This is a genomic window from Actinomadura harenae, from assembly GCF_003696215.1.
GTDB classification, from domain to species: domain Bacteria; phylum Actinomycetota; class Actinomycetes; order Streptosporangiales; family Streptosporangiaceae; genus Spirillospora; species Spirillospora harenae.
On sequence record NZ_RFFG01000056.1, the window covers coordinates 1 to 51,589 of the forward strand.

Sequence of the window (51,589 nt, forward strand, 5' to 3'; positions counted from 1 at the left end):
GCCGTGCCCACCGTCGTGCTCGCGCCCGCGAGGACGCGGTCGAGCGCCGCGGTCAGCTCCGGCTGGTCCACCAGGCCCGTGGACGGCGCGGCGGGGACGGCCGCGGGCTCGCCCGGGGCGGGCTTCAGCCGGTCGGCGAGCGGGTTCGGCACCCGGCGGCGCGGCGCGAACAGGCGCCGGAGATCGGTCTGGAACTGCACGACCGGAATCCACTCCGGGCGCGGGAACCACGGGTCGCCGGGCAGTCCCTGGACGATCGCGACGAACCGCATCGCCATGTCAAGCCAGGCGCGGCAGGCGTCCGCCGCCCCCGACACCAGGGCCGCGACCAGCCACGACCGGGTCTGCTCCTGCCACGCCGCCGCCTTGAACCCGCGCCGCTCGACGGGGAACCGGGCGCGGACCTCGCGGTACCGGTCCTCACCGACCGCGACCGCCAGCTCGGGCGGGACGTGCTCCATGCTGCCCTGGAGCAGCAGGTGGACGAGATGGGTCTCGACGGACTCCTCGCGGGGCGCGACGGCCATCAGGTGGTCGCGCGCCGCGAGCAGCCCCTCGCACACCCACTCCAGGTAGCCGACCGGGCCGAGCAGCTCCGGGACGGCCGTCAGGACGCGTTCCGGCGCGTGCGCGTGCCACTGCTCGCGCAGCTCCATCTTCGGCAGGTTGACCTCGCCGGACGGCGGCGCGTCGTACAGCTCGATCAGCGCGCGGCGGCGGTTCTCCAGCGGCTCGATGCCCTCCAGGGCGACCAGGCAGTCGCGGGCCAGCTCGATCGCGAGCTCCCGGTCGGGGGCCTCGACCAGCCAGTCCAGCGGCGGTCGCCACCGGCCGCCCGGCGCGTCGCAGCGGGTCATCCGGGTGCTCAGCGGGGCGGGGTTCGCCAGGTGCCGGTAGAGCAGGCGCTCGGGGAGCTGCGACCAGGACCCGGCCTTGATCGCGCCGCCGCCGGGCAGGAACGCCAGGATCGCGAAGATCTCGGCGGTGACCAGGGACGCGGGCAGCGTGAGCAGCTTGTGCTCGTCGGTGGTCAGGCCGGCCGCGCGCGGGTCCGCGGCGAGCGCGTCGATCCGGGCGGCGACCTCCTCGAACAGGCCGTCCGGGACGCGCCACGGGCCGTGCGCGTACACGTCCAGGACCGGCTCGTCGGTGAGCAGCAGTTCCAGGTGCTCCGGCAGCCGCAACGCATTCTCCCCAGGGACGTCCAAAACAGGGGTACAGCCTACGTTTCCGGACGTGTCGCCCGTCCGGGATCCGGGCCTCGCGACCCGGCGCCCGGATCCCGCGTCCCGGTTCCGGGCGCTTCCACCCGGAACCGGCCGCGTGCTCCGGTCCGCCCGGCGTCTCCCAGGTTCCGCCGGACCTCGCCAGTCTCCGCCTCCCCGCCCGTTCCGTCGAGAGTGGGATTCTCGGTTGGCGGGTACCGGCCGCCCGGAAACGCCGGACCCGGACGTGCCGACCCGCCCGGAGCTGTCCGGAACCCCCTCTGACCTGCGCGGTAATCCAGCGTTGATCGACTCGTGTCAGGGTCGGTCCCGTCGGCGCGCCTCCAGGGGGTTGGAAGGCGTGCCGAGCGTTGGCCTGGCCTTTTGACGACCGCTGCGTTCTGGTCAGGCACTCCCTCAGCGCGGATCCCGGACGGTTCGCCGTCCGGGATCCCGCCGATTCCGGGGGTCGCTCAGACGGTCCGGCGCAGGGCCTCGACGGCGAGGCGGGCGGCGGTGCCGATCACCGCGTCCGCGCGCGGCGCGACCGCCACGGGCTCGGCCGCGCGGGTGAAGACGGCCACGGCGTAGCGTCCGCCGTCCGGGTACTCGACGACCCCGATCTCGTTACGCACGGTGAGCAGCGTCCCGGTCTTGCCGCTGACCCGGACGTCGTCGCGCGGGAACCCCGAGGACAGCCGGTGCGGCCACACCTGGAGGCCGAGCAGGCGGCGCATCTGCGCGCACTCGGGCGCGGGGGCGGCCTCGTCCCGCCAGATCATCGACAGCAGCCGGGTGAGCTCGCGCGGCGTCCCGTCGCTGGTCCGGGACGGGTCGAGCGAGCCCAGCCGGTCGAGCATGCCCGGCTCGTCGACGCGCTGCCAGAGCTCGCCCAGGTCGGCGGCGCCGGAGTCGGCGAGCAGGGCGGCGAACAGGTCCCGGCCGTCGCCGGTCACGTGGACGCGGGTCAGCCCGAGCGCCCCGAGCGCCGCGCCGATCTCGTCCCGGCCGACGCGCGCGTAGACGGCGTCCGCCGCCGCGTTGTCACTGACCGTGATCATCAGGCAGGCCAGGTCGCGCAGCGACATCGTGACGTCGTCCAGCATGACCGACAGGCCGGTGCCGCCCTCGGTCCGCTCGGCCGGGCACAGCGTGATCCGCTCGGCCGGGTCCAGGGCCCCGCGCGCGGCCAGCCGGAAGAACGCGACGAGCAGCGGCACCTTGTAGACCGACGCGAGGACGACCGGCTCGTCCGCGCCGACGCCGAGCTCGCGCCCGGTGTCGACGTCCACCGCGTGGAGGTGCCCGGCGACGCCCGCGTCGGCGAACGCCCGCTCGATCGCGGCGACGGCCTCCCGCGCGGCCGCGGAGCCGGGCGCGGGCGTGGTCTTGCGCAGCCGGGCGGTCATGCCAGGAACCCGGAGGACGGGCGCAGGACGACCCGCCGCGGCGGGACGGCGTCGAGCGGCCGCATCGCGGCGACCTCGCGCAGGACGTCGGTGGTCACGGCCGCGAAGTCTGCCACCGGCCCGGTCGAGGTGTCTCCCGCAGGTCCAGCGGTCCTGTTGCGCCGCCAGGCGCACGAGGTGCGCAGGGCCAGCGGCGCCCCGGCCAGCGGCCGCCACACCGCCCCGCCGCCCGGGTCGTTCGTGCCGTTCACGTCGGCCGGGCGCGGGACGAGGGCGACGGCCGAACCGGACAGGACGAGCCCGAGCGCGAACTGCGGGTGCCGGGCCTCATGGACGGCGGCCGGGACGAAGCCGTTGCGGCGGCAGGACGCCATGAGGTCGTCGTGGACGCCGGGCGCCTCGTCGCGCGGGAAGAGCACCAGGTCACGGCCCGCGAGCGCGTCCACCGGGGGTTCGGGTGCGGCGGCGAGCGGGTCGTCGGCCGCGAGCAGGACGCCGAGGGGCTGGGCGAGCATGGGGCCGAGGGAGAGGTCGCGGGTGTCGCACGGATGGCGCAGGACGGCGATGTCGAGCGAGCCGTCCGCGAGGGCCCCGAGCTGCTCGGACGTGCTCGCCTCGCGCAGCGTGAGCCGCAGGTCGGGACGCCGGTCGCGGAACGCCGACACCAGCGCCGCGACGACGTCCCCGCCGAGGTCGGACGGCAGCCCCGCGCGGACGAGCCCGACCTCGCCGCTGCGGGCGCGGGCCGCGACCTCGCGGATCCGGTCGACCCGTCCGAGGACGTCGCGCGCCTCCGGCAGGAGCAGCCGTCCGGCGGCGGTCAGCTCGACCCGCCGGCTCGTCCGGTCGAAGAGTCTCACCCCGAGTTCGCCCTCCAGCCTGCGGATGCGCTGGCTCAGCGGCGGCTGGGCCATGCCGAGGCGCTCCGCCGCGCGGCCGAAGTGGAGTTCCTCGGCGACGGCGACGAAGTGGGCGAGATGCCCAACGATGTCCATGAGCAGGAACGATATCAATTCCCGTCATGCTGCGGAATCGATATGACTCTTGGACACAACCCCGTTGACCTGGTGTTCTGTCAGCTCACCGCACCAGCTCACCGAACCAGAGGGGGATGTCATGACCCGATCCCGGTGGGCGGCCGTAGCCGCCGCCGTGACGGCCGTCGTGCTCGTGGGAGCCGGGGGATTCTGGCTGCTGGGGGGAGGCGGCGACGGGCCGGAGGGCACCGCCGGCCGGTTCACCGCGGCGTGGAGCAAGGGGGACTACGCCGCGATGCGCGACCTCACCGCGAACGCGCCCGCCGACTTCACCACGCGGCTCGCCAGGCAGCGCGGCGACCTCGGCGCGACCGCGCAGGAGTACACGGTCGCGTCGGTCGGCAAGCCGAAGGGCGGCGAGGCGGGCGGCGCGTACTCGGCGCGGCTCACGCTCGCCGGAGGCCGCACCTGGAGCTACGACGGGACGCTCGGCTTCACCAAGTCCGGCGGCACATGGAAGGTGGACTGGGCACCGGGCCTTCTCTACCCGGCGCTCAAGGAGGGCCAGCGGCTCTCCGCCGCCCGCGCCTGGCCGAGCCGCGGGACGATCGGCTACGCGGACGGCTCGTCCATGGAGGGTTCGCCGTCGGGGTCCGTTCAGCAGATCGTCGGGCCGGTCGGCCCGGCGGCCGACGAGGTGGCGAAGGGGCTCGGAGCGCCGTACCGCAAGGGTGACCCGGTCGGTGTGGACGGCCTGAACAAGCAGTACGAGAAGCGTCTCGCGGGGACGCCCGCACTGACCGTCCAGATCGTCGACGCGAGCGGGAAGCCGGTCTCGACGATCAAGCGGTTCGGGGGCCAGGACGGGCGGCCGCTGCGCACGACGATCGACGCGAGGACGCAGAAGGCGGCCGGGCAGGCGCTGTCGAGTGCGGACAAGCCCGCGTCGTTGGTCGCGCTGCGTCCGTCCACGGGGGAGATCCTCGCGATCGCGAACAAGCCGGGCGGCCTGAACCGGGCGCTCCTCGGCCGCTACCCGCCGGGCTCGACGTTCAAGGTCGTCACGGCCGCCGCGCTCGTCGCGGGCGGGATGGACGCCGGCACCCCCGTCCCGTGCCCGGCGACGATCAACGTCGGTGGCCGGACGTTCAAGAACTACCAGCACGAGAGCTTCGGGACGGTCCCGCTGCGGGACGCCTTCGCGCACTCCTGCAACACCACGTTCGCGCAGCTCGCGGTGGAGAGGCTCGGGCGGAAGAGGCTGACGGAGGTCGCGCGGCAGTTCGGGTTCGACGCGCCGATCGTGGGCGGGCTGCCCGCCGTCCGGGCGGCGTTCCCGGGCGCCAAGGACGACACCGCGTTCGCCGCCGAGGCATTCGGCCAGGGCGAGGTGCTGACCAGCCCGCTGAACATGGCGAGCGTCGCGGGCGCGGCGGCGGACGGCACGTGGCGGACGCCCCGGATCGTCCCGGCCGACCTCGCCTCGCAGGCGGCCGACGCCGGCGGGCGTCGGCCCGAACCGCCGCACCGGCTGGACCCGGCGATCAAGACGGCGCTGCACTCGCTGATGCCCGCCGTCGTCACCGAGGGCACCGCGAACGGCGTGGACTTCCCGTCCGGGACGGCGGGCAAGACCGGCACGGCCGAGTTCGGCGGCGGCGACGATCCGCCCACGCACGCCTGGTTCATCGGATACCGGGGCGACCTGGCGTTCGCCGTGATCGTCGAGGGCGGCGGGACCGGCGCCGAGGCGGCCGCGCCGATCGCCGCGACGTTCCTCAAGGCGGTCTCCTGAGACCGGATCGACGGCGTTGAACGGTTGTTGATCGGGATTCGGCAGTCTGGACCCAGACGGGCCGGGTGCGAATGACGGTCGACCTCGTTTCTTGGCGGGGGCGGGGTCTGGATCTCCGTCGGCTACGGGCGCGCCCGGCCCGACCCCCCAGTGCCGGGTGTCGGCGGGTACGTCCTCCTGGCGTTGCGGACGACCCGCCGGCACCCGCCACGACGGGGCCGGACCAGGTCAGGGCGCCAGGCGGGCGCGGACGGCCGCGGCCTCCGGGCGGCCCTGCCCGTCGAGGATCCGCAGCGCCTCGGTCCAGTGCGTCCGGGCGTCGGCGTCGTCGCCTCGCGCGGCGAGCGACCGGGCGAGCGCGTCCAGCGCCATCGCCCGCCCCCACGCGTCGCCCATCTCGCTCAGGACGGCCAGCGCGCCCCGCGCGTCGGCCTCCGCGGCCTCGGCGGCCCCGGCGTCGCCGAGATCCAGGCGGGCGTGCGCGACCCGGAACAGCGACAGGCCCTCCCACACGCGGTAGCCGCCGGAGCGGAAGTGCTCCAGCGCCTCGACCCACAGATCCAGGATCTCGCCGGGGTCCCGGACGTCCCGCAGGACGATCGCCGCCTGGTAGAGGGCCCACCCGATGCCGAACGCGCCGCCGAGGTCGCGGTGCAGCGCGAGTCCGGCGGTCGCGGCCTCGGCCGCCTCGCGGGGATGTCCGGCGTCGAGCAGGGCGCGGCCCATCGCGGCCAGCGTGAGGCCCTCGCCGTGCCGGTCGCCGTGCTCGCGGAACGCGGCGAGCGCCTCGCGGCCGAGTTCGAGGGCCTCGTCGTGGTGTCCTCGCAGGTAGGCGGAGTTCCCGAGGCGTCCGAGGGCGTCGGCGGCGGTCCAGGTGTCGCCGGTCTCACGGGCCCTCTCCAGGGCGGTCCGGCAGGCGGCCTCCGTGTCGGCGAACCGGGTGGCGTGGTAGTGCAGCCGTCCGAGGAGCAGGTGGGCGCGGCCTTCGGCGCGCCGGTCGCCGTACTCGGCCGCGCCGTCGATGACCGCCTGCGCGGCCTGCGCGCACGCGCGCGCGTGGAAACCCGAGTTGACCAGCGTGTCGGTGAGCAGCAGCAGGTCGGCGGCGGGGCCGGGCAGCCCGGTGCGCGCGGCCTGGCCGATCACCGCGAGCAGGCCCGGGGCCTCGGCGAACATCCAGTCCCGCGCGGCGGCCTGGTCCGCGAAGACCGCGCCGGACGGGCGCGGGCGGGCCCGCCCGTCGCCCGGGTTGATCGCCAGGTGGGCGGCGCGGGTGGTGGTCAGCCAGAAGTCCACGAGGCGGGCGAGCGCGGCGGCGCGTTCGGGGGCGGGCTCGTCCGCCTCGGCGCGCTGGCGGGCGTACAGGCGGAGCAGGTCGTGGTAGCGGTACTGGCCGGGGACGGCGGAGCGGAGCAGGCTGACCCGCTCGAGCGCGCCGCACAGCTCGGCGGCCCGGCCGGGCGGGACGGCGAGGACGGCCGCGGCCGCGGGCACCGAGAAGGACGGCCCGTCCGGGAGGGCGAGCAGCCGGAACGCGCGCCGCAGCTCCGGGGTGAGCTGGTTGTACCCGAGCTGGAACACGGCCTCGACGGCGAGGTCGGCGACGCGCAGCTCGGAGAGGCGGCGGCGCCGGTCGGCGAGCCGGTCCACCAGGGACCGGACGGTCCAGGACGGCCGGGCGGCGAGGCGCGCGGCGGCGACGCGGACGGCGAGCGGGAGGTGCCCGCACGCCTCGAGCAGGTCGCGGACGGCGCCCGGTTCGGTGTCGACCCGGTCGGGTCCGGCGATCCGGACGAGCAGCTCGCGGGACTCGTCCGGGGCGAAGACGTCCAGGTCCACGCCGGGCACGGGCGCGGGAAGGCGGGCCCGGCCGGTGACGATCACGGTGGTCCCGGGGGCGTCCGGGAGCAGCGGGCGGATCTGGGCGGCGTCGCGCGCGTCGTCCAGCACCATGAGGACGCGCCGTCCGGCGAGGACGCGGCGGAGCAGCGCCGTCCGGTCGCCGAGGTCGTTCGGGACGGCGTCGGGCGCGACGCCGAGGGCCTTGAGGAACGCGCCGAGGACCAGGTGCGGGTCGGCGGGCCGTTCGTGGGCGCCGTGCAGGTCGGCGAAGAGCTGGCCGTCCGGGTGGTCGGCGCGCAGGAGGTGCGCGACGCGCAGGGCGAGCGCCGACTTCCCGACGCCCGCGACGCCGGTGACGGCCGCGACGCCGGTCTCGGCGAGGACGCGGCGCAGCTCGTCGACCTGGGCGGTCCGCCCGGTGAAGTCGGCGACCGCGCCGGGGAGCTGCGCGGGCCGCGCGCTCGTCGCGGGCGTGGGCGAGGACGCGGCGAGAACCCGCCGGTGGAGGGCGGTCAACGCGGCTCCGGGTTCGATGCCCAGCTCGTCCACCAGGACCCGGCGCGCGTCGAGGTAGACGTCGAGCGCCTCGGCGGGACGGCCCGACCGGTACAGGGCGAGCATGAGCAGTTCGCGCGGTCGCTCACGCAGCGGATAGGCGCTGATCAGGAGTTTCAGCTCGTCGACGGCCTCGGCGTGATGCCCGAGCCGGACGTCCAGGTCGAGCCGGGCCACCTGCGCCGCCACCAGCCGCTCGGTCAGTCGCACGCGCTGGGCTTCGGCGAAGGGCCCGGGGACGCCCGCGAGGACCTCGCCTCGCCACAGTCCGAGCGCTTCGATGAGCAGGTCTCGTGCGCGCGCGCGGGCGCCGTCCGCGTCCGCCCGCTCGGCCTCGGTGACGAGCCGCGCGAACCGGAGCGTGTCGGTCGCCTCGTACGGGACGCGCAGCGCGTACCCGCTGCCGACCGTCACGAGCACTTCGGGCGCTCCGCCCGCGATTCGGTCGGGCTCGAAAAGGCGACGCAGCCGGGACGCGTAGGTGCGCAGCGTGCCGAGCGCGCGCGGCGGGGGATCGCCGTCCCAGACGGCGGAGACGAGCTCCGGCGCGGACACCGGCGCGCCCTCGCGGAGCAGCAGGACGGTGAGCAGGGCGCGCTGCTGGGGCGAGCCGAGATCGAGCTCGGTGTCCCCGCGCCAGCCGCGCGGCGGGCCGAGAAGGCCGAACCGCAGGGGCGGGATCCGCGTCTCCATCGGGGAAAGGGTAGATCGCCGCAGCTCATGACCGAACCCCGCCCGCTCGGAGCGGCCGGGGCCCGGTCCGGGGCGCGGCCCGAGGGACATGGCCTATCGATCACCTGATTTAGGCCAGAATGGGCGTTTATGGACAGCGATCGGGGGCTCCGGTTCGCCGTGCTGGGCCCGGTGCGCGCCTTCCGGGACGGCACGGAGCTGCCGCTCGGCGGCCCGCAGCAGCGCGCGTTCGTCGCCGCCCTGCTCGCCGCCGGAGGCCGCGGACTGCCGATGGACCGGCTCGTCGCCGCGCTCTGGGGCGACGAGCCGCCCGCCCGCGCCGTCGGGACCGTCCGCACCTACGCGTCCCGGCTCCGCCGGGCGCTCGAACACGACCGGTCGAGGCCCGAGATCCTCCTGTCCGAGGGCGACGGGTACGCCCTGGTCGTCCCGGACGACGCCGTCGACGCGCGGGCCTTCGAGGCGGCCGTCGCCCGCGCCGGCGAGGCCCCGCACCCGGCCGCCCGCCGCGACCTGCTCGACGGCGCGCTCGGCGGGTTCACCGGCGTCCCGCTGACCGGCGTCCCCGGCCCGGACGCCGACGCCTGGCGCACCCGCCTCGCCGAACGCAGGCTCGACGTCCTGCTGACCCGCCTCGACCTCGACCTCTCCCTCGGACGGCACGCCGCCGCGGTCGCCGAGCTCGGCCTGCTCGCCAAGGAGCACCCGCTGGACGAACGCGTCCACGGCCTCCTGATGACGGGCCTCTACCGCTGCGGACGCCAGGCCGAGGCGCTGGCCGCGTTCGCCGAGGCCCGGCGCGTCCTGGAGGCCGAACTCGGCGTCCGGCCCGGCCCCGGGCTCACCGGCCTGCACCAGCGGATCCTGCGCAACGACCCGTCCCTGGACGCCGGGGACCACGAGGCCGTTTCCTTCCCCGACCCCCTCCCCGCCCCCGAGCCCCGGCCCGAGCCGGAGCGGCCCGTCCTGCCGAGGCCCGCCGCGCTCCCCGCCGACCTCCCCGACTTCACCGGGCGGGCCGCCCTCGCCGCCGAGCTCGCCCGCGCCCTGACCGTCCCCGCCGAGGAGCGCGCCGCGCCCCTGGTCGTGGGCCTGTGCGGCGTCGGCGGCGTCGGGAAGACCGCGCTCGCCGTGCACGTCGCGCACGCCGTCCGAGCCGCCTACCCCGACGGCCAGCTCTACATCGACCTCCAGGGAGTGGGGGAGAACCCGCTCGACCCCTGCGTCGTCCTCGCCGGGTTCCTGCGGGCGCTCGGCGTCCCGAAGGACGCCGTCCCCGACGGCGAGGCCGAGCGGGCGGCGCTCCTGCGCTCCCGCCTCGCCGACCGGCGCGTCCTGATCCTGCTCGACAACGCGCGCGACGCCGCGCAGATCCGCCCGCTGCTGCCCGGCGACCGGGGGTGCGCCGTCCTGGTCACCGCCCGCGCCCGCCAGGGCGGCCTGCCCGGCGCCCGGCACGTCGACCTGGACGTCCTCGACCCCGTCGAGGCGATCGAGCTGTTCGCCGCGATCGCGGGCCGGGACCGCGTCGCCGCCGAACGTGCCGCCGTCGTCGACATCGTCGGCCTCTGCGGGCTGCTGCCGCTCGCCGTCCGGATCGTCGCCGCGCGCCTCGCCGCCCGCCCGTCCTGGACGGTCGCGACCCTCGCCGCGCGCCTCGCCGACGGCCGCCGCCGCCTCGCCGAGATGCGGATCGGCTCGCTCGCCGTCGAGGCGACCTTCCGGCTCGGCCACGACCAGCTGACCCCGGCGCAGGCCCGCGCGTTCCGCCTGCTCGCCCTGCCCGACGCGAACGGCCTGTCGGCGGAGGCCGCGGCCGCCGCGCTCGGCGAGACCGACGTGCTCGCGGTCGAGGACCTCCTGGAGTCCCTGGTCGACCTCGGCCTGCTCGACTCGACCGCGCCCGGCCGCTACCGCTACCACGACCTGCTCTGGCTGTTCGCGCGGCAGACCGCCGAACGCCTGGACGACGCGGACGCGCGGGTCGTCGTGCCCGTCCGGCTGCTGACCCACCTGCTGACCGTCCAGCGCGCGGTGACCGGGCTCGTCCGCCCCGGCCTGTTCACGTCCGGGACGTCCGAGACCGCATCCGCGCCCGCACCCGGGATCGACTCCGCGCCCGGGTTCGACTCCGCGGCCCGCGCCCGCGACTGGACGTTCGGCCACCTCGACATGATGCTCACGATCGTCCGGCAGATCGCCCGCGAGGGTACCGCGCCCGCGATGGCCGCCGACCTGCTGTTCGCCCTCGATCCGCTGATCGAGGAGGGCTACCGCTGGTGCGAGGTCGAGTCCGCCGCGCGCGCCCTCGCGGGCGACGCGTCCGGGCCGTACGCGCAGGGCCGGGCCCGCTACGTCCTCGGCCGGGTCGCCGTCCACACCAGCCGCCTGGACGAGGCGGGGGAGTCCGCCGGGCGCGCCGCCGAGCTCGCCGCGTTCGTCGGTGACACCGCGCTGCGCGTCGCGTCCCACGACCTGCTCGCGCACGTCGCGTTCTACCGGCTGCGCCCGCGCGAGGCCGCCGGGCACCTGGAGCGCGCCCTCGCCCTCGGCCGGGAGCTCGGCGACCGCGCCGGGGAGATGGAGCGCCTGGCGAGCCTCGCCTACACGCACGTCGAGCTGGACGAGCCCGAGCGGGCGATCGACTGGGCCGAGGCCGCCCGCGACCTCGCCCGCGACCTCGGGTACGGCGCGGGCGAGGCGTACGCGCTCTACACCCTCGGCATGGCCCTCGACCGCGCCGGATGGCTCGACGAGGCCGTCGCCCGCTACGACGACGCGCTCGCGATCTGCTGGTCGCAGGGGCTGCGCGCCCGCGAGTCCTACGTCCTGCTGCGGCTGGCCGAGACGCAGCTGCGGCGCGACCGTCCGGAGGAGGCGCTCGCGACCGCCGGTCAGTCCCTCGCGATCGGCCGCGAGATCGGCGAGGAGTTCCAGGTCGGCCGCGCCCGCGTCGCGCTCGGCCGGGCGCACGCCGCGCTCGGCGACACGGCCGCCGCCCGCGCCCGCTGGACCGAGGCCCTGGACGTCTTCACCCGCCTGGAGGTCGCCGAGGCCGACGAGGTCCGTGCCCTCCTGTCCGGCCTCCGCGCCCAGCGCGAACCCTAGGACCGGCCGCTCAGAGCCAGTCGCGCCGCTTGAACAGGACGTACAGCCCCACGCTCAGCGCGGCGATCGCCAGGCTGCTGAACCAGAACCCCCACGCGTGCCCGAACCCCGGGTACGGGACGTTCTGCCCGTAGAACCCGGTGATCGCGGTCGGGACGGCGATGATCGCGGCCCAGCTGGTGACCTTCTTCATCACCTCGTTCAGCCGGTTGCCCTGCAACGCGATCCGGGTGTCGAGCAGGTTCGCGATCAGGTCGCGCAGGCCGTCGGTGAACTCGCCGACCCGCAGGGCGTGGTCGTAGACGTCCTGGTAGTAGGGGATCAGCGGTTGCGGCACGAGCCGGACGTCCCGGCGGAGCAGCGTGTTGAGGATCTCGCGCATCGGCAGCGACACCCGGCGCAGCATGAACAGGTTCTTGCGCAGCCTGAAGCTGCGCTCCTGGATCTCCCGCACCGGGAACGCGTCGTCGAAGATCAGCTCCTCCAGCGCGTCCGCCTCGTCGTCGAACGCCTGCGCCGCGCCGAGCTGGTGGTCGACGACCAGGTCGAGCAGCGCGTACAGCAGCAGCCCGACCGTGGTGGACGCCGAGTCGCCGCGGGTGATGTCGGGGCTGCGGTCCCAGCGCCGCACCAGTTCCTCGACCGGGAACCCCGGCTCCGGCCGGACGGTGACGACCGCCGAGTCCGTCACGAACGCCGACACCTCGAACATCCGCATGTCCGCGCCGTCGACGACCGGCAGGTAGAGGTTGAGGAAGAGGTAGTCGGTGTAGCGGTCGAGCTTGGTGCGCTCATGCCGGGAGACGGCGTCCTCCACGGCGACGGGGTCGAGGTTCAGCTCGCGGCTGATCACGCGCATCGCGGTGCGCTGCGGCCCGCACAGGTCGAGCCAGACGACCGTCTCGTCCTGTTTCAGGTACTCGCTGACGTCGTCGACCGGGAAGCCCTCCGCCACGAGGACGCCGTCGTGCCACGCGCGGGTGCGCGGAGGCTCGGCGTACTCGTCGTCCTCGTCGTCCTCGGGCGGCTGCGCGATCACGCCTTCTTCCTACCCTGCCCGGTCGCCACCGTCGACACCGCCTTCGTCGCCGGCGCGGGCGCCTCCGGCGCGGGCCCGGTCGAGCCGCGGACGACCAGCTCGCCCGGCAGCGACAGCGACCCGGGACGCCCGCCCTCCAGCAGCCGCAGCAGCGCGTCCATGCCCGCCGCGCCCAGCTCGCCCGCGGGCAGCCGGACGGTCGTCAGTTCCGGTTCCAGCGCCGCCGCCAGCAGGACGTCGTCGAACCCGGTCACCGACAGGTCGCGCGGGATCTCCAGGCCGCGCGCCCGCGCCGCCTTGTACGCCCCGGCCGCCATCACGTCGTCGTCGCAGACCAGCGCGGTCGGACGGTCCGGGCCGCCGAGCAGCCGCGCCGCCGCGTCCTTGGCCGCCGCGACGTCGAGCGCCGCGTCCTCGCGGACGAGGGTCGCGCCCGGGACGTCCGCCACGGCGTCCGCGAGGGCCCGCCCGCGCGCGTGGAACGTCCACTGGTCGATGGACGTCGCGACGTGCCCGAACCGCCGGTGGCCGAGCCCGGCCAGGTGCGCCACGATCGCGCGCATCGCGTCCTGGACGTCGAACACCACGGTCGGGGCCTCGGCCGACGGGTCGGAGTCGAGCATCACGACCGGCACCCCGGCGAACCCGCTCAGCACGTCCTCGGCCAGCGAGGACGCCAGGATCCCGTCGATCGCCTCGTGCGCCGCCGCGAACGGGCTGTCGGCGGGGCCCGCGTCGTCCGGCCACGGGTAGGCCACGACCCCGAACCCGTGCCGGGCCGCGGCCCGCGCCGCGCCCTCGTACACCGCGCCGAAGAACGTCGCCGTCAGGGTCGGCACGACCAGCATCACCGTCCGCGTGGACCCGAGCCGCAGGCTGCGCGCCGCGCGGTTCGGCCGGTATCCGAGCCGCTCGGCGGCCTGGTGGACGGCCGCCGCGGTCGCGGGCGACACCCGCCCCGGCCACTTCCCGCCCAGCACCAGCGAGACCGTGGACTGCGACACCCCGGCCGCCTTCGCCACGTCCCTGCTCGTCGGGCGGCTGTGTTGACTGGACATCCGGCTCCGGGACTCGGGTGACGCGCTCGCGCCGGTCGCGGCCGCCATGGGTTTTTCCAGCGGCAGTTTACGTGATACGTATGATGCAGCCCCTCAGTAATACGTATGACTAAACCCCTCGGAGTGTGATGCGCGGCTACGTGGAGTTCCTTCGTGCCCCGTTCGCGGCGCGGCTGCTCGGCGGAACCCTGCTCGGACGGCTGCCCAACGGGATGGCGATGCTCGCCGTGGTCCTCCACGTGCGCGCGGCGGGCGGCGGCTACCCGCTCGCCGGGACGCTCGGCGCGGTGCTCGGGCTCTCCACGGCCGTCGGCCAGCCCGTCCTCGGCCGCGCGATGGACCGGTTCGGGCAGGCGCCCGTGCTGCTCCCGGCGTCGGTCGCGTCCGCCGCCGGGTTCACGCTGCTCGCCGCGTTCGGCGCCGACCCGCTCGCGGTGACCGTCCTCGCCGTCGTCCTCGCCGGGTTCTCGACGCCGCCGCTGGAGGCCGGGCTGCGCGCGCTCTGGCCGTCCGTCCTGTCCGACCCGGGCCAGGTGCACGCCGCGTACGCGCTGGACGCCGCCGCGCAGGAGATCCTCTTCACCGTCGGCCCGCTGCTGGTCGTGGCCGCCGCCGCGATCAGCACCCCGGCCGCGCTGCTGCTCACCGGCGCCCTCGGCATCATCGGGACGATCGTCGTCGTCACCGCGCAGCCGTCACGCCGGTGGCGCGGGGAGCCGCGCACGGGCGACTGGGCCGGGCCGCTGCGCTCGTCCGGGCTGCGCGTCCTGCTCGCCTCGCTGAGCATGGCGGGCATCGCGCTCGGCGTGTACGCGGTCGCCGTCGTCGCCTACGCCGAACGGCTCCACTCCGAGACCGCGTCCGGGGTGCTGCTGGCCGCGATGTCGGCGGGCGCCCTCACCGGCGGCCTCGTCTACGGCGCCCGGAGCTGGCCGGGTGAGCTGCACGTCCGGCTGCCGTGGCTGCTCGTCCTGCTCGCCGCCGGGTACGCGCCGCTCGCGCTCGCGCCGGGCCTGCCGCTCATGACGGTCCTGGCGTTCGTCAGCGGCGTGTTCCTCGCCCCCGTGCTGGCCTGCTCCTTCTCCCTGGTGGACCGGCTCGCCCCCGCCGGGACGGTCACCGAGGCGTTCGCCTGGATCGTCGCCGCGATCGGCGCGGGCAGCGCCCTCGGCTCGTTCGTCGCCGGGTACGGCGAGCACCTCGCGGGCGTGTCCGGCGCCTTCGCCGGGGCGGGCCTCGGCGGCGTCCTCGCCCTCCTGGCCTGCCTCGCGGGCCACCGGACCCTCCGTCCGCGGCCCGTCACGTCGGAATCCCTGACCCGCGGCGCGCCGGTCTCCTGAGCCACCCCTCAGGACCGGCGCGCCGCGCCCTTCTCTCCTCCGATCCGGGGTGGCCGGGGCCACAGGAGAGCGGAGGCGTGGCCCCCGGCGCGGGCCGGTAGGATCGCGGCATGAACGGGCGGGGGGTATCCAGGAACGCGGCGCTGACGCTGCTCCTGGGCACCCTGCTCGCGGGACTGTTCCTGATGCACGGACTGTCCGCGAGCCCGTCCCCGATCCACTTCTCCGACCCCGTCCAGGTGTCGGCCCCCGGCATGACGGCTCCGGGCATGACGGCTCCGGGCATGACGGCTCCGGGCATGACCGCTCGGGGCACGGCGTCCTCCGGTATGGCGGCCCCCGGTGGGGCGGGCCATCACGCGCCGGACGCGACGACCCCCGCCCGCGCCGTCTCCGCTCACGCGGGCATGCTCCATGACATGGGCGGATGCCTCGGCGGGACGGTCTGCCTGGCGCTCCTGGTCTTCGGCGTCATCGCCATCGCCCTCACCGGACGGTCCGTCGCCCTGCTGCCCGCGCGGCTCCCGTCCGGCGTCCGCTGGACGCGCCGCCGCGGCCCGCCGTCCGCCCGTCCGCCCGATCTCCACCGGCTCTGCGTGATGCGGCTGTAAGAGGTCCGCCCGACCTCGTGACTCAGCCGGAGCACCCAGAAGCACAGGAGATCGACAAATGAAGAAGCAGAGCATCGCGGCCGTCGGCATGGCGGTCCTGATCGGCCTCGGCACCGCCGCCTGCGGCGGGAGTGACAAGAAGGACGACACGATGTCCGGCCACGACGGCATGTCGATGCCGAGCTCGTCCGCGTCCGCGTCCGCGCCTGCCTCACAGGGCGGCCACAACGCGCAGGACGTGATGTTCGCGCAGATGATGATCCCGCACCACCGGCAGGCCGTGGACATGGCCAAGACCGTCCTCGCCAAGGGCGTCGACCCGAAGGTGAAGAACCTCGCCGAGCGCGTCGAGAAGGCCCAGGCCCCGGAGATCGAGAAGATGTCCGGCTGGCTGAAGGGGTGGGGCGAGTCCGTCCCGGCCCCGGGCGGTCACTCGATGGCGGGCATGGGGCACGACATGGCCGGGATGATGACCGAGAAGCAGATGGCCGACTACGACAAGGCGTCGGGCAAGGAGCTCGACCGGATGTTCCTGACCATGATGATCGAGCACCACAAGGGCGCCGTCACCATGGCCCAGCAGGAGCAGAAGACCGGTTCGGCGCCCGAGGCCAAGGCCCTCGCCGACGCGATCATCAAGGCGCAGCAGGCCGAGATCACCGAGATGCGCGGCCTGCTGAAGTCCTGACGGCCGGTGGCGGCCGGATCTGCGGCTAGATCCAGGACTTGAACCAGATCCGGTCGTGCCAGGCGTCGAACGAGATCACCTGCGCCGACAGGATCGGGTAGAAGTAGGCGAAGTTCGCCAGCACCACCAGCAGGAACGCGCCCGCCGCGGCCGCGCCGAGCACCCGGCGCGGCCCCGGCGGCCGCTCCGGCCCGATGAGGTACCCGAGCACCAGCACCACCGCGATGATCATGAACGGGACCATCGGGGTGGCGTAGAAGAGGAACATCGTCCGGTCGGCGAACGCCGACGGGAACCAGGTCAGCCAGCCCGCCGTGAAGCCCAGGACGGCCGCCCCCGCCCGCCAGTCGCGGGTCACCAGCCAGATCCCCAGCACGATGATCAGCGCCGCGATCGCGCCCCACCACAGCGCCGGGGTCCCGATGCCCAGGATCTCGCTGGAGCACTTGGACGACCCGCAGCCCGACGGCTCGGTGTAGTAGAACGCCACCGGACGCCGCAGCACCGGCCAGTCCCACGGCCACGACTGGTACGGATGGTGGTCGTGCAGGCCGTTGTGGAAGTGCAGCATCTCCTTGTGGTACTTCCACAGCTTCGGCAGCGCCTCGAACGGCCGCCACAGCGGGTTCGACGACGGCGTCCCCCGGTCCCAGCCGCCCGCGTTGAAGATCCACCCGGACCAGGTCACCAGGTAGGTGACCAGCGAGACCCCCACGATCTGGAAGAACGCCGGGACGGCGTCCAGCATCAGGGTGCCGGCCACCGGGGCCCGCACGCCCGCCGCGCGCCGCGCGCCGTAGTCCCACAGGACGACCATGATCCCGAACGCCGCGATGTAGAAGACGCCCGTCCACTTGGTCGCGACGGCCATGCCGAGGCAGACGCCCGCGGCGATCCGCCAGCCGTGCAGGACGAACGGCCCGTACACCGACGTGTCGCCGCGCTCGATCAGGTCGGCCAGGCGCTGCCGCGACTTGTCCCGGTCGACGACCAGGCAGCCGAACCCGGCGAGGATCCAGAACATGACGAAAACGTCGAGCAGCGCGGCCCGGCCCGTCACGAACGACAGGCCGTCCAGCGCGAGCAGCAGGCCCGCCGCGCAGCCGAGCAGCGTCGACCCCGTCATCCGCCGGACGACCCGGGCCAGGATCAGCACCGCGAGCGTCCCGCACAGCGCGGGCATGAACCGCCAGCCGAACGGCGTCGCGCCGAACAGCCACTCGCCGATGGCGATCATCCACTTGCCCGCCGGAGGGTGGACGACGAAGCTCCCGCCGTCCGACCAGATGTTGGCGTGCGGATCGGCGATGAGCATCTTGTCGGCGTCCTTGACCGTCGTGTGCTCGTAGCCGAACTTCAGCAGCGACAGCGCGTCCTTGGCGTAGTAGGTCTCGTCGAAGACCACCGCCTTGGGCGAGCCGAGCCGGTAGAACCGGAGCAGCCCGGCGAGCGCGGTCACCAGCAGCGGGCCCAGCCAGCCGGCCAGGGCGCCGCCCGGGATCGGCGGGGCCAGCCAGTCGCGCAGCCTGGACGGGTACGTAGGCTGCGGCGCCGCTGAGGTCTCGGCGGGCGTCAGGTCCGTCATCGCCATCCGACCATCGTAGGTGAGCCCCCGAGCCCAAACGTGGACCTTCCGGGCCGAGACGAGAGTTCACCCGGCCGTCGCCCACCCGCCGGACACGCCCGGGGAACGGCCCGGGGCGCCCCCCTCGAACGGGCTCGGGCGGTCCGGGGAACGGGCACCGGCGTCGGCGCGCCGCCGACCCGCGAGAATGGGGACATGACCACCGAGGCCCAGACGAACACCGGAACCCTCCTGCTGGCGGCGGCGCCCATCGGCCGCCCCGAGGACGCCTCGCGCCGCCTGCTCGGCGCGCTCGCGGACGTCCCGGTCGTCGCCGCCGAGGACACCCGGCGGCTGCGCCGGCTCGCCGCCGACCTCGGCGTGGAGATCACCGGCCGGGTCCTCGCGCACCACGAGCACAACGAGCGCGCCAGCGTGGACGGCCTGCTCGCCGAGCTCCTCGCCGGACGCGACGTCCTGGTGATCACCGACGCCGGGATGCCGGGCGTGTCGGACCCGGGCTACCGGCTCGTCCGCGCCGCCGTCGCCGAGGGCGTCCCGGTGACCGTGCTCCCCGGGCCGTCCGCCGTCACGACCGCCCTGGTCGTCAGCGGCCTGCCCACCGACCGGTTCTGCTTCGAGGGCTTCCCGCCGCGCAAGCAGGGCGAGCGCTCCCGCCGCCTCGCCTCCCTCGCGGGCGAGCAGCGCACCATGGTCTTCTTCGAGTCGCCCCGCCGCCTCGCCGACACCCTCACCGCCATGGCGGAGGCCTTCGGCACGGACCGTCCGGCCGCCGTGTGCCGCGAACTGACCAAGACCTATGAAGAGGTGCGCCGCGGCACCCTCGCCGAACTCGCGGCCTGGGCCCAGGACGGCGTCCTCGGCGAGATCACCCTCGTCGTCGGCGGCGCCCCCGAACGCGCGGGCCTCACCGAACCCGCCGACCTGGCCGCCGCCGTCGCCGCCCGCACCGAGGCCGCGGGCCTCACCCGCAAAGAGGCGATCGCGGAGATCGCCAAAGAGAACGGCGTTCCCAAGCGCCTCGTTTACGAAGCGGTCATCACGGCCGCCGAATAGTCCACGGCCCCCGGACCGATCCAACAGTAGAATTATGGGTAATAAACACCTCGGGCTCCGGATCGGGAGAAGGATGGAACCCGCCTGAGAACAGCGTTCACCGAGGGGGTGGGGATCGTGCACGACGCATGGTCGAACCACGAGGTCTGGGTGTACGAGTGCCAGAACTGCGGTCGCACCTGGGACGAGGAGTTCGAGGTCCGGCACGTGGCGGACGGGCACGGCGGTGAGGCGGTCGCCTACGAGCACGACGGCCACTCCTGCACCACACCCTGGACCGAACATCTGTGTCCCGACTGCCAGCGTGCCCGCGTCCGGGCCTGGCCGGCCCCGTGGCGCCGCCACCGTGCCGTCCCCCCGACGCGCAGGGGCGACGACCTGGAGCTGGTCTTCCGGCTCCGCCGCCTGCACGCGTATTAAGAAGAGCCCCCGGCTCCGCGCCCCTCGCCCGGCGGCTCGGACGCGGCCCGGTGACTCGTGCGAGCGCGGCAACGCTTCGCGGCCGACAGTGCGGAGGCTCGCCTTCCGCATCGCCCACGCACTGTCGGTAACGCGCTCGCGCCGGTCGACGTCATCGCCTGGCTCCCCGCCGCCCAGGTTCCCCCGCCGCCCAGGTTCCCCGGCCGCCCGGGTTTTCGGCCGACCAGGTTTTCGCCGGGTTATTTTTGCGTTCTTTAATATTTAGGCGGCGTTGATATGGGGGCAGGAATTCAGGCGGAGGCCGGCTCGGCGGCCGGCGTGGTGGTCTTGTTCTTGCGCCAGAAGAGCAGTCTCGCGTATTTCGCCCGGACCTCCGCGGTGAAGGCCATGCCTGCGGCCAGGCAGGCCAGGGGGACGGCGGGCAGGACGTACCGGTAGTCGAACTCGGCCGTCGCGGCGGGGGCCAGCAGCAGGCCGATCGCGAGGACCCAGGGGAGGAGCGCCGGGCCGCCGAAGCGGCGCCAGAGGGGGGCCATGGCGCCGAGACCGATCACCAGCAGGACGCCCAGCATGGTGCCGCGGAGGTAGACATGGTCTTGGTAGACGCGGATGACGTCGGCGAACGGGTGCGTGAGGCGGGTGCCCGCCGAGCCGTGCTCGTAGGCGTTGGCCTCCTCGGCGGCGGTGGCGCCGCTGCCCATCGGCCAGGTCGGCAGGGCGCCGGCCTTGGTGCCGAACTCGTACTGCGCGTAGGTCGCCTTGTCGGGGAAGACCGTCCGGTTCCAGGCGAAGACGCGGAAGAAGTCGTGCGCGACGGTCGCCGCGTAGTCGCCGGGCTGGGCCAGGATCACGCGCTTGGCGTAGTCGTTGCCCAGGCGGTTCTTCTCCGGGTCCCAGCGGGTGCCGGTGTAGCGGTTGAGCGGGGACGCGGCGTTCCAGATGCCGTCCTGGGAGTTCGGCAGGCGGGTGCCGTTCTTCTCGGTGCAGAGGATCATCTCCTCCACCGGCAGGTTCTTGATCTTGTGGCAGTCGGCGAACTTGTACACCCGGGCGAACAGGAAGAACCCGTTGCTCTCGGTGATCGCGAACTTGCCCTCCTCGACCTTGTACCAGGACATGTACGCCACGACCGGGAGCGCGCACGCGACGACCGTCGCGGCCAGCACGCGCCAGTTCGTCCAGCGGACGACCATGTAGCCGAGCACGCCCAGCAGCACCGGCAGGCCGACCGAGCGGGTCAGCCACGACACCCCGATGACCAGGCCGATCAGCGCCCCGACCCGCCAGGACGGACGGTCCTTCCAGAGCAGCAGCGTGACCGCGGCCATCGTCAGGAAGGTGAACTGGACGTCCGACAGGACGAGCTGCTCGAGCTGGATCTGGTAGGCGTCCAGCAGCACCGGGGCGGCGGCGAGCGTCGCGCCCCAGCCCGGGAGCGAGAACCGGTGCCGCAACACCGCGTAGACCATGACGCCCATGCCGAGGCCCATGAGGTGCTGGACGCCGACGACCAGGGCGAAGCTGTGGAACGGCTTGAGGATCCACAGATAGAAGGAGTAGCCGTCGGGCCGCAGCTGGTGCGGATACGGGCTCATCGCGACGTGCAGGTAGTCGAAGCTGTCGTTGAAGAACATCGCCGGCCGGTAGCCGACCATCGCGATCCCGCGCAGCGCCGCCGCTATGACCAGGATCACAGTGAACAATGGGTTTCGGCGGACGAGAGTGCCGAGACGCGCCGTCGCGCGGCGCGCCCGGCCCGCGGCGGAGGCCCACCTGCCTGCGTCCGGAGTCCCCGCGTTGGCGGTCTCCTGCTCGGCGGCGTCGATCACCGCCTGGATCTCGGTGTCGCTGACGTCCGCGCCGACGTCCTCGCCCGTGCCCGTCGCCGGCGCGTCGCCGGTCGTCGCGACCGGTCCCTCGGGCACCCCGTCGACCGGGGGTTTCGCCATCGCGGCGTCTCCTGCCTGCGCTCCCGGACCGGACCCGGCGGATCCCCGTTCTCCCGCCTGCGTCACAGCGGCCCCACCCCTCCCGGGCCGTGGTGCCCGTATGCTTGTGCCCCTAGCGTGCCGCCGGCGGCCGCGGCGGAGAGGGTCTTCGTGTTGCGAACACGCAACACGATACGGGCGCTCTCGGGCCTTGCGGCCCGCTTCATCCGTGTCCGGCGGGCATCATGAACGATGACGGGCCGTCCGGCGGAACACGTCGAGAGTATGTGGAAGCGCCGCGGACGGTTACCAGGGGTAACGAAGGAGATCGCGTGGAACTCTCCGTAGTGATGCCATGTCTGAACGAGGCAGAGACGCTCGAAACCTGCATCCGCAAGACGCTGGCGTTCTTCGACGAGCAGGGCATCGATGGCGAGGTCGTCATCGCGGACAACGGCAGCACCGACGGCAGCCAGCAGATCGCCCGCGAGGCGGGGGCCCGCGTGGTCCCGGTCGCCGACAAGGGCTACGGCAACGCCCTGATGGGCGGCATCCGCGCCGCGCGCGGCACCTACGTCGCCATGGGCGACGCCGACGACTCCTACGACTTCGCGACTCTCGGACCGTTCCTCGAGGACCTCCGCGCCGGCGCCGACCTGGTCATGGGCAACCGGTTCCAGGGCGGGGTCGCCGAGGGCGCCATGCCGCCGCTGCACCGCTACCTGGGCAACCCGGTGCTGAGCTTCGTCGGCCGGCTCTTCTTCGGCAGCAAGATCGGCGACTTCCACTGCGGGCTGCGGGCGTTCAACCGGCAGTCGATCCTGCGCCTCGGCCTCCAGACCGGCGGCATGGAGTTCGCGAGCGAGATGGTCGTCAAGGCGACCCTCGCCAAGCTCGACATCCGCGAGCGGCCGACCACGCTGTCGCAGGACGGCCGGTCGCGACCGCCGCACCTGAACACCTGGCGGGACGGGTGGCGTCATCTTCGCTTCCTCCTGCTCTACAGCCCGCGCTGGCTGTTCCTGATCCCGGGTCTCGTCTTCATGACGCTCGGACTGGTCGCCGGGATCGCACTGGCGTTCGGTCCCGTCCGGATCGGCGACATCGCGTTCGACGTCGACACCCTCGTGGGCGCGGGCGCGGCGATGGTCATCGGCTTCCAGGCGGTGATCTTTGCCATCCTCACCAAGGTGTACGCGTCGCAGGAGGGCTTCCTGCCGACCGACACCCGGGTGCGCAAGCTGACCTCCTGGCTCAGCATGGAGAAGGGCCTGGTGATCGGCGGCCTGCTCGCCGTCGCGGGCCTCGCCGGACTGGTCGCCTCGGTCATGCACTGGCGGGTCAACAACTTCGGTGAGCTCGACCCCCGGCACTCCCTGCGCATCGTCGTGCCGTCCGCGACCGCGCTGGTGATGAGCTTCCAGACGATCTTCGGCGCGATGTTCGTCTCCATCCTCGGCATCCGCCGCCGTCAGTACCCGCCGCTGGTGGACGCCGCCGACGAGGCCGCGGGCGTCGTCGACGCCGCGGTCGAGAAGGTCGCCGTCGAGCGCAAGGCCGCCGAGAAGGCGACCGAGCAGGCCGCGGAGAAGGCTGCGGAGAAGGCCCCCGAGAAGGTCGCCGTCGCGGCGAAGCCGGGCGGCAAGGCCAAGCCGGGCGGCAAGCCCAAGTCCAAGGCCGCCGAGGGCGCCAAGGCCGCCGAGGCGAAGGACGACTCGGAGACGTCCGAGGCCTGACCTCCGGCACCACGGCACCACGCGCGGCGCTCTCGACGCCGGCGATCTCACACCCCTGACGAGCCTCGGGCCCAGCGCCCGGGGCTCGTTCGTGTTCCCGGACGTCCTCCCTGGTGGGACGAGTGTCCGGGCCCCCGTGCGCGGGGGTGGACGGCGCCGGAGATGACGGGTGGGTGACGGGCGGATGGCCGAACGTCGCTTATGCCGAGAAGTTGCTGAGTGTTTCCAGAGCGAAGACGTCGCATTCGCGGTGTTGTGGCAGCCTGAGGGGGCAATGGATCAACCGTTTGCGACCGTCCGCGCCCGGACGCGGGTCCCGTGCTGACCGACCCCGCCGCCTCGGCCGGAACCACCACCGAGGCCGCGCGGCCGGGGGCGTCGGGGACGTCCGCCGACGCGGATGCCGGGCTTCCCGGAGGACGGCGCTGGGGACCGCTCCTGGTGGCCGCCTGGGTCGTCCAGGTCGTGGTCCGGCTGGCGTTCGCGAGCGGGCAGTCGATGCCGGTCGCGACACCCGACGAGACGGGCTACCTGTTCGCCGCGCGGGTCCTCGCGGGCGGGCCGCCCGCCGACATGTCCTACGGCACGGTGTACCGGGGCGGCTATCCGATGCTCCTCGCGCCCGTGTTCGCGCTCGTGCACGACCCCGAGACGGTCTACCGCCTGTGCCTGGCGGTCAACGCGCTGGTCGGGGCGCTCGTGCTGCCGCTGGGGTACGTCCTGCTGCGGCGCTTCGGGCTCACCCGCGGGCGGGCCCTCCTCTTCGCGAACGTGGTCGCGCTGCTGCCCGCGACCGTGTTCTACAGCGAGTTCGTGCTGACCGACGCGATCCTGCCCGCCGTGGTGCTGGGCTGGCTGCTCCTCGCGCACACGTGGTTCACGAGCGCGAGTCCGCGCGTCCAGGCCGCGAGCGCGGTCGGGGCGTCGCTGCTGGCCGGGTACGCGTGTGTCACGCACTCGCGTGGAGCCGTGATCATCGCGGTGCACGCCGTGCTGCTCCTGGTGGCGGCCGTGCGGCGGTGGCGCCCGTTCTGGCAGACGGCCCTCGCGGCGGCGGCGCTGGGCGCCCTCTTCCTCGCCGGGACGAAGCTGAACGACCACCTGTTCCAGGTGCTCTACCCGATGGGCGACAACGACCTCGAGGGCAACCTGCGGCGCAGGCTGACCACCTCCGACGGGCTCGGCTGGACGTTCTCGCTGGCCGTCGGCCAGCTCTGGTACCTGATCATCGGGACGGGCGGCCTCGCCGGGGTCGGGCTGCTCGGCTGCGGCTCCCTGGCCTTCCGGCGCGGGACCGAGGCGCGGCTGCGGATGGTGGCGCTGGCCGTCCTGGCGTCCATCGCGGGGATCGCGCTCGCGACGTCCGCGGCGCTCCCGGACGAGATCCGCGTCGGGAACTACGTGTACGGGCGCTACCTGGCCTGCTTCACGCCGCTGCTGGTCGGGGCGGGGATCGCGGTGCTCGTCCGGGCGTCCCGGCGGACGCTGGCGCTGGCGGCGGCCGGGACGGTCGCACTCGCCGCGGCGTCCGGCGCGGCGGTGTTCCTGTACGCGGGCGACCGCCTGACCAAGTACGTCTTCACGCCGTTCGACTTCCCCGAGTCGTCCTTCCTGACGATGGACTGGCAGCGGTTCCACCTGTGGCGGGCCACGGCCGCCGGGCTGGCGCTGCTCGGGCTCGCCGTCCTGGTGGTCTGGGCGCTGCGCGGCCGCAAGGCCATGATCGTCCTCGCCGGGGCGCTGGCCGTGGTCGAGGTCGGCATGACCGGGACGGCCACGGCGGAGATCTCCCGGCCGCTCGTCCGGCGGTTCACCCCGATCACGGACCTGGACGGCCTGGCCGCGCCGCACGACCGGGTCGCGGTGGACTGGCAGGTCCCGTGGAAGTTGCGGCTGCCGATGCTCTACAACGTCTGGTGGCACAAGAACGTCGAGTTCGACGGGAACCGGCGCAGGCCCCCGGCGAGCCGCGCCGACCTGATCATCCTGAACTGGCGCAAGGGCGTCCCGCCGGAGAGGACCTGGCGGCACGGCAAGCCGCCGCAGGGCTGGCACATCGTCGGGACCCGGACCAGCCCCGAGGGCGGCTGGGTGGCCTGGCGCCACTCCTGACCGCCCGTCCCTCGGCGGCCATGAGGGTCAGTGGAGGTCGGAGCGGTCCGGCGAGGTGGCGGGCGGCAGGGTCTGGCCCAGCGTGGACGGGTGGTCCCAGATCTGCAGGATGCCGTCGGACGACTTCCAGAGCCGCTGCCAGCCCTTCTCCTGCGTGGGCCGCCATCCGCCCAGGATCTGCGACTCCTGGCCCCGCCAGCGCGTCCACAGGACGGGCGCGCTGTACGCCTCGACCGGCAGGGTGCGGTGGTCGTGCGGCCACGACTGGATCCGCCCGTGCCAGGTCGTGTTCCCCCACGGGTCGCGGGTGTAGAAGGTCAGCGTCTGCGCGAGCCGCCGGTCGGAGTAGATCGTCGTGATGTCGTTCCGTCCGCGCAGCCAGGTCCGCAGCTCGTTCCAGGCGGTGTCGCGGGCCAGGTCCGGGACGGCCCGGACGCAGACGGCCACGTACGACACGGCCACCGCGGCCGCGAGCACCGCGGCCGGAACCCTGAGCCAAAGCCTGGAACGGTCCGGGACGCGCTGCCACAGCAGGGCGACCGTGCCGAAACCGGCCGCCAGGATCGCGGGGAGCACGGCGTCCCAGTAGCGGGGCAGCCAGGCGCGCAGCGAGATCGACTTCGGGTCCAGCACCCCGGAGAGCAGCGTGATCGGGATGGCGAGGGCCAGGAACCAGACCAGCGCGAGCAGCAGCCGCCGGTCCCGCGTGACCAGCCATCCGACGACGCCGGCCGCGACCGCCACGATGAAGACCGACCCCAGCGAGTTCCAGTCGTGGAAGGCGCGGGTGAACGACTCGGCGGCCAGCTTCCGCGTCACGTGGTCGCGGGACAGCCCGCCGTGCTCGGCGGCCGAGATCAGCCCGGCGAGCGGGTTGCCCCAGACGATCTGGTTGTGGACGAGGTCGGCCACCAGGATCACGGCCATCGGGATCCCGACCGTGACGTTGCGCCGCCACGGGATCCGCAGCAGGACGAGGAAGATCGGGATGGCCACGAACATGAACGCGACGAACTCGCGGCTCAGGAAGGCCAGGCCGTAGCAGGTTCCGGCGGCGACGAGCCAGCGGGTCTGGTCGCGTCCCGTCCGGCGGGACGCGGTGACCAGCGCCGCCATGCCGAGTGAGAAGAGGCCCGCTCCGGGCATGTCCGGCAGCATCACGCCGGTGGACCAGCCGAGCTCGTGCCCGAACGGGTTGGTCATCGTGAACAGCGGGTTGACCAGGACGACCAGCACGGACAGCAGCCCGGCGACGTTCCCGAACAGCGACCGGACGGCCAGGAAGCAGCCGACGAAGAACAGCGTCACGCCGAGCGCCGTGACCGTGAAGTAGGCGATCTGTCCCGGTCCGAGCACGTCCTGCGCCAGCCGGGCGGGCAGCACCAGGCCGACCCGTGTCACCTGGTGCGGGACCTCGGAGAACGGCCACTGCTCCAGCGGGACGTGCGGCCAGTCGCGGGCCGCGAGCCACACGTAGTACGGGTCGAAGTACAGCGGGGGCACCATGAGGACGTACTGGAGGCCCACCCCGCAGGCGGCGACCAGGACGCTGAGGGCCAGCGCCAGCCGGTGCCGCCGGAGCCACCGGAGCCGGCCCCGCGCGCCGGGACCGGGCCCGTCCGCCGAGGCTCCAGAGACGGCCGTGGGGGCCGTGTCCGCGTCAACCAAAACCCTGCTCCGCTCCCACGTCTCCGCACGTCATCGGCAGTTCCGCAGGGTATCCGGAGGCTCGCGGGAAGGACCCGTGACGACGCCGAACCGTCAGTGAGCTTTCAGGAACCGTCCCTCGTTCCGTGACCGGACGTTCGGAATCGGTTATCCACAGGCGGGATATCGGTTCGGACGGCCCGGACGGGCCCTCTACCCTTGAACCATGTCCTCGTCGAGCCGACACATCCTCACCGCGCCCGCCTGGCCGTACGCCAACGGGCCCCGCCACCTCGGGCACGTCTCCGGTTTCGCGCTGCCCGCCGACATGTTCAGCCGCTACCAGCGGATGGCGGGCAACCAGGTCCTCATGGTGAGCGGCACCGACGAGCACGGCACGCCGATCCAGGTCCAGGCCGACAAGGAGGGCGTGTCCGCCCGCGAGCTCGCGGACCGCTACAACCTCGCCATCGCCGAGGACCTGCGCGGCCTCGGCATGAGCTACGACCTGTTCACCCGGACCACGACGCGCAACCACTACGCGGTCGTCCAGGAGATCTTCAAGGGCCTGTACGACAACGGCTACATCTTCCCCAAGACCACGATGGGCGCGATCTCGCCGTCCACCGGCCGCACGCTGCCCGACCGCTACATCGAGGGCACCTGCCCGATCTGCGGCTACGACGGCGCGCGCGGCGACCAGTGCGACAACTGCGGCAACCAGCTCGACCCGATCGACCTGATCAACCCGGTGTCGCGGATCAACGGCGAGAAGCCGAAGTTCGTCGAGACCGAGCACTTCATGCTCGACCTCCCGGCCTTCACCGAGGTCCTCTCCCGGTACCTGAAGGGCAAGCAGGGCCAGTGGCGCCCGAACGTGCTGAAGTTCGCCCTCAACCTGCTGGACGACCTCCAGCCGCGCGCGATCTCCCGTGACCTCGACTGGGGCGTGCCCATCCCGCTGGACGGCTGGCGCGAGAACCAGGCCAAGAAGCTGTACGTCTGGTTCGACGCCGTCGTCGGCTACTTCTCGGCCTCGGTCGAGTGGGCCCGCCGCTCCGGCGACCCCGAGGCGTGGCGCGCCTGGTGGCAGGACCCGGACGCCCTGTCCTACTACTTCATGGGCAAGGACAACATCGTCTTCCACGCCGAGATCTGGCCGGCGATGCTGCTCGGCTACGACGGCCAGGGCGACAAGGGCGGCACGCCCGGCTCGCTCGGCGCGCTGAACGTGCCCACCGAGGTCGTGTCGTCGGAGTTCCTGACGATGGAGGGCCGCAAGTTCTCCTCGTCCCGCCAGGTCGTCATCTACGTGAAGGACTTCCTCGAGCGGTACGACGTCGACGCGCTGCGGTACTACATCGCGGTCGCCGGCCCGGAGAACAACGACACCGACTTCACCTGGTCGGGGTTCGTCCGCCGCAACAACGACGAGCTGGTCGCGGCCTGGGGCAACCTGGTCAACCGGTCGGTGAACATGGCCGCCAAGAACTACGGCGCCATCCCCGAGGCGGGCGACCTGAACGACACCGACCGGGCGCTGCTCGCGCGCAGCCGCGAGGCGTTCGGCAAGGTCGGCGCCGAGCTCGAGCGGTCCCGGTTCAAGAACGGCATCACCGAGGCGCTCGAGGTCGTCCGCGACGCCAACCGGTACCTGTCCGACCAGGCCCCCTGGAAGCTCAAGGACGACCCGGCCCGCGTCCAGTCGATCCTGTACACCGCGCTGCAGGTCGTCGACGACGCCAAGTCGCTGCTCACCCCGTTCCTGCCGTCCTCGTCGCAGAAGGTGCACGAGCTGCTCGGCGGCGAGGGCGTCTGGGCCGCGCAGCCCCGGCTGGAGACCGTGTCCGAGGAGGGCGGCCCCGACTACCCGATCCTGACCGGCGACTACACCGTCGAGAAGGCCGTCTGGGAGTCGCGTCCGATCACCCCGGGCGTGCCGCTGTCCAAGCCGACCCCGCTGTTCACCAAGCTGGACGACTCGGTCGTCGAGGAGGAGCTGGCCCGCCTGGAGGGCAAGTGAGCGGGGGAGCCTCCGGGGGCGCGGGCGGCAACGGCGAGGCCGCCCGCCCGTTCCCGCCGCTGCCCGACCGGCTGCCGGTGGACGTCTTCGACAGCCACTGCCATCTCGACCTGGTCGGGCTGCCCGTCCAGGAGCAGCTCGCGTCCGCGAAGGCGGCGGGCATCGCCCGGATCGTCACGATCGGGGTCGACCTGCCGTCCTCGCGGCTGTGCGCCGACACCGCGGACGAGTTCGACGACGTGTACGCGGGCGTGGCGATCCACCCCAACGACACGACCGGCATCACCGACGCCGTCCTGGACGACATCGCCGACCTGGCGCGCCGTCCGAAGGTCCGCGCGATCGGCGAGACCGGGCTCGACTACTACCGCGACTGGGCCCCCAAGGAGGACCAGCACCGCTCGTTCCGCGCGCACATCGAGATCGCCAAGCGCAGCGGCAAGGCCCTGGTGATCCACGACCGCGACGCGCACGACGACGTGCTCCGCGTCCTGGAGGAGGAGGGCGCGCCCGAGCGCACGGTGTTCCACTGCTTCTCCGGCGACGCCGCGATGGCCGAGGTCTGCGCCGAGCGCGGCTACGTGATGAGCTTCGCGGGCAACGTCACCTTCAAGAACGCCCAGCCTCTGCGGGAGGCCCTGGCGGTCGCGCCCCTCGACCTGATCCTCGTCGAGACCGACGCGCCGTTCCTCACCCCGGTCCCGAACCGGGGCAAGCCCAACGCGTCCTACCTGATCCCGCACACGGTCCGCTTCATGGCCGACTACAAGGGGGTCGGCCTGGAGGAGCTGTGTCGCGCCATCGCCGCCAACGGCGAGCGCGTCTTCGGCCCCTGGTGACCTGACGGAACACCGAGCCCCGGCGCCCGCCGACCCGGCCGCCGGGGCTCGCCGTCTCCTGCGGTCACGGTGTCCTGCGGCCGGCGGGTTCAGCGTTTCCGGGAGGCGCGCCAGGTGGCGGCGGCGTCCTTCTTGCGGCGGTTCAGGACGAGCATGACCAGGACGGTGAGGCAGGCGCCGACGCCGATGCCGCAGCTTCCGAGGACGGTCGGCACGTGGCGTCCGAAGCCGTGCCCGTAGGGGCCGAGCGGGCCGATGCGGAGGGCGACGTCGCGGCCGTAGTCGCGCTCGTCCACGTTGTAGATCTTCCCGTCGCCGGTCGATCCCCCGGACGTGATCCACGTCCCGGTGCAGGTCCTCGTGTGCCGGCGTCCGGTGTGCGAGTGGTGGCAGGACAGGACGCGTGCCTCGGCCTTGTCGCCCGCCACCACGGTGTAGGCGATCAGGGCGGGCAGGACCGAGAACGCCAGCGCGGCCACGTAGAGGATCACCGCGGTTCGGGAACGCAACGCGCCCAATGGGTGCTCCTCAGGACGTCCACTACCGGATGGGTGCGAAGGCTACCGCGATGCCCGTCGGTGGTGAGAGGTGGGTGAGCGCGGGGTGGTTTCAGTGATTTCGGTCGGGATTGTAGATGGATGTTCCGGGCTAGTGGTGGCGTGCGGGGCTGCGGTGGCGCTAGGTTCTCGCCCATCGGGACGGCACCCCCCATGACCGTGCCGGACGTCGCTCCAGAGCCGTCCGGGCCCGGCGATCCCTCGAACGCCGTCCCGCCCCCCGGAGGAGATCCTCGTGCGCCGTTCCTCGAGTCTCGTGGTGCCCCTGGCCGCCGTCACGCTGCTCGCCGCCGCGTGCGGCGGAGGCGGATCGAAGGCGACCCCGCCGTCCGGTGGGAAGGGCGCGGCCGGGGACAACGCCGCGTCGCCGTCCGGCCCGCCGCCGAAGAAGATCGTGATCCTCGTCGACACGGCCCGCACCGAGGTCATGACGACGGGGCAGACCGTCCAGCAGGTACTGGACCAGGCGCACATCACGCTCGGCAGGTTCGACCTGGTCGCCCCGGAGAAGACGGCCGCACCGGAGAACACGATCAAGGTGACGCGGCTGCTGTCGAAGCCGCAGACCAGAACCGTGACGACCGACCCGCCGACGGTGAAGAAGAAGATGTCCTCGCTGCCGCCGTTCAGCCAGAAGGAGCTGCGGAAGGGCAGGCCGGAGATCAAGATCGTCCAGACGGCGTGGGTGAAGCGGCACGGCAAGAAGGTCAAGGCCGTGATCTCGCAGAAGCTGAAGCAGAAGGCCGTCCCGCGGATCCTCGGCATCGGCCCGGAGGCCGGGGCGGGCGGCGACGCGGCCCGGCTGAACTGGGCGGCGCTGGCCAAGTGCGAGTCCGGCGGCAACCCGCACTCGGTGAACCCGGCCGGATACTACGGGCTCTACCAGTTCTCCCTCCCGTCCTGGGCGTCGGTGGGCGGCTCGGGCAGGCCGAGCGACGCCCCGGCGGCCGAGCAGACCTACCGCGCGCAGCTCCTCTACAAGCGCGTCGGCGGACGCTGGCAGGGCCAGTGGCCGAACTGCGGCCACTTCCTGTTCTCCTAGGCTCCCCGCCGTCCTGAGCGCGGGTTTCTCCCCGGTCCCGGGCTCGGCCGGGATCGGAGCACCCCCGGGCACCTGGAAGACTTGGGGACGTGGGGGACTCTCAGGGACTTCTCGGCCCGGCCGACATCCGCGAGCTGGCCGGGGCGCTCGGCATCCGGCCGACCAAGACGCTCGGGCAGAACTTCGTCATCGACGCCAACACCGTCCGGCGGATCGTCCGGGCCGCGGAGCTGACGCCGGACGACGTGGTGCTCGAGGTCGGGCCGGGCCTCGGCTCGCTGACGCTCGCGCTGCTGCCGGAGGTCCGGCGGGTGACGGCCGTCGAGATCGACCCGGCCCTCGCCCGCGCGCTGCCGATCACGGTGGGCGCGCGCGAGCCGGACCTCGCGGACCGGCTGGAGGTCGTCCACGCGGACGCGTTGAAGATCACAGAGCTTCCGGGCCCGGCGCCGACCGCGCTGGTCGCGAACCTGCCCTACAACGTGGCCGTCCCGGTCGTCCTGCACCTGCTGGAGCGGCTGCCGTCGCTGGCGAGAGTGCTGGTCATGGTGCAGGCCGAGGTCGCCGACCGGATGACCGCCTCGCCCGGCGGCAAGATCTACGGCGTCCCGTCGGTGAAGCTGGCCTGGTACGGGGACGCCCGCCGGGCCGGTCCGGTCGGCCGCGCCGTCTTCTGGCCGGTGCCGAACGTGGACTCGGGCCTGGTCGCCTTCACCCGGGGCGAGCCGCCGGAGACCACCGCCTCACGCAAGGAGGTGTTCGCCGTGGTGGACGCCGCTTTCGCGCAGCGCCGCAAGACGCTGCGGGCCGCGCTGGCGGGCTGGGCGGGCTCCGCCCCCGCCGCCGAGGAGGCCCTGCGCGCGGCCGGAGTCGACCCGAAGACCCGGGGCGAGCAGCTCGACGTGGCCGCGTTCGCCCGCATCGCCCAGTATCGTCCTGTGGGCGAGATCCGCGGCCAGGGGCGGTCGCCGGAACCGGAAGAGGCGGAGGGCCATGCTGAGCGCGCGGGTGACGGGGGCCTACCGGGCGGTGCGGGCACGTGAACGCGTCCTGACGGGGACGGCGGTCGCGGCGGCGCTCGCGCTGGCGGTGACGGGCTGCTCGGACGGCGCGCGCGCCACGCCGAGGATCACCACCACGGTCAAGCAGGGGGTCGCGCCGACCCCGCCGCAGCGCGGGGCCTACTTCGGCGCCTGGGTCTCCCCGGACGAGCGGACGGCGCTGCCGAGCGGCTCCCCGAGCCCGACGAAGTCGGCGGGCGCGGACGAGTCGTCCTCGTCCCCGGCGTCGATCACCGCCCTGGAGGGCTTCGAGCGGCAGCTCGGCCGCAAGCTGGACATCGCGCAGAGCTACCACGGCTGGAAGGCCGACTTCCCGGACGACGCCGACAAGGCCGTCCTCGCCGGTGACCGGTACCTGCTGCTCAGCTGGTCGGCGGGCGACACCAAACTGATCCTCGGGGGCAAGTTCGACGACATGGTCCGGCAGCGCGCGCGGGCCCTGAAGGCGACGCGCAAGCCGGTGTTCCTGCGCTGGCAGCCGGACATGGACCGGGCCGCCGCGGCGAAGATCCACGAGCCGGTCGACTACGTCGCGGCGTGGAAGCACCTGCGGCTGATCTTCAACGAGGAGAAGGTCGACAACGTCGCGTGGGTCTGGTGCCCGTCCGCGAAGGGCTTCCCCGACGGCGCGCCCGACTACTACCCCGGCGACGACGAGGTCGACTGGGTCTGCGCCGACGTGTACCCCGGCGCCGACTACGACTACCGCGACCTGTCCGAGGTGGCCCGCAAGTTCCTGGAGTGGGCGAAGGACCACCCGCGCCCGGTCATGATCGGCGAGTTCGGCGTCCCGGCGTCCTTCGGTTCGCGGCGGGCCGAGTGGCTCCGCAACGCCAGCCAGTACCTCCAGGAGCACCCGCAGGTGAAGGCCGTCGCGTACTACGACTCCGACGAGGACGCGACCGAGCCGCGCGACCAGTCGCACCGGTTCTCGGTGTCCGGCGACAAGAAGGCCGTCTCGGCGCTGCGCGAGCTGGCGACCACGCCGTTCTTCAACCCCCGCAACCTCCCCGTCACCCCCGGCTCCTGAACGGCGCCTCCGCCCTGGGCCCTGACGGCCCGGGGCGGGTCGCGCTTACCGTACGCTCCTTGAGCGTGACTCCAGTGACGGTACGCGTCCCCGCGAAGGTGAACCTCCAGCTCGGCGTCGGGCCCCTCCGTGACGACGGCTACCACGACCTGGTCAACGTGTTCCACGCCGTGTCGCTCTTCGACGAGGTGACGGCCCTCCCGGCGGACGAGCCGGTCGTGACGGTCGAGGCCGCCCCGGACGCGCAGGTCGCGATCGAGGACGTCCCGGTCGACGGCGACAACCTGGCCCTGCGCGCCGCCCGGCTGCTGGCCGAGCGCCTCGGTGTCGAGCCGAACGTCGAGCTGCGGATCCGCAAGGCGATCCCGGTCGCGGGCGGCATGGCCGGCGGCAGCGCCGACGCCGCCGGGGCCCTGCTCGCCTGCGCGCGCCTCTGGAAGGCCGACCGGATCCTCCCGGCCCTGCCCGAACTGGCCGCCGAGATCGGCAGCGACGTCCCGTTCGCGTTGCTCGGCGACACCGCGATCGGCCTGGGCCGGGGCGAGCGGCTCACGCCGGTCGAGACGTCCGGCACCTTCCACTGGGTGTTCGCGACGGCGGACGGCGGCCTGTCCACCCCGGCCGTGTACGGAGAGTGCGACCGGCTGCGCGAGGCCCAGGGGGAGGACGTGCCCTGGCCGCGGCCGTCCGAGGCGCTGATGAAGGCCCTGGCCGCCGGGGACGCCCACGCGCTCGGCGCTGCCCTGACCAACGACCTCCAGCCCGCCGCGGTGATGCTGCGCCCGTCGCTGCGCCGCACCCTGGACACCGGCCGTGAGCTGGGCGCGATCGGGGCCCTGGTCTCCGGATCGGGGCCGACGACGGCGTTCCTGGCCGCGTCGCCCGAGCACGCGGCCGACCTCGCCGCGGCGCTCGGCCAGACGGGCGTGGCCCGCCAGGTCGTCCGCGCGGACGGACCCGTCCCCGGCGCGACGGTAGTCTGAGTCCGCCGTGAATCTGATCAATGTTGAGAACATCAGCAAGTCGTACGGACCGTCCCCGCTGCTGAGCGGGGTGTCCCTGGGGCTGGACGAGGGCGACCGCATCGGCGTCGTCGGACGCAACGGGGGCGGCAAGTCCACCCTGGTCGCGATCCTCGCCCGCCGCCTGGGCCCGGACGACGGCCGCGTCACCCACACCGGCGGCCTCCGCATGGGCTACCTCACCCAGCGCGACGACTTCCCGGACGGCGCGACCGTCCGCTCGGTCGTGCTCGGCGACCGCCCCGAGCACGAGTGGGCGGGCGACACCCGGGTCCGGGAGGTCCTCTCCGGCCTGCTGTCGGACCTCTCGCTCGACTCCCCGATCGCGGGGATGTCCGGCGGTGAGCGCCGCCGGACGGCCCTCGCGCGGCTGCTCGTCCCCGAGTCCGACCTGCTCGTCCTGGACGAGCCGACCAACCACCTGGACATCGAGGCGATCGACTGGCTCGCCCGGCACCTGAAGGCCCGCCGGGTCGCGCTGCTGGTCGTCACCCACGACCGCTGGTTCCTCGACGAGGTCACCGACCGCACCTGGGAGGTCGTGGACGGCAAGGTCGAGCGGTACGAGGGCGGCTACTCGGCGTTCGTCCTGGCGAAGGCCGAGCGGTCCCGGATCTCCGCCGCGACCGAGGCCAAGCGGCAGAACCTGCTGCGCAAGGAGCTCGCCTGGCTGCGCCGCGGCCCGCAGGCCCGCACGTCCAAGCCCAAGTTCCGGGTGGACGCCGCGCAGGCGCTGATCGCCGACGAGCCGCCGCTGCGCGACAGCGTCGAGCTGACCCAGTTCGCGACCGCCCGCCTCGGCAAGACCGTCTTCGACCTCGAGGACGTGACGGTCACGATCGGCGGCAACGACATCTTCGAGCGGCTGACCTGGCAGCTCGGCCCCGGCGACCGGCTCGGCCTGGTCGGCGTGAACGGCAGCGGCAAGTCGACGCTCCTGCGCCTGCTGGACGGCGAGGTCCACCCGACGTCCGGCAGGATGGTCCGCGGCAAGACCGTCCAGCTGGCCCACCTCTCGCAGAACCTGGACGAGCTCGACCCGGACCGGCGCGTCCTGGAGTCGGTCGAGGAGATCAAGCGGCGGATCACCGTCGGCAAGCGCGAGTGGACCGCGTCCCAGCTCCTGGAGCGGCTCGGCTTCCGCGGCGACCGGCAGTGGACCCCGGTCGGCGACCTGTCCGGCGGCGAGCGCCGCCGCCTCCAGGTGCTGCGCCTGCTGATGGGCGAGCCGAACGTCCTGCTGCTGGACGAGCCGACCAACGACCTCGACATCGAGACCCTCACCGAGCTCGAGGACATCCTCGACGGCTGGCCGGGCACCCTCGTCGTCGTCAGCCACGACCGGTACTTCCTGGAGCGCGTCACCGACCGCGTGGTCGCGCTCCTGGGCAACGGCAAGGTGTCGTTCCTGCCGGGCGGCGTCGACGAGTACCTCGGGCGCCGCGCGTCCGGGCAGGCGACGACGAAGACCGCCGAGGCCGTCCGCGCGGCCGCGCAGGCGCCCCAGGCCGCCGCCGCCAAGCCCAAGAGCAGCGGCCAGGACTGGAAGGCCCGCAAGGAGCTCGACCGCCTGGAACGCCGCCTGGAGAAGCTGGCCAAGCAGCAGGCCGCCCTGCACGAGCAGCTCGCCGCCCACGCCACCGACTACGGCCGGCTCCAGGAACTGGACGCCGAGCTCAAGGCCCTCCAGGCCGAAGCCGCCGAAGTCGAGGAAGAGTGGCTGATGCTCGCCGAGGACGTCGAATAACCGGACATCGCGGCATTCCCACGCCGCAACAGGGCCACCTCTTCTAGCGTGGGCCCCATGACACCTAGCATGGGGCTCATGGCTGAGCGTGTGCTGCCCGAGGGCGACGACCACCAGGTGATCCACCTCGGCGGCGAGTCCGCCGTCATCGTCCCCCTGGACGAGTACCGGAACCTCCGTAAGGAGGCGATCCAGACCGAGCGGCGGCGGGACCGCGGCGAGACCATCCGCATGACCGCGGAGGAGTTCGTCGAGGCGTCGAACCTTCCCGACGGAGTCCGCGAGGAACTGCTCGCGGAGATCGCCGACAGGCGGGCGGCCCGAGGCGAGGCGGGCTCCTAGTGTCCTTCTACATCGAGTGGGAGCGGCTGGCCTACCAGGCCTATGAGCAGCTCTCGAAGGCGGCGCAGGCCGACGTGGCCCGCGCCGTCGTCGTCATCATGCGCGAGGGCATCCCCGAGTCCGCGACGCCGGACGGCGAGGGATCCTGGCACCTCAGGGTCGGCGACCACGTGATCGGCTTCACCGTCAGCGACGACCTCGACGTCTACCTTTACGAGATCGAGCGGGCCTAGGCGGGGCCCGGGGTCAGTCCTGGTCTGTGTCGAAGGGGACCAGGAGGGTGCGGAGGAGGCCGCCGAGGGTCTCGCGGTCGCCGGGGGTGAGCGCGTCGAGGAGGGCGTGCTCGCGTTCCAGGAGGGCCGAGAAGGCGGCGTCGACGCGGGTGCGGCCCGCGTCGGTCAGCCGGACGAGGACGCCGCGCTTGTCGCCGGGGTCCGGATGGCGTTCGACGAGTCCGGCGGCCGTGAGGCGGTCGATGCGGTTGGTCATCGTGCCGGAGGTGACCAGGGTGGCGCGGAGCAGGCGTCCCGGGGAGAGCTCGTAGGGCGCTCCGGCCCGCCGCAGGGCGGTCAGGACGTCGAACTCCCACGACTCCAGGTCGTGTTCGGCGAACGTGGCGCGGCGGGCCCGGTCCAGGTGGCGGGCGAGGCGGGAGACCCGGCTCAGGACCAGCAGGGGAGAGACGTCGAGGTCCGGGCGCTCGGTGTGCCAGGACTCGACGAGCCGATCGACCTCGTCGTGCATGAGGTCACCCTACCTGTCTTGATATCGAGACGACTTTCTTGACATCAAGATAGCGGCCGGGGCATCATCTGTCTTGATGTCAAGAGACGTGCGACGTCCGCCCGCGGCCGTCTGGGACCCCGCGCAGTACGGGGCCTTCGGCGGCGAGCGCGGCAGGGCGTACTTCGAGCTGATCGCCCGTGTCGGGCCCCGTGACCGGCCTCAGAGCCCCGGCTACGTGGTCGACCTCGGCTGCGGTCCGGGCGAGCTGACCGCCGCGCTGGCGGCCCGCTGGCCGGACGCCGTGATCGACGGCTACGACAGCTCCCTGGAGATGATCCAGGCCGCCCGCGCGCACGAGATCCCCGGACGGCTCGCCTTCGGCGTCTGGGACGTCGCCGACTGGCGTCCGGAGCGTCCGGTCGACCTGATCGTGGCCAACGCCGTCCTGCACTGGGTCCCCGGGCACGAGGAGCTGTTCCCGCGCTGGCTGGACGCCCTGGCGGACGACGGCGTGCTCGCCTTCCAGGTGCCCGGCAACTTCGGCGCGCCGAGCCACGTCCTGCTGCGCGAGCTGTGCGAGTCGCCGCGCTGGCGCGACCGGCTCGGCGGGATCGTCCGGCCCGACCCGGTCCTCGGCCCGGCGGGCTACCTCGACGTCCTCGCCCGGCTCGGCTGCCGCGTGGACGCGTGGGAGACCACGTACGCGCAGGTGCTCCACGGCGAGGACCCGGTGCTGGAGTGGGTCAAGGGGACGGCGCTGCGGCCCGTCCTGACCGCGCTCGGCCCGTCCGACGCGGACGAGTTCGTCGGCGTCTACCGGGAGCGCCTCCGCGAGGCGTACCCGCGGACCTCCTACGGAACGGTGTTCCCCTTCCGGCGCATCTTCGTGGTCGCCACGAAGCGCGCCGATCCCTAGAGCAGGATGCCGTCCGCCGGACGGGGGCGATTCCGTTCCCCTGCGGTGCGTCACCCCGACCGGCGGACGGCGTCCCATATGTTCCGCGTCCACGCTTCTCGTCCCCTAGCTTTCGGGGAGAACCCCATGGCCATCACGGGCTACCACCATGTCCAGATCGCCGCGCCCGCCGGATCCGAGGACTCCCTGCGGGCCTTCTACACGGGGGTCCTGGGCTTCGCCGAGATCCCGAAGCCCGAGGAGCTGGCCAAGCGCGGCGGCGCCTGGTTCCGTGGCCCCGGGCTCGAACTGCACGTCGGTATCGATCCGGAGTTCCGCGCGCCTAAGAAGGCCCACCCGGCCTTCCTGGTGGACGACCTGGACGCGCTCGCCGCCGAGCTTCGCGCGGCAGGACACGAGGTGACCCCGGACGGCCTCTTCCCGGGCTACCGGCGCTTCTACGCCACCGACCCCGCCGGCAACCGCCTGGAGTTCCTCCAGCCCGCCTGAGCGGGCGACAGGGGCGCGGTGGCGGGCGTCAGGACGCCGAGAACGGCCGAGGGCGGTCCCGCGTGATGCGGGACCGCCCTCGAGGCGTGAAGCGTCCGAGGAGGCTTCTCAGCGCGTCGCGGCCTCGGCGGGGTCGCGGACCGTCTCGGTCTCGCTCTCGTCCCCGCTCTCGGGCTCGGCCGGCTCCCCGGTCTCGTGTTCGGCCGCGTCCAGGTCGGCCGCGTCCAGGTCGGTCGCGTCGCGGTCGGTCGCGTCCAGGTCGGCCGGGTCCAGGTCGGACGGGCCGTCCTCCGTGTCGTCGTCGTCGCGGCGGGCCTTGCGCTGGGCCTTCTCGGCCTTCGCGGCGGCCTTCTCCTCGGCGCGTCCGGCCTTCGCCTCGGCCTTCTCGGCCTTGGCCTGGGCCTTCTCCCGCTGCTTCTCCATCCGCTCCAGCTCCTTGCGGCGCCGTTTCGGGTCGAGGTAGGGGCGGGGTTCGAGGCCGGACAGGCCGTTCCAGGCGAGGTTGACGATGTGGGCGGCGACCTCCTCGCGGCCGGGCTTGCGCACGTCCAGCCACCACTGGCCGGTCAGCGCGACCATCCCGACGAGCGACTGCGCGTACATGGGCGCGGCCTTGTCGTCGTAGCCGTGGCGCTTGAACTCCTGCGCGAGGATGTGCTCGACCTCCCCGGCGATCTCGCTCAGGAGGCTCGCGTAGGAGCCGGTGCCGGTGCCGCCGTGCGAGTCCCGCACCAGGATGCGGAACCCGTCGGGGCTCTCCTCGATGTACTCGAGCAGCCCGAGGGCGGCCTTCTCCAGTTTGGAGCGGTAGTGGATCGCCGAGTTCAGAGCCTCGGCCACCAGGGAGAGCAGCCGTTCGAACTCGCGGTCCACGACCACCGCGTACAGGCCCTCCTTGCCGCCGAAGTGCTCGTACACCACCGGCTTGGAGACCCCCGCCGCGCTGGCGATCTCCTCCACCGAGGTGCCGTCCAGGCCCCGCTCGGCGAACAGCGTCCGTCCGATCGTGAGGAGCTGCTCGCGTCGTTCCTTGCCGGTCATGCGCTTCCTGCGCGACCTTGGGGCGGGTTCAGTCACGTCGTCAATTGTGACGGTCACGCGGCCCTCTCGCCGCCAGAGGCGGCGGTCGCGGCCGTTTCGGTGTCCGCGGAGGCGCCCAGGCGACGGGCGGCGAGGCGCTCGGCGTTCGGCCAGCGGACGTTGGTCGCCCAGCCCAGCTTCTCGAACGCCCAGATGAACCGCGCGCTGATGTCGATCTGGCCCTTGAGGACGCCGTGCCGCGCGCAGGTCGGGTCGGAGTGGTGCAGGTTGTGCCAGGACTCGCCCAGCGACGGGATCGCGAGCCACCACACGTTGCGGGACTTGTCGCGCGCCTCGAAGTGCTCGGCGCCGAAGGTGTGGCAGATCGAGTTGATCGACCAGGTCACGTGGTGGACGAGGGTGACGCGGACGAGGCCGGCCCAGAAGAACGCGGTGAGCGCGCCCGAGAAGGACCAGGTGATCAGGCCGCCGAGGACGCCCGGGAGGATCAGGGTCACCGCGACCAGGCCGGGGAACCAGCGGTGGACGGCCGCGATGTCGCGGTCCTTGAGCAGGTCCGGGGTGTAGCGGCGCTTGTTGGTGCGGTTGCCGTCGAACAGCCAGCCGTAGTGGGCCCAGGCGAGGCCCTTGGTGAGGGCCTTCCAGTCCGAGCCGAAGCGCCACGGCGAGTGCGGGTCGAGCTCCATGTCGGAGTGCTTGTGGTGGCGCCGGTGGTCGGCGACCCAGGTGATGACCGGGCCCTCCATCGCGAGGCTGCCCGCGAGCGCCAGGAAGATCTTCAGTCCGCGGTTGGCCTTGAACGAGCCGTGCGTGAAGTAGCGGTGGTAGCCGACCGTGATCCCGCCCGCGGAGAGCACGTAGAAGACCGCGGCGAGGATGACGTCCGTCCAGCCCAGGAACGAGCCCCACAGCATCGGGACGGCGGCGAGGAGCGCGAGGAAGGGGACGCCGGTGAACACCGCGACCAGAACCTTCTCCGCCGTGCCCTGGGGCTCGGCGTCGAACTCCGGTTGTGCCTTACGCCGCTCTGCTGCGTCGACGACGGGGGCTGTTGACATGCGTCACCACTTCTTCCTGCTGATCAGGCGATGCGCCCTTACCTACGTCAACGTAACCTACGCTCCCGTAAGTAAACAGCGCCCGAAGGTAAAATCGCGCACAGCGCCCGAAAGTCGCGTTACGGTCACCATGCGGTTACCCCGCCCGTACATCGCGTCCACTCCTCGCACCCAGCCCGTACTTCGCGACCACCCCTCGCACCCCGCCCGCACTCCACACCCGCACCTCACCGGACGGAGCACGCATGGCACCCCTCACCCGCGCCCTGGCCTCGCTGGACGGACTCTCGGTCGGCGACGCCTTCGGCGACCGGTTCTTCGAAGCCGCCAACCGGGGCCTCGCGCCCGACCGCGACCTGCCGCCGTCGCCCTGGGCCTGGACGGACGACACCGAGATGGCCTGCACGGTCGTGGACGTCCTTGCCCGGCACGACCGGATCGAGCAGGACGACCTCGCCACCCGCTTCGCCGAGCGCATGGACGTCGCCCGCGCCTACGGCGTCGGCGCGGCCGAGCTGCTCACCCGTGTCCGGACGGGCCACGACTGGCGCGTCGCCGCCTGCGACTCCTTCGAGGGCAAGGGCTCCTACGGCAACGGCGCGGCGATGCGCGTCGCTCCCCTCGGCGCCTACTTCGCGGACGACCCGGACCGCGCGGCGCAGGAGGCCGAGCTGTCCGCCGAGGTCACCCACGTCCACCCGGAGGGCGTCGCGGGGGCCGTGGCGGTCGCGGTCGCGGCGTCCTACGTCGCGCGCGCGGACGAGCCGACCCCGCGCGATGTGATCGAAATCGCCCTCGACCACACGCCGGGCTCGGGGGAGTACGTCCGGCGGGGGCTGCGCCGCGCGCTGAACCTGCTGCGGCAGACGCCCAAGGAGGCCGCGCACGAGCTCGGGAACGGCTCCCGGATCTCCGCCCAGGACACCGTCCCGTTCTGCCTCTGGCTCGTCGCCACCCACCTGGACGAATACGAGCGGGCCGTCCGCGCGTGCGCGGCCGTCGGAGGCGACATGGACACCACGGCGGCCATCGTGGGCGGGATCCTGGGCGTCCGGACGGCTCCGCCCGAGCAGTGGCTGCAGGCCCGGGAACCGTTGCCCGACTGGCTCGGCGCGTGAGGAAAAGGGGTTCCGGAGGCGGGGTCCGGCTTCGGTATCCTTGCGGTGATCGGCGGGGCGATCGTCCCGCCGGGCGTTCCGGCGTGGTGTAACTGGCAGCACAAGGGTTTTTGGTGCCCTTAGACAAGGTTCGAATCCTTGCGCCGGAGCTGACCTGCTTCCTCCCCCCGTCGGGTGCTGGCCGACGGATCCGGACCGGACGGTATCCTTCGGGTGTCGGGTGCGCTCTGACCTGCTCCGCCGTCCTCCGCACCTCGGTGGACGGCAGGTGAACGACCGCGGGCGCGCACCGTCACCATTCCGTCCGCGATGCCGAGGAGCCTCCTAGTGAGTGCCAGCCGCCCGGCTGCCGTCATCGTCCTCGCCGCAGGTGAGGGCTCCCGGATGAAGTCCCGTACCTCCAAGGTCCTGCACGAGTTGTGCGGGCGTTCGATGCTGGGCCACGTGCTGGCCGCGGCGGGCGCCCTGGACCCCGAGCGGACGCTGGTGGTCGTGGGCCACCGGCGCGAGCAGGTCGTCGAGCACCTGAAGGGGGCCGCGCCGCACGCCGTCCCGGTCGTCCAGGAGCGCCAGGGGGGCACCGGACACGCCGTCCGCACCGCCCTGGAGCAGGCCGGGGAGCTGCGCGGGACCGTGGTCGTCACCAACGGCGACCACCCGCTGCTGCGCGGCGAGACCCTCGCCGAGCTCGTGCGCACGCACGAGGACGAGGGCAACGCCGTGACCGTCCTGACCACCGAGATGCCCGACGCGACCGGATACGGCCGCATCCTCCGCGAGGGGGACGGCGCGGTCGCCGGCATCGTCGAGCACAAGGACGCCACCGACGCCCAGCGCGCGATCCGCGAGATCAACGTCGGCATGTACGCCTTCGACGGCACCCTGCTCGCCGACGCGCTCAAGCGGGTCAGCACCGACAACGCCAGCGGCGAGGAGTACCTCACCGACGTCGTCGCGATCCTGCGCGGGGACGGCCACCGCGCCGGGGCCCACCTCGTCCCGGACTGGGTGGAGACCCAGGGCGTGAACGACCGGGTCCAGCTCGCCCAGGCCCGCCGCCAGCTCAACGACCGCCTCCTCGAGGCCCTCATGCGCGCGGGGGTCACCATCGTCGACCCCGCGTCCGTCTGGGTCGACGTCCAGGTCACCGCCGGACCGGACGCGGTCGTCCACCCGAACACCCAGCTCCACGGCACCACCCGGCTCGACGCCGGCGCCGAGGTCGGGCCCGGCTGCACCCTCACCGACACGATCGTCGGCGAGGACGCCCGCGTGGTGAACGCGGTCTGCGTCGGCGCCGAGATCGGCCCGGAGGCGAGCGTGGGGCCCTACGCCTACCTGCGTCCCGGCGCCCGGCTCGACCGCAAGGCCAAGGCGGGCACGTACGTCGAGGTGAAGAACTCGCACGTCGGCGAGGGGGCCAAGGTCCCGCACCTGACCTACGCCGGGGACGCCGAGATCGGCCCGGGCGCCAACATCGGCGCCGGGACGATCTTCGCCAACTACGACGGCGTCACCAAGTCCCGGACCGTGATCGGGACCCGCGCGTTCGTCGGCAGCAACACGGTGCTGATCGCGCCGGTCGCCGTCGGGGACGGCGCGACCACCGCCGCCGGGTCGGCGATCACCAATGACGTGCCGCACGGCGCCATCGCCGTCGCCCGCGGGCGGCAGCGCAACATCGAGGGGTGGGTCGAGCGCAGGCGCGCCGGCACCCCCTACGCCGAGGCGGCGCGCCGGGCCCGCGAGAACGAGGGCCCGGAGCGGGAAGAGATCCCCGAGCGGGACGAGAGCAAGGCCGGCGAGTGAGCGGCGCACCGATTTCTGAGGGGGAGTCGTCCAAGTGAGTGGGATCGAGACCAGCGGTGTGAAGAAGCTGATGCTCTTCACCGGCCGCGCCCACCCGGAACTGGCCAAAGAGGTCGCGGCGAACCTCGACGTCGAGCTGACGCCGACCTCCGCCTACGACTTCGCCAACGGCGAGACCTTCGTCCGGTTCCTGGAGTCGGTCCGGGGCAGCGACGCGTTCGTGATCCAGAGCCACACCGCGCCGATCAACCAGTGGATCATGGAGCAGCTGATCATGGTGGACGCGCTGAAGCGCGCCTCCGCCAAGCGGATCACCGTGGTCGCGCCGTTCTTCGGCTACGCGCGGCAGGACAAGAAGCACCGCGGCCGTGAGCCGATCTCGGCCCGGCTGATGGCCGACCTGTTCAAGACCGCGGGCGCGGACCGGCTGATCACGGTCGACCTGCACACCGCGCAGATCCAGGGCTTCTTCGACGGCCCGGTCGACCATCTGTTCGCGCTGGACCTGCTGGCCGACCACTTCGAGGACAAGCTCGACCTGTCCAAGGTCACCGTGGTCGCGCCGGACGCCGGCCGGGTCCGGGTCACCGAGCGCTGGTCGGACCGGCTCGGCGGCGTGCCGATGGCGATCATCCACAAGAAGCGCGACCCGGACGTGGCCAACGAGGTCAAGGTGTTCGACGTGGTCGGCAACGTCGAGGGCCGCACCTGCGTGGTCGTCGACGACATGATCGACACTGCCGGGACGATCGTGAAGGCCGCCGACGCGCTGTTCGAGCAGGGCGCGACCAAGGTCGTCGTCGCCGCCACCCACGGCGTGCTGTCCGGCCCGGCGGTGGACCGGCTCAAGAACTCGAAGATCTCCGAGGTGGTGCTGACCAACACGCTGCCCATCCCGGAGGACAAGCAGTTCGACAAGCTGACCGTGCTGTCGATCGCCCCGCTGGTCGCCCGCGCGATCCACGAGGTGTTCTCCGACGGCTCGGTGACCAGCCTGTTCGGCGGTCACAGCTGATCGACCCCGGTGAACGCCCGGTCCGCTCGGCGGGCCGGGCGTTCGCGCGTCCAGGGGCCGTCAGGCCGCTGATCATGGGCGTATCGTCCCGATGGTCCGGCCGGGGCTCACGCAATGCGGCGGTCGATGGACTGAGGCGTTCCGGCCATCGGCTAGACTCTGTGAATCCGCGTATGCCCCCGGGTCGGTTCAGTGCGGCCCTGGCAGTGGAACCTGGGCAGGTTCCGCACTCCCCGGAGGAACGCGAATCGAGTCTTCGACGCGCATGACGCATCGCATGACGCATCGAGCAACGCCTGATTTCGCACTGTCCGTAGCGGACGACCGTGCCGGTCGGCCGTGGATCGCAACAACGAGGAGTTTTCGCCGTGTCCGAGGTACGCATCGCCGCCGAGCCGCGCACCGAGTTCGGTAAGGGTGCCGCGCGGCGCACCCGCCGGGCCGGCAAGGTGCCCGCCGTCCTCTACGGCCACGGCACCGACCCCGTGCACATCGCGCTGCCGGGCCACGAGCTCATGCTCGCGCTCAAGACCGCGAACGTGCTGCTCTCCATCGAGGTCGACGGCAAGGGCGCCGAGCTGGCCCTGCCGAAGGACGTCCAGCGCGACCCGATCAAGGGCTCCATCGAGCACGTCGACCTCCTCGCGGTGAAGCGCGGCGAGAAGGTCACCGTCGAGATCCCGGTGAACGTCGTCGGTGACGTCGTCGCCGGTGGCGTCGTGGCCCAGGAGACCGTCCAGCTGTCGGTCGAGGCCGAGGCCACCCACATCCCGACCGCCGTGGACGTCGCCATCGACGGCCTCGAGGTCGGCACCCAGGTGCACGCCTCCTCCGTGAAGCTGCCGGCCGGGGTCATCCTGGTCACCGACGCCGAGGCGCTGATCCTGCAGATCAACGACGCGTCCGCGTCCGCCGGCGACACCGAGGGCGAGGCCGCCGCGGCCGAGACCGAGGTCCCGACCGAGGCCGAGGCCGCCGAGGCCGCCGCCGAGTGACGGCCGGTTCGGCCTGACGCTCGTTCGGCAAGTTCTTTGAGCACGGCCCCTTCCGGTGCGTCCGCACCGGAAGGGGCCGTGCCCGTTTTCTCCGAGGACACGTGGTGAGCACTGATCTGTGGCTGGTCGTGGGGCTGGGCAACCCGGGGCCGTCCTACGCGGGCAACCGGCACAACGCCGGGTTCATGGTGCTGGACGTCCTGGGCGGGCGCGTCGGCGGGAGGTTCAAGTCGCACAAGGGGCGCGCGGACGTCCTGGAGGGGCGGCTCGCGGGCGCCCGCGTCGTCCTGGCCAAGCCGCGCTCGTACATGAACGAGTCGGGCGGGCCGGTGAAGGCGCTGCGCGACTTCTACAAGGTCCCGCTCGAGCGGACGATCGTCGTGCACGACGAGCTCGACATCCCCTATGGGGCGATCCGCCTCAAGAAGGGCGGCGGGGACAACGGGCACAACGGGCTGCGGTCCATCACCAAGTCGCTCGGCGACAAGGACTACCTGCGGGTCCGCTTCGGCGTGGGCCGTCCGCCGGGCCGGATGGACGCCGCCGCCTTCGTCCTCAAGGACTTCTCGTCGACCGAGCGCAAGGAGCTCGATCTGAACGCCGAACGCGCAGGTGACGCCGTGGAGGCGTTGCTCACCGACGGGCTGGACGCGGCGCAGAACGTCTTCCACGCCTCCTGACGCCCGTAAGATGCATCACAACGTGGTGCATGTGGGCGCATGTGAACCTCGTGCGGTATTCGGCCGTCACCGGGGTGTGAACCACGTTCCGGGGCAGACGGGCAGAGCGGTGGTGTCGGCATGACCGTGGTGGACGGGCTTCGATCGTCGGAAGCCGAGTCCTCCGGCGCCGCCCGCGCGCGGGCGGGCGTCCAGCAGTGGATGCGGGCCTATCAGCGGGCCGCGGTGGCGCTCGACGCGGTCGCGATGCTGGCCGGAGCCGGGGTGGCCTTCGAGGTGAGATTCCCCGGCGTTCCCAGTGACGATGATGTTCCCTATGTGGTGTTCAGTGCGAGCCTGCCGCTGTTCTGGCTGGTCGGGCTGGCGCTGTGCCGGGCCTATCGCCCGCGCTACACCGGTGTCGGCTACGAGGAGTTCCACCGTGTCCTGCGCGCGGGGTTCCTGCTCGTCGCGGCCGTCGCGATGCTGTCCTACGCGTTCAAGATCGAGATCGCCCGCGGGTACGTGGCGGTCGCGCTGCCGCTCGGCGTCCTCCTGACCCTGGTCGCGCGGTACCGGCTGCGCAAGCGGCTGCACCGGCGGCGCTGGAAGGGCGCCTGCATGCGCCGGGTCGTCGCGGTCGGGCACCGCGCCGCCCTGTCGGACCTGATCCGCCTGCTGCGGCAGAAGCGGTACCACGGCATGGACGTCGTGGCGGTGTGCCTGCCGCCCGACGACGAGGGCGGACCGGTCCGGAAGGTTCCGGTCGGTGGTGATTTCGCCCAGGTCGCCCAGGTCGTGGACCGGGTCGGCGCCGACTCGGTCGCCGTGCTGGCCTGCCCGGAGATGGACGGCGTGGCCCTGCGCCGGCTCGCCTGGCAGATCGAGCGGGACGACGTGGAGCTGGCCGTCGCCCCCGCGCTCATGGACGTCGCGGGCCCGCGCATCTCGATCCGTCCCGTGTCCGGGCTGCCGCTGCTGCACGTCGAGCACCCGGAACTGGACGGCGTCCGCAAGGCGCTCAAGACGCTGCTCGACCGGGTCGGCGCGGCGCTGGCGCTGCTCCTGCTGAGCCCGCTGCTGCTGACCGTCGCCGTGATGATCAAGGTGACCGACCGTGGTCCGGTGCTGTTCCGGCAGGTCCGGGTCGGACGCGGCGGACGCGAGTTCACCGTGCTGAAGTTCCGCACGATGGTCGTCGACGCCGAGCGCCGCAAGGCCGACCTCATGGACGACAACGAGGGCGGCGGCGTCCTGTTCAAGATCCGCTCGGATCCGCGGGTGACGCGGGTGGGCCGGATGCTGCGGCGCTACTCGCTGGACGAGCTGCCCCAGCTGATCAACGTGCTGCGAGGTGAGATGTCCCTGGTGGGACCGCGTCCGCCGCTGCCGGAGGAGGTCGCCAGGTACGGTGGCGACGTGTACCGGCGGCTCGTCGTCCGGCCGGGGCTGACCGGGCTGTGGCAGGTGAGCGGCCGGTCCGACCTCGGCTGGGAGGAGTCGGTGCGGCTCGATCTGCGGTACGTGGAGAACTGGTCACTGGCGATGGATCTTCAGATCATGTGGAAGACGTGGTCGGCGGTGTTCCGGGGTTCGGGCGCCTACTGAGGCGGGCGTCCCGGGCGTCGGGGCCGGGCCCCGGTGTGGGGCCCGTGCCGGGAACCATGGCATTCTTAACCCAACTGATCGGCTGAGTCGGGAATGGCGGGTGACGGCGGGATGACCGACCTCGGGACGGACCGGACGGCGGACCACGAACTGGCGGCCGAGCTGGCCACGGAGGCGGGCCGGCTGCTCCTGGGCGTCCGCGACGAACTGGGCTTCGACGACGCGCGCACGCTCAAGGACACCGGTGACCTGCGGGCGCACGAGTACCTGATGGCGGCGCTGGCCGAGCGCCGTCCAGGCGACGCGGTGCTCTCCGAGGAGGGACGGGCGTCGGTCGCGGGCAAGCGGTCCGCCGGGTCGTCCGCCGCGCCGACCGCCAACACCGCCGCCGGGGACCGCCTGGCGGCCCCCCGCGTCTGGATCATCGACCCGCTCGACGGCACCCGCGAGTTCAGCGAGGAGGGACGGCTCGACTGGGCCGTCCACGTCGCGCTGTGGACCGGCGACCGCCTCGCCGCGGGAGCCGTCGCCCTCCCCGCGCGCGGCATCACCCTCACCACCACGACACCCCACCCCCCGAACGCGCCCGCGCACACCGGCGAGGGTGGGCGCACTGGTGGGGTCGCGGCGGCGGTGGTGCCGACGGGGCTCGCGGCGTCGGGGTGGACGGCCGAGACGGTCGGCACCGCGTGCGCCGAGGCGAGGGAACTGGCAGTGCCGGAGCCCGCCGAGCCCGGACGGCTGCGGATCGCGGTGAGCCGGACGCGTCCGCCCGCGTTCCTCGAGGACCTGGCGAAGCGCGTGCCCGTCGAGCTCGACCTCGTGCCGATCGGGTCGGCGGGCGCGAAGATCTCGGCCGTCCTGCTCGGCGAGGTGGACGGCTACGTCCACGCGGGCGGCCAGTACGAGTGGGACTCGGCCGCCCCGGCCGCGGTCGCGCTCGCGGCGGGCGCGACCGCGTCCCGCCTGGACGGATCGCCCCTGGTCTACAACAGGGCCGACCCGTGGCTGCCGGATATCCTGGTGTGCCATCCCGGATCGACGTCGACGCTGCTGACCGGCATCCGGGATCTGTCGGACATCGTGCCGAATAGCTGACACCGTCCCGAATGGCCGACACCGTGCCGAATGACTAGCCCCGACCTGAGCCGCCCCGACGTCAGGAAGTCCTCACCCATGCAGCGTTCCGATTACCTGCTGTCCCAACTGGACGTGCTGGAAGCCGAGTCGATCCACATCATCCGCGAGGTCGCCGCCGAGTTCGAGCGGCCCGTCCTCCTGTTCTCCGGCGGCAAGGACAGCATCGTGATGCTGCGCCTGGCGCAGAAGGCGTTCTGGCCCGCGCCGATCCCGTTCCCCGTCATGCACGTCGACACCGGGCACAACTTCCCCGAGGTCATCGAGTTCCGTGACCGGCGCGCGGACGAGCTGGGCCTGCGCCTGGTCGTCGCGTCCGTCCAGGAGTCCATCGACGCCGGGCGCGTCGCGGAGGAGACCGGGCGCCGCGCGTCCCGCAACCGGCTCCAGACGACGACGCTGCTCGACGCGATCGAGGAGCACCGGTTCGACGCCGCGTTCGGCGGGGCCCGCCGCGACGAGGAGAAGGCCCGCGCCAAGGAGCGCGTCGTGTCGTTCCGCGACGAGTTCGGGCAATGGGACCCGAAGAACCAGCGTCCCGAGCTCTGGAACCTGTACAACACGCGCATCCGGCAGGGCGAGCACGTCCGGGTGTTCCCGCTCTCGAACTGGACAGAGCTGGACATCTGGGACTACGTCCGGCGCGAGGAACTGGAACTGCCGTCCATCTACTTCGCGCACACCCGCCGGGTGTTCGAGCGCGACGGCATGCTGCTGGACGCGCAGACCGGGTTCGCCAACCGCGGCGACGACGAGCCGGAGTTCGACGCGACCGTCCGGTACCGCACGGTCGGCGACGCGTCCTGCACGGGCGCGGTGAAGTCGTCGGCGTCGACGCTGGAGCGGGTCATCGAGGAGATCGCGGCCACCCGGATCACCGAGCGCGGCCAGACCCGCGCCGACGACCGGGCCTCCGAGGCCGCCATGGAGGACCGCAAGAAGGAGGGGTACTTCTGATGAGCGCTGAGGCGGGGCCGGCGGGCCAGCCCATGGACATCCTGCGGTTCGCGACGGCGGGCTCGGTGGACGACGGCAAGTCCACCCTCATCGGCCGGCTGCTCTACGACTCCAAGTCGATCTTCGAGGACCAGCTGGAGGCGGTCGAGCGGACCTCCGCGGACCGCGGCGAGGAGTACACCAACCTCGCGCTGCTCACCGACGGCCTGCGGGCCGAGCGGGAGCAGGGCATCACCATCGACGTGGCGTACCGGTACTTCGCGACGCCGCGCCGCAAGTTCATCATCGCCGACACCCCGGGGCACATCCAGTACACCCGGAACATGGTGACCGGGGCGTCCACCGCCGACCTGGCGATCATCCTGGTGGACGCGCGCAAGGGCATCCTGGAGCAGTCCCGGCGGCACGCGTTCCTGGCGACGCTGCTCCGGGTCCCGCACCTGGTCGTCGCGGTGAACAAGATGGACCTGGTCGACTACGACCGGGCCGTCTACGAGCGGATCGTCGCCGAGTTCACCGCGTTCGCGGCCAAGCTCGACATCACCGACCTGACGTTCGTGCCGATCTCGGCGCTGCACGGCGACAACGTGGTGGAGCGGTCGGTGAACACGCCCTGGTACGAGGGCGCCTCGCTGCTGCACCACCTGGAGCACGTCCACATCGCGTCCGACCGGAACCTCATCGACGTGCGGTTCCCGGTGCAGTACGTGATCCGCCCGCACAAGAGCACCGACCCCGAGCTGCACGACTACCGCGGCTACGCGGGGCAGGTCGCGGGCGGCGTGCTGAAGCCGGGCGACGAGGTCGTGCACCTGCCGTCCGGGCTGACCACGACGATCACGCACATCGACGGCCCGAACGGCCCGGTGGACGAGGCGTACGCGCCGATGTCGGTGACGCTCCGGCTCGCCGACGACATCGACATCAGCCGCGGCGACATGATCGCGCGTCCGAACAACCGTCCGGACGTGGCGCAGGACCTGGACGCGATGGTCTGCTGGATGACCCCGGACCGGCAGCTCACCCCCCGGACCAAGCTCACCATCAAGCACACCACCCGCACCGCGCGCGCGATGGTCAAGGACCTGAACTACCGGCTGGACGTCAACACCCTGCACCGTGACGAGGAGGCGACCGGGCTCGGCCTGAACGAGATCGGCCGGATCAGCCTGCGCGTCACCCAGCCGCTGTTCGTGGACGACTACGCCCGCAACCGGCTGACCGGCGGTTTCGTCCTCATCGACGAGGCCACCAACAACACGGTCGCCGCCGGGATGATCATCGCCGCGCGCTAGCTCGGCCCTGCTCCGCGGCCCGTGGCCCGTGGTTCGCGGCCCGTGGCTCGCGGCCCGTGGTTCGCGGTTCGCGCGTCAGCCGCGCGCGAACTGCGGGCCCGGGTTGGCCGCGAGCAGGTCGGTGCCGAGCGGCGTGACGCAGTGCAGGACGCTGCGCCCCTCGCGCATCGACGCGGTCAGCCCGGCCTCGCGCAGCGTCGCCGCGTGGACGGACGCGGTCGGCGCCGACACCCCGAGGCGGCGCGCCAGCTCGCTGGTGGACGCGGGCGACCCGGCGAGGGCCCGCAGTGCCCGCGCGC

Annotated in this window: 43 protein-coding genes and 1 tRNA gene; 30 read left to right on the top strand and 14 right to left on the bottom strand. The window is 73.0% G+C overall.

What is annotated here, in order from left to right; genetic code table 11:
• The 3 genes from EBO15_RS26935 to EBO15_RS26945 form a co-directional block, all read right to left on the bottom strand.
• Nucleotides 1-1,184 (bottom strand): hypothetical protein (locus EBO15_RS26935; RefSeq protein WP_147481659.1); only part of this gene is annotated, 1,184 nt, incomplete at its 3' end.
• 494 nt (nt 1,185-1,678) lie between these two features.
• Nucleotides 1,679-2,614, bottom strand: coding sequence for a serine hydrolase (locus tag EBO15_RS26940; protein WP_122197250.1), 936 nt, complete (start codon nt 2,612-2,614; stop codon nt 1,679-1,681).
• A complete protein-coding gene (locus EBO15_RS26945; RefSeq protein ID WP_122197251.1) occupies nt 2,611-3,609 on the bottom strand; it encodes a LysR family transcriptional regulator in 999 nt (332 codons plus the stop codon). The genes EBO15_RS26940 and EBO15_RS26945 overlap by 4 nt, the downstream gene beginning before the upstream one ends.
• Nucleotides 3,610-3,730: 121 nt before the next feature.
• Between EBO15_RS26945 and EBO15_RS26950 the strand changes: the two genes are divergently transcribed.
• A complete protein-coding gene (locus EBO15_RS26950; RefSeq protein ID WP_122197252.1) occupies nt 3,731-5,386 on the top strand; it encodes a penicillin-binding transpeptidase domain-containing protein in 1,656 nt (551 codons plus the stop codon).
• Between the two features lie 228 nt (nt 5,387-5,614).
• On the opposite strand, the gene EBO15_RS26955 is transcribed toward EBO15_RS26950, so the two are convergent.
• The gene (locus EBO15_RS26955; RefSeq protein ID WP_158628361.1) at nt 5,615-8,476 is read right to left on the bottom strand and encodes an AfsR/SARP family transcriptional regulator; all 2,862 of its coding nucleotides are present in this window, start codon (nt 8,474-8,476) and stop codon (nt 5,615-5,617) included.
• A 129-nt stretch (nt 8,477-8,605) separates the two neighbouring features.
• On the opposite strand from EBO15_RS26955, the gene EBO15_RS26960 reads away from it, so the two are divergent.
• Nucleotides 8,606-11,584, top strand: a complete 2,979-nt coding sequence (locus EBO15_RS26960) for an AfsR/SARP family transcriptional regulator (RefSeq protein WP_122197254.1) — start codon at nt 8,606-8,608, stop codon at nt 11,582-11,584.
• 10 nt (nt 11,585-11,594) lie between these two features.
• On the opposite strand, the gene EBO15_RS26965 is transcribed toward EBO15_RS26960, so the two are convergent.
• On the bottom strand, nt 11,595-12,623 hold the full coding sequence (locus tag EBO15_RS26965; RefSeq protein ID WP_199744829.1) for a magnesium transporter CorA family protein: 1,029 nt from the start codon (nt 12,621-12,623) through the stop codon (nt 11,595-11,597).
• On the bottom strand, nt 12,620-13,681 hold the full coding sequence (locus EBO15_RS26970) for a LacI family DNA-binding transcriptional regulator (RefSeq protein ID WP_122197284.1): 1,062 nt from the start codon (nt 13,679-13,681) through the stop codon (nt 12,620-12,622). The genes EBO15_RS26965 and EBO15_RS26970 overlap by 4 nt, the downstream gene beginning before the upstream one ends.
• Before the next feature lie 128 nt (nt 13,682-13,809).
• Between EBO15_RS26970 and EBO15_RS26975 the strand changes: the two genes are divergently transcribed.
• From EBO15_RS26975 to EBO15_RS26985, 3 genes are all read left to right on the top strand, one after another.
• The gene (locus EBO15_RS26975) at nt 13,810-15,021 is read left to right on the top strand and encodes an MFS transporter (RefSeq protein ID WP_199744830.1); all 1,212 of its coding nucleotides are present in this window, start codon (nt 13,810-13,812) and stop codon (nt 15,019-15,021) included.
• Between the two features lie 110 nt (nt 15,022-15,131).
• The gene (locus tag EBO15_RS26980; RefSeq protein ID WP_122197256.1) at nt 15,132-15,632 is read left to right on the top strand and encodes a hypothetical protein; all 501 of its coding nucleotides are present in this window, start codon (nt 15,132-15,134) and stop codon (nt 15,630-15,632) included.
• Nucleotides 15,633-15,690: 58 nt separating this feature from the next.
• The gene (locus EBO15_RS26985) at nt 15,691-16,320 is read left to right on the top strand and encodes a DUF305 domain-containing protein (RefSeq protein WP_122197257.1); all 630 of its coding nucleotides are present in this window, start codon (nt 15,691-15,693) and stop codon (nt 16,318-16,320) included.
• A 25-nt stretch (nt 16,321-16,345) separates the two neighbouring features.
• Here the strand turns inward: EBO15_RS26985 and EBO15_RS26990 are convergent, their stop codons facing one another.
• Nucleotides 16,346-17,911, bottom strand: a complete 1,566-nt coding sequence (locus tag EBO15_RS26990) for a dolichyl-phosphate-mannose--protein mannosyltransferase (RefSeq protein WP_122197258.1) — start codon at nt 17,909-17,911, stop codon at nt 16,346-16,348.
• A gap of 189 nt (nt 17,912-18,100) precedes the next feature.
• On the opposite strand from EBO15_RS26990, the gene rsmI reads away from it, so the two are divergent.
• The gene (gene rsmI, locus EBO15_RS26995) at nt 18,101-18,961 is read left to right on the top strand and encodes a 16S rRNA (cytidine(1402)-2'-O)-methyltransferase (RefSeq protein ID WP_122197259.1); all 861 of its coding nucleotides are present in this window, start codon (nt 18,101-18,103) and stop codon (nt 18,959-18,961) included.
• Nucleotides 18,962-19,078: 117 nt separating this feature from the next.
• Nucleotides 19,079-19,381 carry a hypothetical protein gene (locus EBO15_RS27000; RefSeq protein ID WP_147481660.1) on the top strand — a complete coding sequence of 101 codons (303 nt, stop codon included), beginning with the start codon at nt 19,079-19,081 and terminating at the stop codon, nt 19,379-19,381.
• A 290-nt stretch (nt 19,382-19,671) separates the two neighbouring features.
• Here the strand turns inward: EBO15_RS27000 and EBO15_RS27005 are convergent, their stop codons facing one another.
• Complete coding sequence (locus tag EBO15_RS27005; RefSeq protein ID WP_199744831.1) at nt 19,672-21,330, bottom strand: hypothetical protein; 1,659 nt, start codon at nt 21,328-21,330, stop codon at nt 19,672-19,674.
• 311 nt (nt 21,331-21,641) lie between these two features.
• On the opposite strand from EBO15_RS27005, the gene EBO15_RS27010 reads away from it, so the two are divergent.
• Nucleotides 21,642-23,045 (top strand): glycosyltransferase family 2 protein, encoded by a 1,404-nt coding sequence (locus tag EBO15_RS27010; protein WP_122197261.1) that lies wholly within the window; start codon nt 21,642-21,644, stop codon nt 23,043-23,045.
• 318 nt (nt 23,046-23,363) lie between these two features.
• The gene (locus EBO15_RS27015; RefSeq protein WP_122197262.1) at nt 23,364-25,157 is read left to right on the top strand and encodes a phospholipid carrier-dependent glycosyltransferase; all 1,794 of its coding nucleotides are present in this window, start codon (nt 23,364-23,366) and stop codon (nt 25,155-25,157) included.
• A 27-nt stretch (nt 25,158-25,184) separates the two neighbouring features.
• Here the strand turns inward: EBO15_RS27015 and EBO15_RS27020 are convergent, their stop codons facing one another.
• Nucleotides 25,185-26,825: an ArnT family glycosyltransferase gene (locus tag EBO15_RS27020; RefSeq protein WP_233616458.1), complete on the bottom strand. Its 1,641-nt coding sequence runs from the start codon at nt 26,823-26,825 to the stop codon at nt 25,185-25,187.
• A 205-nt stretch (nt 26,826-27,030) separates the two neighbouring features.
• Between EBO15_RS27020 and metG the strand changes: the two genes are divergently transcribed.
• On the top strand, nt 27,031-28,827 hold the full coding sequence (gene metG, locus EBO15_RS27025; protein WP_122197263.1) for a methionine--tRNA ligase: 1,797 nt from the start codon (nt 27,031-27,033) through the stop codon (nt 28,825-28,827).
• Entirely contained in the window at nt 28,824-29,666 is an 843-nt protein-coding gene (locus EBO15_RS27030) for a TatD family hydrolase (protein ID WP_122197264.1), read from the top strand. Before metG ends, EBO15_RS27030 begins: the two co-directional genes overlap by 4 nt.
• 89 nt (nt 29,667-29,755) lie before the next feature.
• Here the strand turns inward: EBO15_RS27030 and EBO15_RS27035 are convergent, their stop codons facing one another.
• Nucleotides 29,756-30,184: a hypothetical protein gene (locus EBO15_RS27035; RefSeq protein ID WP_147481661.1), complete on the bottom strand. Its 429-nt coding sequence runs from the start codon at nt 30,182-30,184 to the stop codon at nt 29,756-29,758.
• A 274-nt stretch (nt 30,185-30,458) separates the two neighbouring features.
• On the opposite strand from EBO15_RS27035, the gene EBO15_RS27040 reads away from it, so the two are divergent.
• The 7 genes from EBO15_RS27040 (at nt 30,459) to EBO15_RS27070 (ending at nt 36,700) form a co-directional block, all read left to right on the top strand.
• Complete coding sequence (locus EBO15_RS27040; RefSeq protein WP_122197266.1) at nt 30,459-31,265, top strand: resuscitation-promoting factor; 807 nt, start codon at nt 30,459-30,461, stop codon at nt 31,263-31,265.
• An 89-nt stretch (nt 31,266-31,354) separates the two neighbouring features.
• Nucleotides 31,355-32,308 (top strand): 16S rRNA (adenine(1518)-N(6)/adenine(1519)-N(6))-dimethyltransferase RsmA, encoded by a 954-nt coding sequence (gene rsmA, locus EBO15_RS27045; RefSeq protein ID WP_122197267.1) that lies wholly within the window; start codon nt 31,355-31,357, stop codon nt 32,306-32,308.
• On the top strand, nt 32,259-33,356 hold the full coding sequence (locus EBO15_RS27050) for a glycoside hydrolase family 26 protein (RefSeq protein WP_122197268.1): 1,098 nt from the start codon (nt 32,259-32,261) through the stop codon (nt 33,354-33,356). The genes rsmA and EBO15_RS27050 overlap by 50 nt, the downstream gene beginning before the upstream one ends.
• Nucleotides 33,357-33,421: 65 nt before the next feature.
• Entirely contained in the window at nt 33,422-34,339 is a 918-nt protein-coding gene (locus EBO15_RS27055; protein ID WP_122197286.1) for a 4-(cytidine 5'-diphospho)-2-C-methyl-D-erythritol kinase, read from the top strand.
• Between the two features lie 7 nt (nt 34,340-34,346).
• Nucleotides 34,347-36,125: an ABC-F family ATP-binding cassette domain-containing protein gene (locus EBO15_RS27060; RefSeq protein ID WP_122197269.1), complete on the top strand. Its 1,779-nt coding sequence runs from the start codon at nt 34,347-34,349 to the stop codon at nt 36,123-36,125.
• A 78-nt stretch (nt 36,126-36,203) separates the two neighbouring features.
• Nucleotides 36,204-36,467 (top strand): hypothetical protein, encoded by a 264-nt coding sequence (locus tag EBO15_RS27065; protein ID WP_147481662.1) that lies wholly within the window; start codon nt 36,204-36,206, stop codon nt 36,465-36,467.
• Nucleotides 36,467-36,700, top strand: coding sequence for a hypothetical protein (locus EBO15_RS27070; protein ID WP_122197271.1), 234 nt, complete (start codon nt 36,467-36,469; stop codon nt 36,698-36,700). The genes EBO15_RS27065 and EBO15_RS27070 overlap by 1 nt, the downstream gene beginning before the upstream one ends.
• 13 nt (nt 36,701-36,713) lie before the next feature.
• Here the strand turns inward: EBO15_RS27070 and EBO15_RS27075 are convergent, their stop codons facing one another.
• A complete protein-coding gene (locus EBO15_RS27075; protein WP_122197272.1) occupies nt 36,714-37,211 on the bottom strand; it encodes a MarR family winged helix-turn-helix transcriptional regulator in 498 nt (165 codons plus the stop codon).
• A 76-nt stretch (nt 37,212-37,287) separates the two neighbouring features.
• On the opposite strand from EBO15_RS27075, the gene EBO15_RS27080 reads away from it, so the two are divergent.
• Both EBO15_RS27080 and EBO15_RS27085 read left to right on the top strand, forming a co-directional pair.
• A complete protein-coding gene (locus EBO15_RS27080) occupies nt 37,288-38,109 on the top strand; it encodes a trans-aconitate 2-methyltransferase (RefSeq protein WP_122197273.1) in 822 nt (273 codons plus the stop codon).
• A 126-nt stretch (nt 38,110-38,235) separates the two neighbouring features.
• Nucleotides 38,236-38,598, top strand: a complete 363-nt coding sequence (locus tag EBO15_RS27085; RefSeq protein WP_199744832.1) for a VOC family protein — start codon at nt 38,236-38,238, stop codon at nt 38,596-38,598.
• A 108-nt stretch (nt 38,599-38,706) separates the two neighbouring features.
• Here EBO15_RS27085 and EBO15_RS27090 read toward each other — a convergent pair whose 3' ends face one another.
• Both EBO15_RS27090 and EBO15_RS27095 read right to left on the bottom strand, forming a co-directional pair.
• Nucleotides 38,707-39,639, bottom strand: a complete 933-nt coding sequence (locus EBO15_RS27090) for a TetR/AcrR family transcriptional regulator (protein ID WP_233616459.1) — start codon at nt 39,637-39,639, stop codon at nt 38,707-38,709.
• 53 nt (nt 39,640-39,692) lie between these two features.
• A complete protein-coding gene (locus tag EBO15_RS27095; RefSeq protein WP_122197275.1) occupies nt 39,693-40,697 on the bottom strand; it encodes an acyl-CoA desaturase in 1,005 nt (334 codons plus the stop codon).
• A gap of 245 nt (nt 40,698-40,942) precedes the next feature.
• Here EBO15_RS27095 and EBO15_RS27100 point away from each other — a divergent pair, with 245 nt between their 5' ends.
• The 10 genes from EBO15_RS27100 (at nt 40,943) to EBO15_RS27145 (ending at nt 51,290) form a co-directional block, all read left to right on the top strand.
• The gene (locus tag EBO15_RS27100) at nt 40,943-41,815 is read left to right on the top strand and encodes an ADP-ribosylglycohydrolase family protein (protein ID WP_122197276.1); all 873 of its coding nucleotides are present in this window, start codon (nt 40,943-40,945) and stop codon (nt 41,813-41,815) included.
• Nucleotides 41,816-41,892: 77 nt separating this feature from the next.
• Nucleotides 41,893-41,964: transfer RNA gene (locus EBO15_RS27105), tRNA-Gln, on the top strand.
• Nucleotides 41,965-42,142: 178 nt separating this feature from the next.
• Nucleotides 42,143-43,624 carry a bifunctional UDP-N-acetylglucosamine diphosphorylase/glucosamine-1-phosphate N-acetyltransferase GlmU gene (glmU, locus tag EBO15_RS27110; protein WP_122197277.1) on the top strand — a complete coding sequence of 494 codons (1,482 nt, stop codon included), beginning with the start codon at nt 42,143-42,145 and terminating at the stop codon, nt 43,622-43,624.
• 34 nt (nt 43,625-43,658) lie between these two features.
• Nucleotides 43,659-44,639, top strand: coding sequence for a ribose-phosphate diphosphokinase (locus EBO15_RS27115; protein ID WP_122197278.1), 981 nt, complete (start codon nt 43,659-43,661; stop codon nt 44,637-44,639).
• Between the two features lie 368 nt (nt 44,640-45,007).
• Nucleotides 45,008-45,634: a 50S ribosomal protein L25/general stress protein Ctc gene (locus tag EBO15_RS27120; RefSeq protein WP_122197279.1), complete on the top strand. Its 627-nt coding sequence runs from the start codon at nt 45,008-45,010 to the stop codon at nt 45,632-45,634.
• A 104-nt stretch (nt 45,635-45,738) separates the two neighbouring features.
• Complete coding sequence (pth, locus tag EBO15_RS27125; protein WP_122197288.1) at nt 45,739-46,314, top strand: aminoacyl-tRNA hydrolase; 576 nt, start codon at nt 45,739-45,741, stop codon at nt 46,312-46,314.
• Nucleotides 46,315-46,434: 120 nt separating this feature from the next.
• Entirely contained in the window at nt 46,435-47,901 is a 1,467-nt protein-coding gene (locus EBO15_RS27130) for a sugar transferase (protein WP_122197280.1), read from the top strand.
• Nucleotides 47,902-48,012: 111 nt separating this feature from the next.
• Nucleotides 48,013-48,999 carry an inositol monophosphatase family protein gene (locus EBO15_RS27135; protein WP_122197289.1) on the top strand — a complete coding sequence of 329 codons (987 nt, stop codon included), beginning with the start codon at nt 48,013-48,015 and terminating at the stop codon, nt 48,997-48,999.
• 78 nt (nt 49,000-49,077) lie between these two features.
• A complete protein-coding gene (gene cysD, locus EBO15_RS27140) occupies nt 49,078-49,995 on the top strand; it encodes a sulfate adenylyltransferase subunit CysD (protein WP_122197281.1) in 918 nt (305 codons plus the stop codon).
• Between the two features lie 32 nt (nt 49,996-50,027).
• The gene (locus tag EBO15_RS27145; protein ID WP_122197282.1) at nt 50,028-51,290 is read left to right on the top strand and encodes a sulfate adenylyltransferase subunit 1; all 1,263 of its coding nucleotides are present in this window, start codon (nt 50,028-50,030) and stop codon (nt 51,288-51,290) included.
• 75 nt (nt 51,291-51,365) lie between these two features.
• On the opposite strand, the gene EBO15_RS27150 is transcribed toward EBO15_RS27145, so the two are convergent.
• Nucleotides 51,366-51,589 (bottom strand): helix-turn-helix domain-containing protein (locus tag EBO15_RS27150; RefSeq protein ID WP_147481663.1); only part of this gene is annotated, 224 nt, incomplete at its 5' end.

Bases quoted from the DNA above. Each gene is read 5' to 3' on its own strand.
- EBO15_RS27145 (WP_122197282.1), top strand. From the start codon at position 50,028: ATGGACATCCTGCGGTTCGCGACGGCGGGCTCGGTGGACGACGGCAAG.
- EBO15_RS26955 (WP_158628361.1), bottom strand. From the start codon at position 8,476: ATGGAGACGCGGATCCCGCCCCTGCGGTTCGGCCTTCTCGGCCCGCCG.
- EBO15_RS27050 (WP_122197268.1), top strand. From the start codon at position 32,259: ATGCTGAGCGCGCGGGTGACGGGGGCCTACCGGGCGGTGCGGGCACGT.
- EBO15_RS27080 (WP_122197273.1), top strand. From the start codon at position 37,288: ATGTCAAGAGACGTGCGACGTCCGCCCGCGGCCGTCTGGGACCCCGCG.
- EBO15_RS26990 (WP_122197258.1), bottom strand. From the start codon at position 17,911: ATGGCGATGACGGACCTGACGCCCGCCGAGACCTCAGCGGCGCCGCAG.
- EBO15_RS26945 (WP_122197251.1), bottom strand. From the start codon at position 3,609: ATGGACATCGTTGGGCATCTCGCCCACTTCGTCGCCGTCGCCGAGGAA.
- EBO15_RS27095 (WP_122197275.1), bottom strand. From the start codon at position 40,697: ATGTCAACAGCCCCCGTCGTCGACGCAGCAGAGCGGCGTAAGGCACAA.
- EBO15_RS27100 (WP_122197276.1), top strand. From the start codon at position 40,943: ATGGCACCCCTCACCCGCGCCCTGGCCTCGCTGGACGGACTCTCGGTC.
- EBO15_RS27135 (WP_122197289.1), top strand. From the start codon at position 48,013: ATGACCGACCTCGGGACGGACCGGACGGCGGACCACGAACTGGCGGCC.
- EBO15_RS27130 (WP_122197280.1), top strand. From the start codon at position 46,435: ATGACCGTGGTGGACGGGCTTCGATCGTCGGAAGCCGAGTCCTCCGGC.
- EBO15_RS26970 (WP_122197284.1), bottom strand. From the start codon at position 13,681: ATGTCCAGTCAACACAGCCGCCCGACGAGCAGGGACGTGGCGAAGGCG.
- EBO15_RS26950 (WP_122197252.1), top strand. From the start codon at position 3,731: ATGACCCGATCCCGGTGGGCGGCCGTAGCCGCCGCCGTGACGGCCGTC.
- EBO15_RS27065 (WP_147481662.1), top strand. From the start codon at position 36,204: ATGGCTGAGCGTGTGCTGCCCGAGGGCGACGACCACCAGGTGATCCAC.
- EBO15_RS27075 (WP_122197272.1), bottom strand. From the start codon at position 37,211: ATGCACGACGAGGTCGATCGGCTCGTCGAGTCCTGGCACACCGAGCGC.
- EBO15_RS27090 (WP_233616459.1), bottom strand. From the start codon at position 39,639: ATGACCGGCAAGGAACGACGCGAGCAGCTCCTCACGATCGGACGGACG.
- EBO15_RS26940 (WP_122197250.1), bottom strand. From the start codon at position 2,614: ATGACCGCCCGGCTGCGCAAGACCACGCCCGCGCCCGGCTCCGCGGCC.
- EBO15_RS26980 (WP_122197256.1), top strand. From the start codon at position 15,132: ATGAACGGGCGGGGGGTATCCAGGAACGCGGCGCTGACGCTGCTCCTG.
- metG (WP_122197263.1), top strand. From the start codon at position 27,031: ATGTCCTCGTCGAGCCGACACATCCTCACCGCGCCCGCCTGGCCGTAC.
- EBO15_RS27085 (WP_199744832.1), top strand. From the start codon at position 38,236: ATGGCCATCACGGGCTACCACCATGTCCAGATCGCCGCGCCCGCCGGA.
- EBO15_RS26985 (WP_122197257.1), top strand. From the start codon at position 15,691: ATGAAGAAGCAGAGCATCGCGGCCGTCGGCATGGCGGTCCTGATCGGC.
- cysD (WP_122197281.1), top strand. From the start codon at position 49,078: ATGCAGCGTTCCGATTACCTGCTGTCCCAACTGGACGTGCTGGAAGCC.
- EBO15_RS26960 (WP_122197254.1), top strand. From the start codon at position 8,606: ATGGACAGCGATCGGGGGCTCCGGTTCGCCGTGCTGGGCCCGGTGCGC.
- rsmI (WP_122197259.1), top strand. From the start codon at position 18,101: ATGACCACCGAGGCCCAGACGAACACCGGAACCCTCCTGCTGGCGGCG.
- EBO15_RS26975 (WP_199744830.1), top strand. From the start codon at position 13,810: ATGCGCGGCTACGTGGAGTTCCTTCGTGCCCCGTTCGCGGCGCGGCTG.
- EBO15_RS27005 (WP_199744831.1), bottom strand. From the start codon at position 21,330: ATGGCGAAACCCCCGGTCGACGGGGTGCCCGAGGGACCGGTCGCGACG.